The sequence below is a fragment of the Streptomyces sp. CoH27 genome, assembly GCF_020181035.1.
GTDB lineage: Bacteria > Actinomycetota > Actinomycetes > Streptomycetales > Streptomycetaceae > Streptomyces > Streptomyces camelliae.
Window position 1 is genome coordinate 265804 of the sequence record NZ_JAIQYY010000001.1, and the last position, 50761, is coordinate 316564.

General features: G+C 72.2%; 44 protein-coding genes and 3 pseudogenes. 24 read left to right on the forward strand and 23 right to left on the reverse strand.

The genetic code is table 11. From position 1 onward, the window contains the following. Positions 1–768: RNA polymerase sigma factor SigF (locus LE548_RS01280; protein WP_225094691.1), on the reverse strand; the 768-nt coding region annotated here is incomplete at its 3' end. 255 nt (positions 769–1023) lie between these two features. Here LE548_RS01280 and LE548_RS01285 point away from each other — a divergent pair. The 6 genes from LE548_RS01285 (at position 1024) to LE548_RS01310 (ending at position 7770) form a co-directional block, all read left to right on the forward strand. After that, entirely contained in the window at positions 1024–2553 is a 1530-nt protein-coding gene (locus tag LE548_RS01285) for a bifunctional phosphatase PAP2/diacylglycerol kinase family protein (protein WP_225094692.1), read from the forward strand. Positions 2554–2758: 205 nt separating this feature from the next. Then, positions 2759–3559: a TIGR03557 family F420-dependent LLM class oxidoreductase gene (locus tag LE548_RS01290; RefSeq protein WP_225094693.1), complete on the forward strand. Its 801-nt coding sequence runs from the start codon at positions 2759–2761 to the stop codon at positions 3557–3559. A gap of 23 nt (positions 3560–3582) precedes the next feature. Continuing rightward, the gene (locus LE548_RS01295; RefSeq protein ID WP_225094694.1) at positions 3583–4674 is read left to right on the forward strand and encodes an enolase C-terminal domain-like protein; all 1092 of its coding nucleotides are present in this window, start codon (positions 3583–3585) and stop codon (positions 4672–4674) included. Between the two features lie 70 nt (positions 4675–4744). Continuing rightward, on the forward strand, positions 4745–5023 hold the full coding sequence (locus LE548_RS01300; RefSeq protein ID WP_225094695.1) for a hypothetical protein: 279 nt from the start codon (positions 4745–4747) through the stop codon (positions 5021–5023). Between the two features lie 75 nt (positions 5024–5098). Beyond that, the gene (locus LE548_RS01305) at positions 5099–7384 is read left to right on the forward strand and encodes an FdhF/YdeP family oxidoreductase (RefSeq protein ID WP_225094696.1); all 2286 of its coding nucleotides are present in this window, start codon (positions 5099–5101) and stop codon (positions 7382–7384) included. A gap of 59 nt (positions 7385–7443) precedes the next feature. After that, the gene (locus LE548_RS01310; RefSeq protein WP_225094697.1) at positions 7444–7770 is read left to right on the forward strand and encodes a plasmid stabilization protein; all 327 of its coding nucleotides are present in this window, start codon (positions 7444–7446) and stop codon (positions 7768–7770) included. 18 nt (positions 7771–7788) lie between these two features. Here LE548_RS01310 and LE548_RS01315 read toward each other — a convergent pair whose 3' ends face one another. Then, positions 7789–9012, reverse strand: a complete 1224-nt coding sequence (locus LE548_RS01315) for a saccharopine dehydrogenase family protein (protein ID WP_225094698.1) — start codon at positions 9010–9012, stop codon at positions 7789–7791. Positions 9013–9158: 146 nt separating this feature from the next. Here LE548_RS01315 and LE548_RS01320 point away from each other — a divergent pair, with 146 nt between their 5' ends. From LE548_RS01320 to LE548_RS01345, 5 genes and pseudogenes are all read left to right on the forward strand, one after another. After that, a complete protein-coding gene (locus LE548_RS01320; protein ID WP_225094699.1) occupies positions 9159–9866 on the forward strand; it encodes a TetR/AcrR family transcriptional regulator in 708 nt (235 codons plus the stop codon). 263 nt (positions 9867–10129) lie between these two features. Then, positions 10130–10270 carry a hypothetical protein gene (locus LE548_RS01330; RefSeq protein ID WP_225094979.1) on the forward strand — a complete coding sequence of 47 codons (141 nt, stop codon included), beginning with the start codon at positions 10130–10132 and terminating at the stop codon, positions 10268–10270. A gap of 109 nt (positions 10271–10379) precedes the next feature. After that, positions 10380–11183, forward strand: a complete 804-nt coding sequence (gene ppk2, locus LE548_RS01335) for a polyphosphate kinase 2 (protein ID WP_225094700.1) — start codon at positions 10380–10382, stop codon at positions 11181–11183. Positions 11184–11723: 540 nt separating this feature from the next. Further along, positions 11724–12161: a VOC family protein gene (locus LE548_RS01340; RefSeq protein WP_225094701.1), complete on the forward strand. Its 438-nt coding sequence runs from the start codon at positions 11724–11726 to the stop codon at positions 12159–12161. A gap of 34 nt (positions 12162–12195) precedes the next feature. After that, positions 12196–12282, forward strand: a pseudogene (locus LE548_RS01345) (ferredoxin); the annotation flags it as partial. A 341-nt stretch (positions 12283–12623) separates the two neighbouring features. Here LE548_RS01345 and LE548_RS01350 read toward each other — a convergent pair. The 5 genes from LE548_RS01350 to LE548_RS01370 all read right to left on the reverse strand — a co-directional run bounded on the left by LE548_RS01350 (position 12624) and on the right by LE548_RS01370 (position 18872). Next, positions 12624–13889: an FAD-dependent oxidoreductase gene (locus tag LE548_RS01350; protein ID WP_225094702.1), complete on the reverse strand. Its 1266-nt coding sequence runs from the start codon at positions 13887–13889 to the stop codon at positions 12624–12626. Between the two features lie 82 nt (positions 13890–13971). Continuing rightward, the gene (locus LE548_RS01355) at positions 13972–15147 is read right to left on the reverse strand and encodes an XdhC family protein (protein ID WP_225094703.1); all 1176 of its coding nucleotides are present in this window, start codon (positions 15145–15147) and stop codon (positions 13972–13974) included. Beyond that, positions 15140–17314 carry a xanthine dehydrogenase family protein molybdopterin-binding subunit gene (locus LE548_RS01360; protein ID WP_225094704.1) on the reverse strand — a complete coding sequence of 725 codons (2175 nt, stop codon included), beginning with the start codon at positions 17312–17314 and terminating at the stop codon, positions 15140–15142. The genes LE548_RS01355 and LE548_RS01360 overlap by 8 nt, the downstream gene beginning before the upstream one ends. Next, positions 17311–18303 (reverse strand): xanthine dehydrogenase family protein subunit M, encoded by a 993-nt coding sequence (locus tag LE548_RS01365; protein ID WP_225094705.1) that lies wholly within the window; start codon positions 18301–18303, stop codon positions 17311–17313. The genes LE548_RS01360 and LE548_RS01365 overlap by 4 nt, the downstream gene beginning before the upstream one ends. Next, the gene (locus LE548_RS01370) at positions 18300–18872 is read right to left on the reverse strand and encodes a (2Fe-2S)-binding protein (protein ID WP_225094706.1); all 573 of its coding nucleotides are present in this window, start codon (positions 18870–18872) and stop codon (positions 18300–18302) included. Before LE548_RS01370 ends, LE548_RS01365 begins: the two co-directional genes overlap by 4 nt. Positions 18873–19087: 215 nt before the next feature. On the opposite strand from LE548_RS01370, the gene LE548_RS01375 reads away from it, so the two are divergent. After that, the gene (locus tag LE548_RS01375) at positions 19088–19699 is read left to right on the forward strand and encodes a TetR/AcrR family transcriptional regulator (RefSeq protein ID WP_225094707.1); all 612 of its coding nucleotides are present in this window, start codon (positions 19088–19090) and stop codon (positions 19697–19699) included. A gap of 81 nt (positions 19700–19780) precedes the next feature. Here the strand turns inward: LE548_RS01375 and LE548_RS01380 are convergent, their stop codons facing one another. After that, entirely contained in the window at positions 19781–20365 is a 585-nt protein-coding gene (locus LE548_RS01380) for a TetR/AcrR family transcriptional regulator (RefSeq protein ID WP_225094708.1), read from the reverse strand. A gap of 138 nt (positions 20366–20503) precedes the next feature. Between LE548_RS01380 and LE548_RS01385 the strand changes: the two genes are divergently transcribed. After that, on the forward strand, positions 20504–21370 hold the full coding sequence (locus tag LE548_RS01385) for a class I SAM-dependent methyltransferase (protein WP_225094709.1): 867 nt from the start codon (positions 20504–20506) through the stop codon (positions 21368–21370). A 122-nt stretch (positions 21371–21492) separates the two neighbouring features. On the opposite strand, the gene denD is transcribed toward LE548_RS01385, so the two are convergent. Both denD and LE548_RS01395 read right to left on the reverse strand, forming a co-directional pair. Then, on the reverse strand, positions 21493–22500 hold the full coding sequence (gene denD, locus LE548_RS01390) for a D-erythronate dehydrogenase (RefSeq protein ID WP_225094710.1): 1008 nt from the start codon (positions 22498–22500) through the stop codon (positions 21493–21495). A 20-nt stretch (positions 22501–22520) separates the two neighbouring features. After that, positions 22521–22783, reverse strand: a pseudogene (locus LE548_RS01395) (SRPBCC family protein); the annotation flags it as partial. A 274-nt stretch (positions 22784–23057) separates the two neighbouring features. Between LE548_RS01395 and LE548_RS01400 the strand changes: the two are divergent. Beyond that, positions 23058–23753 (forward strand): alpha/beta hydrolase, encoded by a 696-nt coding sequence (locus LE548_RS01400; RefSeq protein ID WP_225094711.1) that lies wholly within the window; start codon positions 23058–23060, stop codon positions 23751–23753. Positions 23754–23777: 24 nt separating this feature from the next. Here the strand turns inward: LE548_RS01400 and LE548_RS01405 are convergent, their stop codons facing one another. Together LE548_RS01405 and LE548_RS01410 are read right to left on the reverse strand one after the other, a co-directional pair. After that, positions 23778–24995: an alginate lyase family protein gene (locus LE548_RS01405; RefSeq protein ID WP_225094712.1), complete on the reverse strand. Its 1218-nt coding sequence runs from the start codon at positions 24993–24995 to the stop codon at positions 23778–23780. Between the two features lie 128 nt (positions 24996–25123). Next, positions 25124–25603, reverse strand: a complete 480-nt coding sequence (locus LE548_RS01410; RefSeq protein WP_225094713.1) for a MarR family winged helix-turn-helix transcriptional regulator — start codon at positions 25601–25603, stop codon at positions 25124–25126. Positions 25604–25706: 103 nt separating this feature from the next. Here LE548_RS01410 and LE548_RS01415 point away from each other — a divergent pair, with 103 nt between their 5' ends. Both LE548_RS01415 and LE548_RS01420 read left to right on the forward strand, forming a co-directional pair. Beyond that, on the forward strand, positions 25707–26090 hold the full coding sequence (locus LE548_RS01415; RefSeq protein WP_225094714.1) for a hypothetical protein: 384 nt from the start codon (positions 25707–25709) through the stop codon (positions 26088–26090). Positions 26091–26505: 415 nt separating this feature from the next. Next, the gene (locus tag LE548_RS01420; protein ID WP_225094715.1) at positions 26506–27960 is read left to right on the forward strand and encodes a benzaldehyde dehydrogenase; all 1455 of its coding nucleotides are present in this window, start codon (positions 26506–26508) and stop codon (positions 27958–27960) included. A 35-nt stretch (positions 27961–27995) separates the two neighbouring features. On the opposite strand, the gene LE548_RS01425 is transcribed toward LE548_RS01420, so the two are convergent. The 3 genes from LE548_RS01425 to LE548_RS01435 all read right to left on the reverse strand — a co-directional run bounded on the left by LE548_RS01425 (position 27996) and on the right by LE548_RS01435 (position 29869). Beyond that, a complete protein-coding gene (locus tag LE548_RS01425; protein WP_225094716.1) occupies positions 27996–28373 on the reverse strand; it encodes a VOC family protein in 378 nt (125 codons plus the stop codon). Positions 28374–28791: 418 nt separating this feature from the next. After that, entirely contained in the window at positions 28792–28971 is a 180-nt protein-coding gene (locus LE548_RS01430) for an urease subunit gamma (protein ID WP_225094717.1), read from the reverse strand. Between the two features lie 4 nt (positions 28972–28975). Then, a complete protein-coding gene (locus LE548_RS01435; protein WP_225094718.1) occupies positions 28976–29869 on the reverse strand; it encodes an urea transporter in 894 nt (297 codons plus the stop codon). Between the two features lie 345 nt (positions 29870–30214). On the opposite strand from LE548_RS01435, the gene LE548_RS01440 reads away from it, so the two are divergent. Then, positions 30215–33061 carry a LuxR family transcriptional regulator gene (locus tag LE548_RS01440; protein WP_225094719.1) on the forward strand — a complete coding sequence of 949 codons (2847 nt, stop codon included), beginning with the start codon at positions 30215–30217 and terminating at the stop codon, positions 33059–33061. 18 nt (positions 33062–33079) lie between these two features. Here the strand turns inward: LE548_RS01440 and rfbB are convergent. From rfbB to LE548_RS01460, 4 genes and pseudogenes are all read right to left on the reverse strand, one after another. Next, positions 33080–34031: pseudogene (rfbB, locus tag LE548_RS01445) on the reverse strand (dTDP-glucose 4,6-dehydratase). Then, the gene (locus LE548_RS01450; protein WP_225094720.1) at positions 34028–35092 is read right to left on the reverse strand and encodes a glucose-1-phosphate thymidylyltransferase; all 1065 of its coding nucleotides are present in this window, start codon (positions 35090–35092) and stop codon (positions 34028–34030) included. The pseudogene rfbB and the gene LE548_RS01450 overlap by 4 nt, the downstream one beginning before the upstream one ends. A 10-nt stretch (positions 35093–35102) precedes the next feature. Continuing rightward, positions 35103–36320: a cytochrome P450 gene (locus LE548_RS01455; protein ID WP_225094957.1), complete on the reverse strand. Its 1218-nt coding sequence runs from the start codon at positions 36318–36320 to the stop codon at positions 35103–35105. Positions 36321–36325: 5 nt separating this feature from the next. Next, positions 36326–37627 (reverse strand): glycosyltransferase, encoded by a 1302-nt coding sequence (locus LE548_RS01460; protein WP_225094721.1) that lies wholly within the window; start codon positions 37625–37627, stop codon positions 36326–36328. A 374-nt stretch (positions 37628–38001) separates the two neighbouring features. On the opposite strand from LE548_RS01460, the gene LE548_RS01465 reads away from it, so the two are divergent. Both LE548_RS01465 and LE548_RS01470 read left to right on the forward strand, forming a co-directional pair. Beyond that, positions 38002–39522, forward strand: coding sequence for an NAD(P)/FAD-dependent oxidoreductase (locus LE548_RS01465; RefSeq protein WP_225094722.1), 1521 nt, complete (start codon positions 38002–38004; stop codon positions 39520–39522). Next, entirely contained in the window at positions 39404–41044 is a 1641-nt protein-coding gene (locus LE548_RS01470) for an FAD-dependent monooxygenase (RefSeq protein WP_225094723.1), read from the forward strand. The genes LE548_RS01465 and LE548_RS01470 overlap by 119 nt, the downstream gene beginning before the upstream one ends. A gap of 63 nt (positions 41045–41107) precedes the next feature. On the opposite strand, the gene LE548_RS01475 is transcribed toward LE548_RS01470, so the two are convergent. Beyond that, positions 41108–41530 carry a CBS domain-containing protein gene (locus LE548_RS01475; protein WP_225094724.1) on the reverse strand — a complete coding sequence of 141 codons (423 nt, stop codon included), beginning with the start codon at positions 41528–41530 and terminating at the stop codon, positions 41108–41110. A gap of 180 nt (positions 41531–41710) precedes the next feature. Here LE548_RS01475 and LE548_RS01480 point away from each other — a divergent pair, with 180 nt between their 5' ends. After that, complete coding sequence (locus tag LE548_RS01480) at positions 41711–42382, forward strand: dienelactone hydrolase family protein (protein WP_225094958.1); 672 nt, start codon at positions 41711–41713, stop codon at positions 42380–42382. A gap of 15 nt (positions 42383–42397) precedes the next feature. Here the strand turns inward: LE548_RS01480 and LE548_RS01485 are convergent, their stop codons facing one another. The 3 genes from LE548_RS01485 to LE548_RS01495 form a co-directional block, all read right to left on the reverse strand. Continuing rightward, positions 42398–43513 carry a CapA family protein gene (locus tag LE548_RS01485; protein ID WP_225094725.1) on the reverse strand — a complete coding sequence of 372 codons (1116 nt, stop codon included), beginning with the start codon at positions 43511–43513 and terminating at the stop codon, positions 42398–42400. 18 nt (positions 43514–43531) lie between these two features. Continuing rightward, positions 43532–43759, reverse strand: a complete 228-nt coding sequence (locus LE548_RS01490) for a hypothetical protein (protein WP_225094726.1) — start codon at positions 43757–43759, stop codon at positions 43532–43534. 392 nt (positions 43760–44151) lie between these two features. Further along, complete coding sequence (locus LE548_RS01495; RefSeq protein ID WP_225094727.1) at positions 44152–44454, reverse strand: muconolactone Delta-isomerase family protein; 303 nt, start codon at positions 44452–44454, stop codon at positions 44152–44154. Here LE548_RS01495 and LE548_RS45905 point away from each other — a divergent pair. The 4 genes from LE548_RS45905 (at position 44335) to LE548_RS01515 (ending at position 50735) form a co-directional block, all read left to right on the forward strand. After that, complete coding sequence (locus tag LE548_RS45905; protein ID WP_308029665.1) at positions 44335–45273, forward strand: LysR family transcriptional regulator; 939 nt, start codon at positions 44335–44337, stop codon at positions 45271–45273. The two genes, LE548_RS01495 and LE548_RS45905, sit on opposite strands and share 120 nt — an antisense overlap. A gap of 49 nt (positions 45274–45322) precedes the next feature. After that, positions 45323–45835 (forward strand): DUF2231 domain-containing protein, encoded by a 513-nt coding sequence (locus LE548_RS01505; protein WP_225094728.1) that lies wholly within the window; start codon positions 45323–45325, stop codon positions 45833–45835. Positions 45836–47174: 1339 nt separating this feature from the next. Continuing rightward, positions 47175–48824: a cytosine permease gene (locus LE548_RS01510; RefSeq protein ID WP_225094729.1), complete on the forward strand. Its 1650-nt coding sequence runs from the start codon at positions 47175–47177 to the stop codon at positions 48822–48824. A 189-nt stretch (positions 48825–49013) separates the two neighbouring features. After that, positions 49014–50735, forward strand: coding sequence for a carbohydrate binding domain-containing protein (locus LE548_RS01515; RefSeq protein ID WP_225094730.1), 1722 nt, complete (start codon positions 49014–49016; stop codon positions 50733–50735). The last annotated feature ends 26 nt before the right edge of the window (positions 50736–50761 follow it).

The following is a 50761-nucleotide window of genomic DNA, read 5'->3' on the forward strand; positions in this document are numbered from 1 at the left end:
GCGCAGTTGGTGGCAGCAGCGGTTGATCAGCCGGGAGACGTGCATCTGCGAGATGCCGAGCTGCTCGGCGATGTGGCTCTGGGTCATGTCCTTGAAGAACCTCATGTACAGGATGGCGCGTTCACGCTCGGGCAGGGCCTCCAGACGGGGCTTGACGGCCTCGCGGTCCACGACGGTGTCGAGGGCCGGGTCACAGGCGCCCAGTGCGTCGGCGAGCGAGTAGCCGTCGTCGCTGCCGGGGACCTCCGCGTCGAGGGACAGCGCGCTGAAGCTCTCCAGTGCCTCCAGCCCGACCTGGACGTCCTCCTCGCTCAGATCGGCCTCCTCGGCGATCTCGCGCACGCTGGGCAAGTGGTCCGAGGTGCTCCGGGACAGGTCCTGGCAGGCGGTGCGCACGCGGTTGCGCAGGTCCTGGACCCGGCGCGGCACATGCACGGTCCACATGTGGTCGCGGAAGTGCCGCTTGATCTCTCCGGTCACCGTCGGAACGGCGTAACTCTCGAAGGCGTGGCCGCGCCCGGGGTCGTAGCGGTCGACCGCCTTGACCAGTCCGAGGGCCGCGACCTGGCGCAAGTCCTCGAAGCTCTCGCCCCGGCTGCGGAACCGCCCCGCGATCCGGTCGGCCATGGGCAGCCACGCCTCCACCAGCTCCTCACGGAGTACGTCGCGCTGGTGTCCCGGGGGCAGCGCGGCGAGCCGGCGGAAGGCCTGCTCGGTATCGGGGGCGTCGTCATGCGGATGGTGCTGCGCGCTTGTACGGGTTCGCATGGTGCGTCGCACCTCTCTTGCGAGGGATGAACGATCACCGTGGACTTGCGACCGTGTTTCGGACGGCCGCATCCGGGCGACGACGTCGTCGCTCCCACGGATGTGCCTCCTGTCCGAAACACTCTGTTTGTCCCCTGCCCCTGAGCCTGGGCCGTAAACCCCTCGCGCCGGGGCAACGTACAGGTGCCCGGCCGTGACCCATCGTGGCTTCTGCCCGCGCGCATGGCGCGGAGGCGGGCGGGCACTCGGTTCCGCATGACAGGGGATGCCGGCCTCACTGCACCGCGTCCCGGCGGACGCGGGCCCGTCGCGCTGCTGCTCGCGCAGGACCGGCGGCTGTTCGACACGGCCGCGGCCCTGCACTGGCCCGCCGCCGAACGCGTTCTGCCCCGGCTCAGCCGCGCCGCCGACCATGGCGTTCTGTGGTTCGCCACGGCCGCGGCCATCGCCGCGAGCGGCACTCCGCGTGCCCGGCCTGCCGCCGCGCGGGGCCTCGCCTCCCTGACGGTGGCCTCGCTGACCATCAACACGATCGGCAAACGCTCGGTACGCCGCCCGCGCCCCGCGCTGGACGTCGTCCCGCTCGTCCGTCAGCTGAAGCGCCGGCCGATCACCACCTCCTTCCCCTCGGGCCACTCGGCGTCCGCCGCCGCCTTCGCGGCCGGGGTCGCGCTGGAGTCGCCCCGCTGGGGTGCCGCCGTCGCCCCGGTCGCCTTCTCCGTCGCCCTGTCCCGCGTCTACACCGGCGTCCACTTCCCCGGTGACGTCCTCGCGGGCGCAGTGCTGGGCGCGGGCGCCGCCCTCGCCGTACAGGCGGTCGTACCGGCGAGGGCCGCGGCCGGCCCGGCGGCCCGGAGCCGCGCCGAGGCGCCCGCGCTGCCCGACGGGGCGGGTCTGGTGGTCGTGGCCAACACCGCCGCCGGCCGTGCGGAGTCCGTCCGCGCTCTCCAGGCCGTCCTGCCGGAGGCGGAGGTCGTGCTCTGCGAACCGTCCCGGCTGCGGGCCGAGTTGGACAGGGCGGCGGCGCTCGCCCGGGTGCTCGGCGTATGCGGCGGCGACGGCACCGTGAACGCGGCGGCCGAGGTGGCCGTCCGCCGGGGCCTGCCGCTCGCCGTCCTGCCCGGGGGCACACTCAACCACTTCGCCCGGGACCTGGGCGTGGAAGACGTACGAGATCTCGGCCGGGCTCTGGCGCGCGGCCACGCGGTGCGCGTGGACGTGGGACGGTTCACCTCCGGCGGCACGCAGGGTCTCTTCCTCAACAACTGCAGCCTGGGCGTGTATCCGGAGCTGGTGCGCGAGCGCGACCGCTGGTCGCACCGGATCGGCGGCTGGCCGGCCGGGGTACTCGCGGCCCTGCACGTCCTGCGGGCCGGCCGGCACCCGCTGACGGCCGAACTCGACGGCTCTGTCCGCCCGTTGTGGCTGCTGTACGCCGGGAACGGCATCTACCGCCGCAGGGGTCTGGACCCGGGCCACCGGGATGATCTGGCGGACGGACGGCTCGATGTACGGGTGGTGCACGGCGGACGGCACCCGGCGCTGCGGCTGCTCGCCGCCGCTGTCGCGGGCCCGCTCAGCCGCTCCCGGACCCACGCGGCGGTCCAGCGGGACCGGCTGACCGTGACGGGACTGCCGCCGGGCACGCTCCTCGCCCACGACGGCGAAGTCACCGGTGTGGACGGCACGGTGACGCTGGAGAAACTGCCCGAGGCCCTGACGGTGTACCGGCCGCCGCGCGCTCGCCGCCGGTCACGGGTGAACCTCCGCCGTGATCATGCCTGATCGTCGCATTCGGGGAAACCCGTCGCTCAGGAGGTTCATGTGAGGGGGATGGTTCCCCTCATGTGGCTCCTGGGATTCCTGGTGCGGAGCATGTGTGCTCCGGGAAGGAAGTGCCCCCGGAGCGCGCTTTTGCTGTTTCCGCCCCCGCACGCCGGTTACCCGAAAGGGGACATGGCTTCGCTCTCGGTGGTGGAGGTGAGTGCGTATGCCGGAGTACGGATATTTCCTCCCGTGCGAGGAATTCAGTCCGGACGACCTGATCGAGCAGGCCGGAGCCGCCTCCCTGCGGATCCGTCCCTCGGTGGTGGCCGCAGCGACCTGCGCGATGACGGGCCCCTTCCGGCTGGGTGTCGGCTCGGGTGAGGCGCTCAACGAGCATGTTCTCGGCGGGCCGTGGCCGCCCGCGCGTGTGCGGCTGGAGATGCTGGAGGAGGCGATCCAGGTGATGCGCCGGCTGTTCTCCGGCGAGGAGGTCAGCCACGACAGCCCCCGCTCCACGGTGGAGAACGCCCGCCTCTGCACGGTCCCCGACGAACCGGTGCCCGTCGACGTCTCCGGCTTCGGCCCCCAGTGGACCCGGCTCGCCGCACGCGTCGGCGACGGCTCCATCACGACGATGCCCGACGAGGCGCTGGTGTCCCCGTTCCTGAAGGTCGGTGGCGCCGGCAAGATGATCAGCGGCGGCACCAAGGTCTGTTACGGCCCTGACCGGGACGAAGCGGTGCGCACGGCTCGCCGGCTGTGGTTCGACGAGGTGCTGCCCGGCGAGATGAGCCGGATACTGCCCTCGCCTCGCCACTTCGAACAGCTGGAGCCGCTCGTCACGGAGAGGATGGTCCGCGAGAACGTGGTGTGCGGGGACGACGTCGACGCCCGTCCAGCCGCACTGAACGCCTTCGCGGAGGCCGGATTCGACCGGGTCCACGTCACTCGGATCGGCCCCGGCCAACGTGGATTCTTCGACTTCTACCGCACAAAGGTGCTGCCGCAGCTCGCTCGCGACTGACGTCAGTTCCGGTCAGGTACGCGATGAAACTCCGCCGACCCGCCGTGTCCGTGTACACGGTGCCGACCGACGCCCCCGAGGCGGACGGCACGCTGTCGTGGGACTCGACGACCATGGTGATCGCCGAGGTCACGGCCGGCGACGCCACCGGCACGGGCTGGACGTACGGCCCGGCCGCCGTCGGACTCATGCTCGGCGAGCACCTCGCTCCCCTGGTCGAGGGCCATGACGCGCTGGACATCCCGGCGCTGCACGACGCGATGTGCAGGTCGGTGCGGAACGCGGGCCGCCCCGGGATCACCGCGTGCGCGATCTCGGCGCTGGACATCGCCCTGTGGGACCTCAAGGCGCGCCTCCTGGGCCTGCCCCTCGTCAGCCTCCTGGGCGCGGCCCGCACACGGGTCGCGGTGTACGGCAGCGGCGGGTTCACGACCTATCACGACCGGCGGCTCGCCGAGCAGGTCGACGACTGGGTGCACCGCCAGCACATTCCCCGCGTCAAGATCAAGATCGGCGGAGGCTGGGGCCACGAGACCCAGTGGGACCTCTCCCGGGTACGTACCGCCCGCCGGGCCATCGGTCCCGAGGCCGAGCTGTACGTCGACGCCAACGGCGCCTACTCCCGCAAACAGGCGCTGCGGATCGGGGACGGGCTCGCCGAGTACGACGTCCGCTGGTTCGAGGAGCCCGTCTCCTCGGACGACCTGGCCGGTCTGCGGCTGCTCCGCGACACCCTGCCGTGCGACGTGACCGCCGGTGAATACGGTTACGACCTGCCCTACTTCGCGCGCATGATCGCGGCACATGCCGTGGACTGTCTCCAGATCGACGCGACGCGCTGCGGCGGCATCACCGAGTTCCTGCGGGCCGCCGCCCTGGCCCAGGCCCACGGGCTGGAGGTCTCCGCCCACTGCGCGCCGCACGCCCATGCCGCCGTGTCGGCCTCGATTCCCAACCTCCGGCACATCGAGTGGTTCCACGACCATGTGCGGATCGAGTCGATGTTCTTCGACGGTGCGCTGGACCCGACAGGAGGGACGGTCCAGCCGGAGCAGGGCCCCGGACACGGGCTGACCCTGCGGACGGGCGAGGCGGAGAAGTTCCGGGTCGCCTGACAGCGGCAGGTATCAGGTACCCGGTAGCCGGTACTCGTCGGAAAGAGAACTTCTTGAGGAGATGAATCGGATGCTGTTCCTCGGACTGCTCCTCATCGCCGGGACGGCCGCCTTCACGGCCCTGGCGATCAGCGACAACCTGTCGGGCGGCGCGGGCCAGACCGTGTCGGTGCTCGGCCACGACATCGCCACCCTCGGCCCGCTCGCCCTCTTCTGCTCGGGCCTCGCGCTGGCGCTCATCTTCTGTCTCGGCATGGCCATGACGGCCGGCGGAGTGGCACACCACCGTCGTCCGCACCGGAAGCACCGCAGGACCGCCGCCGGGCCGACCGTCGGAACCCGGGCCTGATGCCCCTGGCCGGCCGGTCCTCGGCTCCAGTGGCCCACGCGGGCGGACGTGGCAGCATGGGCGGCGGAGGCAGCCATGGCTGAGCAACCGACCGAGCCGAGCGGCACACGCGCCTCGGGCCCCCGGAGGTCCAGCGTCGGCGTGCACGGCATCGCCGAATCCGCGCGCTACTCCCTCGCGGAGATGGGGCCGAGACGGAGTCTGCTGACGCTGCTGTCGGTGAACCACGTCGACGGATTCGACTGCCCGAGCTGCGCGTGGGGCGAGCCCGATCCGGAGCATCGCAAGGCCGCGGAGTTCTGCGAGAACGGCGCGAAGGCCATCGCCTGGGAGGCCACCCGCAAACGGGTCGACGCAACCTTCTTCGCCGAGCACTCCGTGGCCGAGCTGCGGGAACGGGACGGGCACTGGCTGGAGTCCCAGGGCCGGCTCGCCCAGCCGATGCACCTCGCCCCCGGTGCCGCCCACTACACGCCCATCACCTGGGACGACGCGCTCGAACTCACCGCCGCCCGACTGCGTGACCTGAACGATCCGAATCGCGCCGTCTTCTACACCAGCGGCCGCACCAGCAATGAGGCGGCCTTCCTCTACCAGCTGCTCGCACGCCGCTTCGGCACCAACAACCTGCCGGACTGCTCGAACATGTGCCACGAGTCGAGCGGCGCGGCCCTGACCGAGACTCTCGGCGCCGGAAAGGGCCTGATCTCGTACGACGACATCACCGAGCACGCCGACCTGATCATCATCGTGGGTCAGAACCCCGGCACCAGCCACCCCCGTATGCTCACGGCGCTGGAACAGGCGAAGCGGCGCGGCGCCCGGATCATCGCCGCCAACCCGCTCCCCGAAGCCGGTTTCGGCCGCTTCCACAACCCACAGACCGCACGCGGACTGATCGGCCCGGGCACGCGGCTCGCGGACCGCCACCTCCCGGTGCGTGTCAACGGCGACCTGGCCCTGTTCGCGGGCCTGAACCGGGCCCTGATCGACCGGGAGGACGCCCGGCCGGGCTCCGTCCTCGACCACGACTTCATCGACCGGTACTGCGACGGCTTCGAGGCCGCCGTGGCCGCCTGGCGCGCCCTGGCCTGGTCGCGGATCGAGAAGCTGAGCGGTGTGTCCCGGCACCGTATCGAGGCGGTCGCCGACGAGGTGATCGCCGCCGACCGGGTGGTCGTCTGCTGGGCGATGGGCCTCACCCAGCACCGCAACGCGGTCGCCACCCTCCGCGAGATCGTCGACTTCCTGCTGCTGCGCGGAAACATCGGACGCCCCGGCACCGGGCCCGCCCCGATCCGCGGACACAGCAACGTCCAGGGCGACCGCACCATGGGCATCTGGGAGCGGATGCCGGACGCGTTCCTCGACAGGCTCCGCGACGAGTTCGGCTTCGACCCGCCCCGCGCCCACGGCCTGGACACCGTCGACTCGATCCGGGCCATGCGTGACGGCGAGGTCGACGTCTTCATCGGCCTCGGCGGCAACTTCGCCTCGGCCACCCCCGACACACAGGTCACCGAGGCCGCACTGGCCAACTGTGCCCTCACCGTCCACATCGCGACCAAACTGAACCGGTCCCATCTCTGCCACGGCACCGAGGCCCTGCTGCTGCCCTGCCTCGGCCGCACGGAGCGCGACCGGCAGGCCTCGGGCGAGCAGTTCGTCACCGTCGAGGACACCATGGCGATGGTGCACGCCTCGCACGGTCGGCTCCCTCCCGGGTCACCGCACCTGCGCAGCGAGGTCGCGATCGTCGCCGGCCTCGGCCGCGCGCTCTTCGGCGACGGCCTCGGCTGGCGCGCCATGCGCGACGACTACGCCGTGATCCGCCGCCACATCGAGCACATCGTCCCCGGATTCCACGCCTTCGAGGAGCGCGTCCGGCAGCCCGGCGGCTTCATGCTCCCCCGCGCCCCACGCGACTCCCGCACCTTCCCCACGGACAGCGGCAAGGCGCACTTCACGGTCAACCCGCCGACCGCGGCCGAGGTACCCGAGGGACACCTGCTGCTGACGACGGTGCGCTCGCACGACCAGTTCAACACCACCGTCTACGGCTTCGACGACCGTTACCGTGGCATCAGCGGAGGGCGGCGGGTCGTCTTCCTCAACCAGGAAGACCTGCGCGAACTCCACCTCCACGACGGCGATCTGGTCGACCTCGTCAGCGTCAACCCCGACGGCGAACGCCGGGCGCCCGGCTTCCGCGCCGTCCGCTATCCCACGCCCCGCGGATGCGCCGCCGCCTACTACCCGGAGGCGAACACGCTGGTCGCGCTGGACGCGACGGCCGAGATCAGCAACACCCCCGCCACGAAGTCCATCGTCATCCGCGTCGAGCCCGCAGGCAGAAGCTGATGCCGGCGTGACGGGACCGCTGCCAGGGGTACCCGTGCATCCGGCAGAAAGGAGCTGTCATGCCTGCCGGATCGAGCGCGAAGCGTGAGCGTCAGTACGAGCACATCAAGAAGAGCGCGCAGGAGCGCGGTGAGTCCACGAAGCGGGCCAAGGAGATCGCGTCGCGGACCGTGAACAAGCAACGGGCCAGGTCGGGCGAGAGCGAGAGCGCCGGCAAGACCTCCATCCGCGACCCGAAGTCGGCGTACCAGCGCGGTGGCCAGCGCTCGCACAGCGGCGCGGAGGGCCCTACGAAGGACCAGTTGTACGAGGAGGCCAGGAAGCGTGACATCCACGGGCGCTCCTCGATGACCAAGCAGGAGCTGAAGAACGCGCTCGGCCGCTGAACCGGACCCCGTGAGCGGTCAGCCCTCCTCGCGCAGGCCCCAGGGCGAGCCGTACTCGGTGAGCAGGTCGAGGAAGGGGCGGGGCGGCAGGGCTTCCGGGCCGAGGACGCCCTTGCCGGACCAGGTGCCCGCGGCCAGCAGTTCCAGGGCGACGACCGGGTTGAGGGCCGTCTGCCAGACGACGGCCTGCGAGCCGTACTCGCGCATCGACCACTCATTGTCGACCACGTGGTACAGGTATACCTCGCGCGGCGCCCCGTCCTTCGTGCCCGTGACCCAGGTGCCGGCGCAGGTCTTGCCCGTCATGCGGTCGCCCAGGCCGGCCGGGTCGGGCAGGCAGGCGGCCACCACGTCGCGCGGGGACACCCGCACCGGTCCGTCGTCCCCGCGCACAGTCACCTTGGCCGTCGAGTCGAGGCTCAGTTCGTGCAGGGTCTTCAGCTTGGCGATGAAGTCCCCGCCGAGGCCGTACTTGAAGGTGACCCGGCGTGCGTCCACCCAGCGGGGGATCAGCAGCACCTCTTCGTGTTCGACGTTGACGCACTCCACCGGCCCGATGCCCTCGGGAAAGTCGAAGACCTCGGGCTCGCTGAACGGGGCCGTGGTGAACCAGCCGCGGTCCTTCTCGTAGACCACCGGCGGGTTGAGGCATTCCTCGATGGTGGTCCAGATGCTGAAGGACGGTGCGAAGTCGTAGCCCGCCACGGTCACATTCGCGCCGTCCCGGACGCCGATCTCCTCGATGTCGTCGAAGAGTTCGTCGGCCGCGTACCGGGCGAAGACATCCGACAGCCCCGGCTCGACGCCCATCCCGACCAGCGCCAGTCGTCCGGCCTCGGCCCAGCGCCGGGCCAGCGCGAACTGCTCGTCCCCGAGCTTCACACCGCATTCCTCGTACGGGCGCGAGGCGTGCGGCGCGGACAGGGACATCGCCATGTCCAGGTAGTGCGTGCCGGCTTCCAGGGCCGCCCGGAAGAGCGGCATCACGAACCTGGGGTCCGTGGCGTTGAGCAGGACGTCGCATCGCTCTTCGGTGAGCAGCCGGCGGACCGCGTCCTGGTCGGAAGCGTCCAGCCGCCGTGCGCTGAACCGTCCGCCCCGCTCCCCCAGCGCCGCGACGGCGGCCTCGGCCCGGGCGGGGTCGTAGTCCGCGACGACCATGTGGGTGAGGAAGTCACGGCGGGCCGCGATCCGGGTGACAGCCGTTCCGACGCCGCCCGCGCCCACGAGTAGTACGCGCATCACACACCTCTCTTCGGCTCGTCCAGGAGGCAGGCGCCCGCTGGACACGGCTCGATGCAACGGGATGCGGGGATATAAGGTCAACCGTGTTGGCATAAGGCTCGGCCGGTCGGCACACCTGAACCGGCGGAGGAGGGACGAGCGACGTGGCGAAGCACGTGGTGCCGGAGGCGGCGCGCCGTCGGCGGCGGCCCACGCGGACGGGAACCGTGCTGTCCGAGGAGATCATCGTGGACACCGCCCTACGCGTGCTGCGAGAGCACGGCAGCACCGGGCTGACGGCCCGCCGCCTGGGCATGGCCCTGGGAGCCGACCCCAGCACCCTGTACCGCTACTTCGCCGGGATGGACGACCTGACCCGGGCCATCGGGGACGAGCTGATGGGCCGGGCGCTCGGCAGCTGGGCGGCGACCGGTGACTGGCGCACGGATCTCCGTGCCCTGGGCCGGGCCGTGTACGCCGCCTACCTCGCCCACCCGCAGGCCGCCCTGCTCACCGCCAGCCGGGTCACCGGCCGGCCCCGTGAGATCGCGGTGGACGAGACCATCCTCGGCATCCTGCGCGGCACCGGGCTGCCCGATCCGGTGGCCGTGCGCGTGTACCACGCGTTCATCGACCAGAGTCTGGCGTTCGCCGCGCTCGACGCCGGCTCCCTGGCGCTGACAGCCGAGGCACGTACGCAGGACGAGGAGATGTGGCACACCGCCTACGCCCGGCTGCCCGCCGCGTCGCACCCCAACATCGCCGCCACGGCCCACCTGCTGGCCCGCCGCATGCCGCACAGCGCCTATCCGGCAGCACTGGAGATGCTGCTGGAACACACCGCCGCACAGCTGCCGCCGTCCGGGACGTAAGTCTCAGTCCGCGCCCGGTCATGACGTCCGCCTTGTGCACAGGGCGTCCCGTTCCGGCTGCGACCGGTCAGGTGCGGCACCGGCAACTGAGGTGAGAGCGCGGCGAGTTCAGGATGCGGGGTGGACGGGGCCGGTCGCGTGGGCCGGGGGCGGGGCGATCGTCCGGGCGTCCGCTCGCTCGCCGCCCCACAGCGCGGCAGTCGCCTCCAGGAGACGGGTCCGTTCGAGACCACCTGCCACGGGATCACAGCCCAGGGCTCCCGGTGCCGCCGCGGCCGGTCGCCGGGCCGCCGAGGGGCCGCCCTCCCATCGCCGCCGAGGGCCCGCAGGCGTACCGCGTCCTCGGCGGCGCCGACCAGACCGAACTGTCCACCACGGTCCGCGAGGCTCTGCGCCGGTGCTGAACCGGCCGGGCGACGATCTCCGCCCCCGTCCCACACCCCCTGAGAGCGTGCCGCCCACCCGGCGGCACGCTTTCTCGCCGTCCCGTGCGGCCGAGGGGACAATGGGCACATGACGGACAAGAACGCGGAGCCACTGTCACGCAAGACCTACGAAGCCGAACTCCAGCGTCTGCAGACCGAGTTGGCGAAGATGCAGGAGTGGGTCCGCGCCGAGGGCGCCCGGCTGGTGGTCGTCTTCGAGGGCCGGGACGCAGCGGGCAAGGGCGGTGCCATCCGGCGGGTCACCGAGCGCCTGAACCCGCGTATCGCCCGGATCGCAGCGCTGCCCAAGCCGACGGAGCGCGAGCGCACCCAGTGGTACTTCCAGCGGTACGTCGAGCATCTGCCGGCCGCCGGGGAGATCGTGCTCTTCGACCGGTCCTGGTACAACCGGGCCGGGGTCGAGCGTGTCATGGGTTTCTGCACCAAGGAGGAGCACCAGCTGTTCCTGCGCCAGTGCCCGATCTTCGAGCGGATGCTGATCGAGGACGGGATCCTGCTGCGCAAGTACTGGTTCTCGGTGAGCGACACCGTCCAGCAGGAGCGGTTCCAGCGCCGTCTGGAGGATCCGCTGCGGCGCTGGAAGCTGTCGCCGATGGACCTGGAGTCGATCACCCGCTGGGAGGCGTACTCCCGGGCGAAGGACGAGATGATGGTGCACACCGACATCGCCGAGGCGCCCTGGTACATCGTCGAGAGCGACGACAAGCAACGTGCGCGGCTCAACATGATGGCCCATCTGCTGGCGTCCGTCCCCTACCACGAGGTGCCCCCACCGGTGCTGGAGCTCCCGGAGCGCCCGCCGTCCACCGGCTACGAGCGACCGCCGCGCGATCTGCAGACCTACGTCCCGGACCACACGGCGCAGCTGTGAACTCCGTCGGCTCCGAGGACCGTCGGGTGAGGGGTCGGTGAGAACGCTGGTGACCGCCCATGCGAGGTGGGGCATAAGAGCAAGCAGCACTTGCCGGGTTGCGCAATAATTCAATCCGGCGGGGCAACCTCGGCATCGGGGGAAGGAAGGGCGTTCATGCCGCGTGGGGACATGCAGCGAGTGCGCGATGCGAATCTGCGACTGGGCGCTGCCGTGGCCGAGATCGAGGGACTCTATTCGGCGTTATTGAGGGCGGGTTCCGCCGAACGGCACCAACGGCTGCAGGCGGACCTGGCACGCGCCGCCCGCCGCCTCGCCGCCCTGGCAGCCGTCCCGCCGCAGACACGGCCTCTGCCCCCTGCCCCACGCCGCTCCCGCTGGGGACGCAGACGCGCGCTGGCCGAGCGCGGCGCCGCGTGGATCACGGCACGCTTCGGAGAGGACGTGCGCTGAACACCGGATCCGGGCAGCAAGCCCAGGAGCAAGGCGTACGTCCAACGACCGATCCGCGCCCTCGTGGACGCGTGTCAGTATCGACCCATGTCTCACTCCTGGCCCAGCCATCTCGACGTAGGAGCGGTCCGTTTCGCCCGGCCGACCGCGAGGTACGACGACGTCCTCGTCTTCTACCGTGACGTCCTCGGTCTGCCGGTGCTCGCCCAGTGGCGCGATCACCAGGGCTACGACGGTGTCGTCCTCGGTCTGCCGGGCACCCCGGTGCACATGGAGCTCCTGCAGCACGGCGACCCGCCCCGCATCCCGGAGCCGCACCCGGAGAACCAGCTGGTGCTCTACCTCCGCGACCCCGAAGCCGTCTCCGTCGCCGTCCGGCGGCTGACCGAGGCCGGGCACAGCCCAGTCCCCTCCGCGAACCCCTACTGGCCGGACCACGGCGCCGTCCTCTTCGAGGATCCGGACGGCTGGCACATCGTGCTGGCCCCCTGGGTCTTCGGCGAAGAGCCACCGCCGGCGGGCTGACCAGGCACTGCGAAACGTCCTCGCCCGTCGCGCGGGCAGCGAGGACGGCCGAGGGGACCCGATGGTGAGGGAGGCCGTCCGCGCCTGTCCCGTCCAGGCCATCACGCTCTCGGACGACTAGGAGGCCCCGGTCCGAGGACGAGCCTGCCGGCGTGTCCGGCAGGTGCGCCGTCGGTGTGGCTGCGCACGACGGCTCGGTTCAGACGTGCGACCGGTGATGGGTCGGCGGCCGGCAACCTGTCGTGGAGCTCCGGAGGAGTCGGGGCCGGGCGGTCTCCCGCCGGCAGGGGGCCGGGCGGGCCGGCGCCGCAAGGCTTCACGCCGGCCTCGCCGGCCATCTCCTCGGCCGTTTCCGTCTGTCTGCCGTTTCCGTCCGCCTGCCGTGGCGACGGACGAGCCCGGCGTCGGCAGGACGGGTCCGTTCCGGCAGCGGCCGTCGGACGCCTCGGCCGCACCGTCCGGCTACCCCGGCGGCGCGGCGGTCGCTGAGGGCGTCCGGCGGACCGCCGTCCGCGGTGGCCGTTCCCGCAGGGCGCCGTAGGCGACGAAGTACGCGGGGATCCGGCGGATCCAGCGCGCCTCGGCCACCAGGTGCGCCATGTGCTCGGCCCGTTCCGCGCCGCCGAGCGGTGGCCGGCCCCGCAGGACGGGCGCGATGACGCGCGCGTGGGCAGCCCGCTGGAGGGCCTGGGTGACGACCGTGGCGGGACGGCGGCGGCGCTGCACACGGCGTACGTCGCGCAGGCCGACGCTCCCGCGGCGCAGCGGCTCGGTGAGATACCGGGCGGTGGCCACGGCGTCCTGCACCGCGAGGTTGATGCCGATACCGAAGACCGGGGACATGGCGTGCGCGGCGTCGCCGATGCACAGCAGGCCGGGCCGGTGCCAGCGGCGCAGCCGGTCCAGGCGTACGTCGAGGAGCTTGACCTCGTCCCATGAGCGCAGGGCGTGCACGCGGTCGGCCATCCAGGGGGCGGCGGCGGTGAACTCGGCCAGGAATCGGTCGAGGCCGGCGGCGCGGCGCCGGGTGTCCGTGCCCTTGGGGATGAGTCCGGCGCACTGCCAGTAGTCGCCGCGGTCGATCATCGCGGTCAGGAAGCGGTCACCGGCGGCGCCGACCAGTCCCTGCGGGTCGTCTTCCCGGCGCGGCAGCCGGAACCACCAGGCGTCCATCGGGCAGGAGAAGCGGCGCAGCCGCAGTTCCGGCCGGGAGCGGGCCAGTGAGCCTCGGCCGTCGCAGGCGACGGTGAGCAGGGCGCGCAGCTCACCGGTGCGGCCGTCGGAGGTGCGGTAGCGCACTCCCGTCACGCGTCCGGACTCGACCAGGAAGCAGGTCGCTTCCGTGTTCATCCGCAGGTGGAAGGACGGCTCGCGGCCGGCCTCGTCCGCGAGCAGGTCCAGCAGGTCCCACTGGGGCACCATCGCCACGTAGTTGTAGGGGCCCGGCAGCACGGACAGGTCCGCGACCGTGACCGTCGACCGGCCGGGCCCGACCGGCAGCTGCACGGTGCGGACCCGGCGTTGCGGCAGCCGGGCGAAGCGCTCGGCCAGGCCGAGTTCGTCCAGCAGCGCCAGGGTGGAGGGGTGGACGGTGTCGCCGCGGAAGTCGCGCAGGAAGTCACCGTGCTTTTCCAGCACCGTCACGTCGATACCGGACCGGGCCAGCAGCAGGGCGAGCACCATGCCCGCAGGGCCGCCGCCCACGACGCAGCACGTGGTCCGTTCCATGACAGTCCCGCCCTTCGCGAGAGCAGTGAATCATCGGCGCTTCACCGTTCTTAATTCATCGCCCGATGAATATTCTACTCCTTCAGGCCACCGCCCGCCTCTCCCCTGCCCGGCCGTCGCGGTGGATCGGTGTCTTCGCCCCGGTCAGCGGCGTCCCCGTCCCGCCCCGCCGGAGGGCGACGATCTCCGCCGCGATCGACAGGGCGGTCTCCTCCGGCGTCCGGGCACCGAGGTCGAGGCCGATCGGCGAGCGCAGTCTGGCCAGTTCCGCTTCGGTCACGCCCTCCGAGCGCAGCCGCCGGGCGCGGTCCTCGTGGGTGCGGCGCGAGCCCATCGCACCGATGAAGGCCGCCGGCATCCGCAGGGCCGCCGTCAGCAGGGGGACGTCGAACTTCGCGTCGTGGGTGAGCACGCACAGCACCGTGCGGGCGTCGGTCCCGGCGCGCCGCAGATAGCGGTGCGGCCAGTCGACGACCACCTCGTCCGCCTCGGGGAAGCGGCCCCGGGTGGCGAAGACCGGGCGGGCGTCGCAGACGGTCACGTGATAGCCGAGGAACTTGCCGGCCCGCACCAGCGCCACCGCGAAGTCGACGGCCCCGAACACGATCATGCGCGGGGGCGGCACGTTCGACTCGACCAGCAGGGTGAGACCGCCGGGGCAGTGCGCACCTCCCCCGGACTCCGCCCGGGAGGACCCCCGTCCCGCCGCGCTCGCCGACAGGTCGACCGCGCCGGTGCGGCCCGCCTCCAGCAGGGCGCGAGCCTCGGCCGCCGCCACCCGGTCCAGGTCCGGGTGGCCGCCCAGACCGCCCTCGCTGGTGCCGTCGGGCCGGACCAGCAGGGCGCGTCCGAGGAGTTCGGCCGGGCCGCGGGCGACCCGGGCGAGGGCGACCGGTTCGCGCCGGGCGGCGGCCGACAGGGCCGCCGCCGGCACCGTCCGCGCCCGGCCGGTCATCGGCACGATCAGCACGTCGATCGTCCCGCCGCAGGTCAGACCCACGGCGAAGGCGTCCTCGTCGCTGTACCCGAACCGTTCGAGCACGCTCTGTCCGCTCCGCAGCGCCTCGCGGCACAGGTCGTACACCGCGCCCTCCACACAGCCACCGGAGACCGAGCCGATGACCGTGCCCGCGCTGTCGACGGCGAGGGCGGCGCCGGGTCCGCGCGGCGCGCTGCCGCCGACGGCCACCACGGTCGCGACGGCGAACTCCCGGCCCTCCTCGATCCAGCCGGTCAGCTCCTCGGCCAGGTCAAGCATCCGGCGCCCCCGCGGCGGACCGGCGGATCCCGTCCGCCGGCTTCTGCCTGGCGGCCGACAGCACCCGGTCCGGCCGGATGGGCAGGGTGCGATGGCGTACGCCGGTCGCGTGCCAGACCGCGTTGGCGACGGCGGCCGCGGCGCCGACGATGCCGACCTCGCCGATGCCCTTGATGCCGACCGGGTCGTCGGGATCGGTGTCCTCGATCCAGTCCGCCTCGATGCGGGGCACGTCGGCGTGGGTGGCCACGTGGTAGCCGGCGAGGTCGGCGCCGACGTGGCCGCCCGAGGCGCGGTCCCGGACGGCCTCCTCGTGCAGGGCCATGGAGATGCCCCAGATCATGCCGCCCAGCAACTGCCCCCGTGCGGTGAGCGGGTTGACGATCGGGCCCGCCGCGAAGATGCCGAGCATGCGCCGCACCCGTACCTCGCCGGTGCTGACGTCCACCGCCACCTCGGCGAACTGCGCCCCGAAGGAGTGCCGTTCGGCGGCGGCGAGGGCCGCGACGGCCTCGGTGGTGTCCGAGCGGACCGTGATGCCCTCGGGCGGAATGACGGTGCCCGGAGCGAGCCGCTCCAGCAGTTCGGCGGCCGCGGCCCGGACGGCCCATGACCAGGAGCGGGTGCCCATGGAACCACCCGCGATCATCGCGGGGCCGAAGTCGCTGTCGCCGATGCGCACCCGGACGCGCTCGGGAGCCGTCCGCAGCGCGTCGGCAGCGACCAGCGTGAGTGCGGTACGGGCCCCGGTGCCGATGTCGGCCGCGGAGATCCGGACGGTGAAGGTGCCGTCCGGGTGTGCGGTCGCGGTCGCGGTGGACGGCTGGGCACCGGCCGGGAAGGAGGCCGCCGCCGTGCCCGTACCGAGCAGCCAGCGGCCGTCCCGGCGCAGCCCGGGGCGCGGATCCCGGTCCGCCCAGCCGAACCTGCGGGCGCCCTCCCGGAAGCAGGCGGCCAGATTGCGGCCGGCGAACGGCAGCCCGGAGACCGGGCCCTTGTCGGGTTCGTTGCGCAGGCGCAGCTCGATCGGGTCGAGCCCGCACTTCTCGGCGAGCTCGTCCAGCGCCGCCTCCAGCGCGAACGAACCCGGCGCCTCGCCCGGGGCGCGCATGTAGGTCGGGGTCGGCACGTCGAGCCGTACGACGCGGTTGGCGGTGTGGTGGGCGCCCGCGTCGTACATCACCCGGGCCACCCCCGCACTCGGCTCGACGAACTCGTGCACGGTGGAGGTGAGGCTGACCGAGCGGTGCTCCAGCGCGCGCAGATGTCCGTCGGCGTCGGCACCGAGCCGGACGCGCTGGGCCGTGGGGCTGCGGTAGCCGGCCAGCGAGAACATCTGACGCCGGGTCAGTACCACCCGCACCGGCCGCCCGAGGACGGTCGCGGCCATCACTGCGGCCACCTGGTGGGCGCGCAGGCCCTTGCTGCCGAAGCCGCCGCCGACGTGCTCGGAGCGTACGCGCACCGAGGCGGGGTCGAGCGAGAAGAGGTTCGCGAGCTCGCCGACGACCCAGGTGGCACCCTGATTGGAGTCGATCACCTCCAGCCTGCCGCCGTCCCAGTGGGCGGTCGCCGCATGCGGCTCCATGGGGTTGTGATGCTCTTCGGGGGTGGTGTACTCGGCGTCCACGACGACGGCCGAGGCGGCCAGTTCGGCGTCGAGGTCGCCCTTCTCCGTCACCGCGGGCATGTGCCCGGCCGCCGGGTAGGCGTCGGGGCGCTCGGCGCCGAACTCGATGTCGTGGGGCTCCTGTTCGTAGTGCACCACGAGCGCCTCGGCGGCCTCCCGGGCCTGCTCGGACGTCTCGGCCACGACCAGCGCCACCGGCCAGCCCAGGTGCGGCACCCGGTCGTGCTGGAAGACGGCGCAGGTCAGGTCGGGCCGCATGCCCAGCAGAGAGGTGTAGTCGGTGTGGAGGCGGGGGGCGTTGCGGTGGTCCAGGACGGCGAGGACACCGGGCATGGCGAGGACCGGGTCGGTGTCGAGGCCGCGGATGCGGCCGCGGGCGACCGTGGACAGCACCAGCCAGCCGTACGCGAGGTTCGCGAAGGGCACCTCTCCGGCGTAGCGGGCGGCTCCGGTGACCTTGTCGCGCCCCTCGATGCGGGTGTGTGCCGTGCCGACGGCGGGTGTATGCAGGGAGGTCGGTGTGGTGAGGGTGCTCATCGGGCGGCCTCCTCGGCGAGTTCGGTCAGGACGGCCACCACGAGATTGCGGATCAGGTCCACCTTGTAGCCGTTGTGCCGCAGCGGCCGTGCCGCCGCCAGCTCGGCGTCCGCCGCGGCCTCGTAGGTCGCGGCGCCGGCCGGCGCACCGGCCAGGACCCGCTCGGCCGCCACGGCCCGCCACGGCCGGGAGGCCACGGCACCGAGGGCCAGGCGCGCGTCCCGTACGACGCCGTCGCGGACGTCGAGCGCGGCGGCGAGGGAGCCGAGGGCGAACGCGTACGAGGCACGCTCACGCACCTTGCGATAGCGGGAGTTGGCGGCGACCGGGGCGGGCGGCAGCGTGACGTGCGTGATCAGCGCGCCCGGCGGCAGCGCGGTCTCCAGGTGCGGGGTGTCACCGACGGGCAGATAGAAGTCGGTGAGCGGCAACTCCCCCGGTCCGTCCGGGGTTTCGAAGCGGACGACGGCATCGAAGGCGGTGAGGGCCACGGCCATGTCCGAGGGGTGTACGGCGACGCAGTGACCGGATGCGCCCAGGATCGCGTGGTTGTGGTGTTCGCCCTCGACGGCGGGGCAACCACTGCCGGGAACGCGCTTGTTGCAGGGCTTGGTGACATCGGTGAAGTAGCCGCACCGGGTGCGCTGCAGCAGGTTCCCGCCGACCGTGGCCATGTTGCGCAGCTGACCGGACGCACCCGCCAGCACCGCTTGCGCGAGCGCCGGGTAGCGGCTCCGGACCTCGGGGTGGGCGGCCAGGTCGCCGTTGGTGACGGTGGCGCCGATGCGCAGGCCGCCCTCGGGCGTCGACTCGATGTCGTCGAGCGGGAGTTCACGGATGTCGACCAGCCGGGCGGGCCGCTCCACACCGCTCTTCATGAGGTCGACGAGGTTGGTGCCGCCGCCGAGGAAGCGGGTGTCCGGATCGGCGCCGAGCAGCGCGACGGCTCCGGCGACGTCGGATGCCCGCTGATAGCCGAACTCCCTCATGCCACGGCCTCCTTGACCTCGTCGGCACGGCCGCGGTCCGCTGGGACCCGGGCCGCGCGGCTCACCGCCTCCACGATCGACACATAGGCGCCGCAGCGGCACAGATTGCCGCTCATCCGCTCCCGGATCTCTTCGGCGGTCAGGGCCGGCGGCCCCGCTTCGGGGCGGACGTCCTCGGTGGCGGCGCTCGGCCAGCCCGCCGCGTGTTCCTCGATCACTCCGATCGCCGAGCAGATCTGTCCCGGGGTGCAGTAGCCGCACTGGAAGCCGTCCAGGTCGAGGAACGCCTGCTGGACGGGGTGCAGCGTCTCTCCGTCGGCCACGCCCTCGATGGTGGTGATCTCGCGGTGCTCGGCCGCCACGGCCAGTTGCAGGCAGGCGACCGCCCGGCGCCCGTCCAGCAGGACGGTGCAGGCCCCGCACTGCCCCTGGTCGCAGCCCTTCTTGGTGCCGGTGAGGTCGAGGCGCTCACGGAGTGCGTCGAGCAGGGTGGTGCGGTGGTCGACGGGCAGTGTGTGGGTGGTGCCGTTGATCTTCAACGTGATGACACTGGACGTCGATGGGTCCATGAGTCGCTTCTTTCGTATGTACGGGACAGACGGAAGGGGTGAAGCAGACGTGCGGGATGCTGGGACCGGACAGGGGGCTGCTGGTGACTGCCGCAGGACCGCGTCCGCAGCTATGGTGGACACAACCGGACAGCTGTCCGCTACCTGGAAACGTAACGGACAGCTGTCCGCTTAGCAAGTGTGGGGATTCGGCCACGGACCCCTGAGGAGGACGAGTGCCGCAACAGAAGGACTCACCCCGGCGCTCGGACGCGCAGCGCAACCGCGAGCGCATCCTGGAAGTGGCGCTCGTCGAACTGTCCCGGTCCGCGGACGCCCCGCTGAGCGCGATAGCCAAGAAGGCGGGGGTCGGGCAGGGCACGTTCTACCGGAACTTCCCCAACCGCGAATCACTCGTCCTGGAGATCTACCGCCACGAGACGCAGCAGGTGGCCGACACCGCGGTCCGCCTGCTGCAGACCCGGGCACCGGACCGGGCCCTGCGCGCCTGGATGGACCGGCTCGCCGAGTTCGCCATGACCAAGGCCGGACTGGCCGACGCCATCCGGCAGGCCACGGGCGCCCCCGGCGGCCCGGCGAAGCCGCCCCACACACCGGTGAGCGCGGCGGCGGAACTCCTGCTCCGCGCCAACGAGGAAGCGGGCACGATCCGGCCTGGGGTCACCGCGGACGACTTCTTCCTCGCCATCGCCGGCCTCTGGCAACTGGGCCCGCACGACGACTGGCAGCCGCGCGCCGCCCGTCTTCTCGACCTGGTCATGGACGGCCTGCGCGCGGGGGCGGCCGGCGGACGAGCCTCACACTCCCCTTCGGCACCCTCGGCCTGAAGGAGGGCTCGCCAAGGGCGGCCGCGCACATGGCGTGGCGGGCAGGCGAGTCGCGGTCGTGGCCGAGCCCAGGGCGGTCGGCTAGCCGTCCAGCAAAGCGCTCACCAGGCGTGTCATGGCGGGGCCTGGGTCGGGTGTGCCCGGCCGGCTGGTCATCAGCAGGTGGTGGGCGGTGCCGACGACCGCGAGGGCCACGGTGGCCGGGTCGACGGTCTCCGCCACCCGGCCCAGCCTCTGCTCGGCCCGGAGATAGCCCGTGACGGCCCGCTGGATCGCGTCGAAGCCGGGCGCTCCGCCTTCCAGGGCCTCGCGGATGCGCAGCATACTGCCGGGGCGGGCCATGGCGAGCCCCGATATCGCCGGGCCGCCGTAGTCGAACAGCGCGCGGGCGACGGCGTCGAGATTTCCCGCCACCGTGTTCCGCCCTGCCAGGTCCATGAGCGACTCCGCCTGCGCGGCGGTCCGCGCGAAGCGGTCGAGGCAGAGCTCAGCCACGAACTCGTCCATCCCCGCGAAGTGCGTGTGCAACAGCCCCTTGGCGCAGCCCGCCTCGGTGGTGACGGCCCGGCTGGTGAGGGCGCCGGGCCCGTGCCTGTCCACGACGCGCTCGGCGGCGGCGAACAACTGCTCGCGCACGTCCGGCGTCGCCACTCCGCGCGGTGACATGGGCCTCTCCTCCGTTCCGGTGCCGCCGTCCGCATGACGCGCAACTGCGGTGATGGTAATGGACATTGCGGGTTTGGGCGCATGCCCATACAGTTTGGGCGCACGCCCATTCTCCGTCGTCCACCACAGGAGGCATCCGTGTCCGACGTCGCCAACACCGAGCAGGCACGCGCATGGAACGGCCCCGAGGGCACCCACTGGGCCCGTCACCAGGACCGCTGGAACGCCGTGAACGGAGGCTTCGACGCACCGCTGCTCGACGCCGCGGCCATCACCGCGACCCACCGGATCCTGGACATCGGCTGCGGTTCCGGCCGGACCACACGCCTCGCCGCGCTCCGGGCACCCCGAGGACACGCGCTGGGCCTCGATCTGTCCGCCCCCATGCTGGACGAGGCACGGGCCCGCGCGAAGCGGGAGGGCATCGCCAACGTCTCCTTCACGCAAGGCGACGCTCAGGTCCACCCCTTCGAGGCAGGCGGCTTCGACGCGGCTGTCAGCCGTTTCGGAGTGATGTTCTTCGCCGACCCCGTGGCCGCCTTCGCCAACGTGGGCCGGGCACTGACGCCCGGCGGCCGCCTCGCCTTCATCTGCGCGGCCGCACCGGAGCTCAACGACTGGGTGGTGGCGGTGAACGCGCTGCGCGGCATCCTCCCGGTCGGCGACCTGGGCCGGCCGGGAGTGCCCGGCATGTTCTCGCTGGCCGGCCCGGACCGCATCCGCGAGGTCCTCACCATGGCCGGCTACACCGCCGTCGCCGTCGAGCAGGCACACGCGGACGGGGAATGGGGGCAGGGGGCCGAGGACGCGGCGGAGTTCCTGCTCGGCACCGGCCCCGGCCGCCACCTGATGGACCAGGCCGACAGCACGGCACAGGACCGCGCCCGCCACACCCTGATCGACCATCTGCGCGCCCACGAGAGGACCGACGGCACGGTCCTGCTCCGCAGCACCGCCTGGCTCGTCACGGCGGACCGCCCGGCCACCCCGTCGGACCGGTCCTGACCACGGTCCGCGGACGGCAGCCGACTGCACGGCGCACCCCGTGGGCCTGCTGCGCCGTATCGCCTTCCGAGCCGACGACCCGAAGGACGCGCTGACGCTCGCCCGTCACGTCGACGTCCACCTCAGGGGGACCCGCGACGCCTCTGGTCGGTGAGGTAGTCCCGCAGGATGGACAGGAAGCTCGGGTCGGGGGCGAGGCCGAGTCGGGCGGCGCGCGTGTTGTCGAAGGCGGCGGGCCAGGAGGCCACGATGGCCTCGACGGCGGGGTCCGGCGTGACGGTCACCAGATCGGCGACGGCGTCACCCGCCGTCTGTCGCAGGGTGGCGAGCATGTCGGCGACCGAGACGGTGAGCGCGGGGAGGTTGACCGGCATCGGGCCGTCGAGCCGTCCCGGCCCGGGGCCGCGCTCGGCCTGCGCGACACGCAGGATCCCCTCGACCGTGCGTCGTGGTGAGGCCAGGGCCACGCGCAGGTCGGGGCGCACCGGGCAGACCGCGGGGAGACCCGCGAGGGGTTCGCGAATGATGCCGGACAGGAAGCCGGAGGCGGCCGCGTTCGGCGGACCGGGCCGCACCGAGACGGTCATCAGGCGGACGACACGCCCGTCGAGGAAGCCGTGGCGGGTGTAGTCCGCGATCAGATGTTCACAGATGAGTTTCTGTGTTCCGTAACTCGACCGCGGCACAGGCGGGGTCGACTCGCCGACCACCGGGGTCAGGGGAAGCCCCGGACCGGAGCCGTAGACGGCGAGGCTGCTGGAGAACACCAGCCTCGCCACCGGCCCGCCGGTGGCGGACTGCGCCCGCGCGGCGTCGAGCAGGGCAAGGGTGGTGTCCACGTTGACGCGCATGCCGAGGTCGACATCGGCCTCGCATTCGGCCGACACCGCGGCGGCGAGATGGAACACCACGTCGACCGGCTCCGCGAACACGGCGTCCAGGCGGTCGATCAGGTCACCGTGCACGACGTCCACCAGCGGGTCGGCCGCCACGGGGGCATCGGGCCGTACGACGCGGTCGGCGAGCACCAGCCGCTCGATCGGCGCGCCGTCGAACGTCCGGGTCCGCAGCAGGGCGGCGGCCAGCAGACGTCCCAGGAAGCCGAACGCACCGGTGATGACAACCCTCACGTGACTGCTCCCGTCGGCTCCTACGCGGACTCCAGTACCTCCTTGAGCCTGGCCGGATCGCCGGCCACGCAATCGGCGTCACGCTGAAAATCGGCGTCGCTCGCGTCCCGCTGCCGGCGGAGCGTGAACACCACTTCGCTTCCCTCGCCGTCGGCGATCACACGTACCGGGTTGTAGACGGTCTCCCCGGACGGCAGCGTGACGTGGTGGTCGAGCACACCCAGCTCGTTGCGCGGCACGAAGGCGACCACGACACGCCCAGGGACGAGGACTGCGCGACCCACCGGCCATCGGCCCGCGGCCGGGCCGGATCCGGCGGTTGCGGCCGTCGACGGTCACGCTGACCGGTCCGGCCTCGCGTCGGGCATCAGCAGCACCACCCGGCAGATCACCGCCTTCCTAGCGGCCGGCGCCCTATTCGTTCACCGGGACCGGCCCGGCTCGCGTCCCCGCTCCGCTCCCGCCGCTCACCGACCGGGCGGGATCGTACGGGGCGTGCGTTCTGCTGTCGGCCGAGACGGTCGCGTCTCCCCGGGCACGGGCGACATCATCGGCCCATGCAGTCGGTCTTCGTTCTCGTCCACAGTCCGTCCGTCGGCCCCTCGACCTGGCATCCCGTCGCCGCACACCTGCTGGCGGCGGGACATCGGGTACGGGTGCCGTCGTTGCTGCACATCGGCTCCGGGGATCCGCCCTTCTGGCCCCGGGTGGTCGACGCGGTCCGCGACGATCTACGGCAGGTCCCGGCCGGCAGCTCCGTCACGCTGGTGGCGCACAGCAACGCGGGCTTGTTCGTCCCCGTCCTTCGCGCGGGCCTCGACCATCCGGTGGCCGGCTCGGTCTTCGTGGACGCCGCTCTGCCTGCCAGGACCGGAGCGACCCCCGTCGCCCCACCCGAACTGCTCGAATTCCTCGGCCCGTTGGCCGTGCACGGCAGGCTGCCGCGGTGGACCGACTGGTGGGACGAAGCCGACGTCGCGCCCATGTTCCGCGACCCGGCAGTGCGGCGGACCATCGTGGAGGAGCAGCCCACCCTGCCCCTGTCCTTCTACGAGCAGCGCATCCCGGTCCCCGACGGCTGGGACGACCACCCCTGCTCCTACCTGCTGTTCGGACCGCCGTACGAGGATCTCGCCGCCGAGGCGCGCGCACGCGGCTGGCGTGTGGCGCACCTGCCCGGCGCGCACCTTCATCAGACCGTCGATCCGGCCGGCACTGCCCGCCGTCTCGTCGACCTCGCCGCCACGACGTGACCCGCGGCCGGAGCCGCGTGGCGGTCAGTTCGGATTGTCGCCGTCGGTGAGGGTCTCCCAGGCCACGAAGAGGTTGTCGGTGCCGGCCGGGCGGTTTCGCTCGGTCAGGGTCCGGGTGTTGGTCATGGCGATGCCCAGACGGTTGTGCAGGGCGTTGTAGCCGACCTCGGTGACGGGACCGAGTCCGAGCTTGAGGGTGCCGCCGCACAGCCAGCCCGGTACGGCGGCGCCCAGCTCGTACCTGGACTGGAATCCGAGCGCCTGCCGCAGCCGTTCACCGACGTCGGTGCCGTAGAGGTCCTGACCCTGGATCCGGCTGGTCTCGGCCACATGAGAGATGGCGGAGATGCCGTACCCGGTGTGCGTGAAGTCGCGGCAGGTCTCCTGGGTCAGGCCGGTCACGAAGGTGGACTGGCCCTGCCAGTACGCGACGATCTTGTCCCGGGTGTTCAGGTTCTGGCTCGGCACGGTCTTCGGCACATCGCCGTCGGAGGAGAGATACACATAGGCGGCGGTACGAGTGCGGAAGCGCGCCATGGCCGAGTCGTAGGAGGCCTTGTCCTCCAGGAAGACGGAGATGCCGACGGCGGCCTCCATCATCGTCAGCTCCCAGTTCCCGTTGGAGTTGGAGCCGTTGACGACCTCGGGCAGGTAGACATCGCGCAGCAAGCCGGCGAACCGGCCGGCTTCGGCCCAGGCTCCGGTGTAGGTGTACTTGATGATCTCGGCGGCCTTGGCCCAGGAGGCGCCCGCCCAGGCGGTCTGCAAGGGCGCGTTGCTGTCGGTGTGGTCCGTGAGCACGGCGGACCAGGCGTCCATCAGCTCGATCGCCTTGTTCGCGTACCGTGCGTCCCGGGTGATGTACCAGGCGAGCGCGTCGGTGTACGCCGCGATGGCGTCCTCACGCTCGTCCGTGCAGCCGTGGTCGGGGTTGGAATACGGGCCGCACTCCACGACGGCGCGGGGCTTGGGCGTACGGCTGAGGCTCGCGTACGCACTCGCCATCATCTGGTCGTACGCGCTCTTCCAGGGCTCGGCGCCCGCGAGCACCTTGCCGCGGGCGAAGTCGAGTTGGGCAGCGGAGACGGTGACGCCGGGGTGGACGAAGGCGACGGGAGCGGCCGCCGCCCGCTGGGTGCCGGGCCAGGCGAGAAGGCCGGTGGTCAGCAGGGCGGCGGCCGCGGTGAGGGCGAGAGCGGATCGCGGGGACTTGCGACGACGTCGAGCGGGTATCTCCTGCATGAGACACGTCCTCGTATGTGAACGACATGCGGAAGCTTGAACGTAGCGCTGACCGAAGACCATAGGTACGGACCAAACAAGCCGTCAAGTAGCCGCGAAATGCCGGGCGTTCACAGAATCAGGGCCCCTTACCGCTGCCGCTCCTCCTCCACCGCCGCCTCGTAGGCCCGCAGGGTGTCGACGAAGAGGCGCCGTTGCGCCGGGGTCAGCGGGGTGAGCACACGGCGCCAGGCCGCGGCACCGGGGGCGAGCCAGGCGGCGATCGCGTCGTGCCGGTCGGGGGCGATGGCCACGATCCGGCGGCGCCGGTCGGACGGGTCCTCGCGCCGGTCCAGGATGCCCTTCTCGCCGAGATCCCCGACCATGAGGCTGACCGTGGTGGGCGCCACCTCCAGGCGCGCGGCCAAGTCGCTGACCGTCATGGGTCCGTCGAACAACAGACAGGCCAGCAAGGAGAGATGACGGGGTGCCAGCGCCTGCGACCGCAGGGCCTCGGGAACGGGAATGCGCTTCACCCGGCCGGCCATCCGCGGCATGAGCAACAGCAGCTCGCGGACCGCGGCGTCCACCTCTCCCGCCCCGGCCTCGCGCCGCACAGATCCGGCCATCACGTACCCCTCACCCTTTATCTTTGATGACAAAGATGTTTTGCTAGCAAAGACATCAGCACCCGAGCCGCCCACCCCGGCGGGCGCGAACGGAGAGTCCAGCATGCCTCACTTCACCGTGCACATCAGCGAGGACGCCCTTGACGGGAAGACCGAAGAAGGCCTGATCCGAGGGCTCGCGGACGCGGTCGGATCCGTCTACGGCGAGGGGTTCGGCCGCCTGGTCGCCGTCGACCTGATCGGCATTCCCGCGCGCCGGCGCGGTGTCGGCGGGGTAGCGACGGGCCAGGTCGCCCCGAACATCACCCTGAGTCTGCGCGAGGCGGCCTACCGGCACCCGGACGTACCGGACGCGCCCGCACGCCTCATCTCCGCGATCACCGACGCGGCCACCGGCGTACTCGGCGAGCAGGTGCGTGAGCAGGTGTCGGTCGGCCTGCTGGCCGTCCCCGAAGGGCGTTCCGGCGTGGGCGGCCGAATCGGCTGAGGACGACGACGGTCTCATCAGTGCCCTGCTCCCGGCCGGAACCTGGACGGGCGAGCTGCGCGGCGGTCAGTGGCACATACCGGTGCCCGCCCTCCCGGCGGACCTGCCCCCGCCAGGTGGCGACACCGCGCCCTGCCCTGGTACGCCCGTCCGCTCCCCCGGTCCGGCCGACGATGCGCACTCCGCGTCGCGAAGACCGGCCTGGCGCCCGCCCCGGTGGCGGACGCCGGGGCACGTCGCCAAGTGCCGCCGAGCAAGGGGTGGTTCGGGCCATCGATGTCGGGGGCCGGAGACTCGCGCCGAACCGCCGGTCCCCGGCGTCGCCGTCTCGGCCGCGCACGAGTTCCGCCCCTGACCGGCTCGCGGCCGTAGCCTTGCTTCCACGGGATCCCCCCCTCGCATCCTGGAGGCCGTCATGCTGCTCGATCCGTCCCTCTGGTCCGGCAAGGCTCACATCGGCGGCTGGACGGTCCCGGCCGGCGGCAGCACCCGCGTGGTCGAACCCGCCACCGGTGAGACCCTGGACGCGATCGGCGTGGCCACGCCCGACGACGTCACCGTCGCCGCCGAGCGCGCCGCCCGCGCACAACAGGCCTGGGCCCGCGCGCCGTACACCGAGCGCGCGGCCGTACTGCGCCGGGCGGGGGACCTGTTCACCCGGCACGCCGAGGAGATCCAGCGGTGGATCGTCCGCGAGGCCGGAAGCGTCCCGGGCAAGGCGGCGTTCGAGACGGTCACCGCCGCGCAGGAGTGCTACGAGGCCGCCGCCCTCGCCTCCCGGCCCCTCGGCGAGGTGCTGCCGTCGGCCGAGCCCCGGCTGAGCCTCGCGCGCCGGGTGCCCGCCGGAGTGGTCGGCGTCATCGCCCCCTTCAATGTGCCGCTCGTCCTGGGCATCCGTTCCGTGGCACCCGCCCTGGCCCTCGGCAACGCGGTGCTCCTCAAGCCCGACCTGCGCACCGCGGTGTCCGGCGGCGTGGCGATCATGCGGGTCTTCGAGGAGGCGGGGCTGCCCGCCGATGTCCTGCACCTCCTGCCGGGCGGCGCCGACACCGGGGCGGCCCTGGTGACGGCCCCGCATGTCCGGGTGATCTCCTTCACGGGCTCCACCGCCGCCGGCCGCAAGGTCGGCGCGGCCGCCGCCGAGCACCTCAAGCGGGCCCACCTCGAACTGGGCGGCAACTCCGCGCTGATCGTCCTGCCCGACGCCGACCTCGACCGTGCCGCCTCGACCGCCGCCTGGGGCTCCTTCTTCCACCAGGGTCAGGTCTGCATGACCACCGGACGGCATCTGGTGCACGCCTCGATCGCCGACGAGTACGTCGAACGCCTCGCGCACAAGGCCGAGCGGCTGCCCGTCGGCAACCCCGCCAAGGATGATGTCGCCCTCGGCCCGGTCATCGACGCCGGGCAGCGGGACAAGATCCACGCCCTGGTCACCGCCAGTGTCGACGGCGGGGCCCGGCTGGCGGCGGGGGGTACGTACGAGGAGCTGTTCTACCGGCCCACCGTCCTCACCGGCGTCACCGACGCCTCCCCCGCCTACGCCGAGGAGGTCTTCGGTCCCGTGGCGCCGGTCCGTGTCTTCTCCGACCTGGACGAAGCGGTCGCGCTGGCCACCGCCACCCCGTACGGGCTGTCCCTGGGCATCCTCACCGCCGACGTCATGCGCGGCCTCGACCTCGCCGAGCGGATCCCCACGGGGCTGGTCCACATCAACGACCAGACCGTCAACGACGAGGCCGTGGCGCCCTTCGGTGGCGTCGCCGCCTCCGGTACCGGCGCGCGCTTCGGCGGTGCCGCGAACATCGAAGCGTTCACCGAGACCCGCTGGATCACGGCCCGCTCGGCCCAGGCACCGTACCCGTTCTGAGGGCGGGCCGAGGGGCACGTCCGCCGGGGGCGCCGTCAGTCACCGCGCCGTTCCGCCGCGCTGCGCTCCACGCACAGTTCGTTGCCCTCGGGGTCGTACAGCGTGACCCAGCCCGTTCCGTCGGGCCGGCGGTGGTCGGCCTGGAGCGTGGCGCCGAGGGCGAGCAGGCGCTCCACCTCCTCGTCCCGGGTGCGGTCCTGGGGCTGGAGGTCGAGGTGGACGCGGTTCTTCGCCGTCTTGCGGTCCGCGACCCGGATGAAGAGCAGGGCACCGGCCGCGGACGTGACCATGGCCTCCGGGTCTCCCGGGACGTCGTCGTCCGCGAGCGAACCGTCCAGGGCCCGGGCCCAGAAGGTCGCCAGTGCGTAGGGATCGGTGCAGTCGATGGTCACGTGGCGGATGAGAGAACTCATGCCGGCAACTCGATCACGGATCTTGCTCCGGCGTCCACAGCCCGCGGGCACGGGCGTTGAAGGAATGAGGTCGGGCACAGGTCCGGCGTCTGGATCCCGATGAGGCGCGGGCGCACCGCGGTCCAGGCCGTGCGCGGGGCGGGGGGCGATCCCGGCGGAAAGTCGCCCGTGTTCCGGGCCCGGGCGCCGCAGTCGTCGGCGGAACGCTCCCGCCGAAAGCCGGTCCTGTGTCCAGCGGGCCGCGCGCAGACCGTCCGCGACCGCAGCGGCGGGCGTCAGGGGCGTGACGGCCTGGAGCGTCGTCGGCAGGTCGTACCCGGCGAAGACCGAGGGACCCGCCACCGGGCCGGGCGTGCCGGAGTCCCGCCGGACCGTGTCCAGCACGACCGGCTCGCCGTCGCGGCGTGTGATCTCCAGGTCATCGAACAGCCCGCGGCAGGCGTGCCGTTCGCTGCGGGGCCGTTTCCGGCACGGCCTCGGTGAGCAGGGCGGCCGCTTCGCCGTAGGTGAGCCCGTTGCCGCGGGCGTGGCGGCGCCGGGCCTGGCCGGCCACCACGTGGACGTGCGGTCTGTGGATTTCACGCGGTACGAGGTTCATGGCGTCACGTCGCTTTCCCGGACGAGATGCCGGGCCGGTCCAGCGCTGGAGCGGCCGCCAGGAAGAGCCAGGTCGTCACGACGAAGGGCCAGGTGAAGGCGGATCCGCCGTGGCTCCGGGCGAAGGCGGCCCAGGCGGCGGTGAAGGGGACCGAGGCCACGGCGGCGGCCACGGCGTAGCCGGCGGTCCAGGGGGTCAGCGGCAGGAAGGTCGCGCCCAGGGCGATCGCGACCAGCACCGCGTTGTAGCCGTAGAGCCCCACGCTGATCCGGTCGGCGGGCAGGCCGAGGACGCAGGCGGTGAGGATCGCGAGGCCGCTGCCGCACACGGCGGCGACGGCGGCTTTCCGGGAGGCGACCAGCAGGCCCGCGAGCAGGATCAGGCCCGCGTACCAGCGGCCGAGGAAGAAGACCTGGCCGATGTTGTCGCAGAAGGCCTGGCCGAGTTCGGCCGCCGTCAGGGTGGTGAACCCGTCGCGGAGAGCAGGGGTCGCGGGGGCGGGCGCGCCGGTCGGCAGCGCGATCACCAGCACGCCTGCGACCAGGCAGAAGGGGGCGGTCAGGGCGGGCAGTCCGAAGCGGCCGAGAAGGCGGCCGACGGCGGCTCCCACCACGGAGCAGATCGCCGCGGCGCCGACGGCCAGCAGTACGGTCTGCCACGAGGCCCCGAGCCGGACGACCACGGCGATACCGGTGAGGCAACCGCAGTATCCCTCAAGGCCTTTGCCGAGGCCCTCCCGGTCGGCGCCCAGCACGGCAGCGGCCGCGGTGGACGCCGCCGCACCGAGCAGTCCGTACACGCCGATGCGCCACTCCCCGGCGAACAGTGCGGCGGTGAACAGCAGTCCGGCCCATGGACTCGCGCTGAGCGCCACCTGAGCGATGCCGCGCAGCTGCATGTGCCCGACATCTGCCGCAGTCCAGCTTCTTTGCTGCACCGCCACCCCCTTCAACAATTTGTTGAAGATTATGCCCGACCTTCACACGAGCGGGACAACCGGTGTACGACGGCCATCTGTGACGGTGCGACCGGTACCTCTCCCGCCCGGTGAGACGGAGGAAGCGGAGCTGCGCCCCTGGCCGCGGGAGCAGAAGGCGCTGAGGGGTGCATGTGCGCCATGTGTTCACCACCTGCGTAGCAGTGAGCCCTCCGCGCCTCCCCCATGGCGTTCGCGCCCGTGTACGTCGTGCAGGGAGACGGGTACGTACAGTCTGCGTCCGCTCACTTTCTGATACGGAGCGTCATGGGACCCACTGCACGACCGTTGCCCCCGGTGCGGGGGCGGGAAGAACAGCTGGCGCAGATCAGCGCGAGTCTGCACACGGTGGCGAACACCCGGCGCAGCAAGGTGCTCCTGGTGGAGGCGAGGCCCGGCGCGGGCAAGACCCGGCTCCTCGTCGAAGCCGTCACCCTGGCCGGCGCGAACGGCTTCTCGGTCGTGGGCGGCGTCCCCTGCGGCTCCGGTGCCACCACCCGGGCGGCTCCGGTGCCCGCCGCCGCTCACCCACCCGCATCCGGAGCCGTCGAGGACGGATTCCACACGCCGCGTGCCTCCTTCGCGATCGAGGCGGCGCGGGCGCTGCTGCGCACCAAGGCGGAACAGGTCCGCACCGTCGTCACGCTCGACGATCTGCACCTGGCGGACGTCCCCGATCTCGCCGTGCTGTGCGACCTCGTCGCGGGCCTGAGCGGCCGCCCGATCCTCTGGCTGCTCGCCTTCACCCCGGACCGCGGCGCCACACCGTACGCGTCCGTGCTGACCTGTCTCGGCAAGCTGCGCGGCAGGCTCCCCGTGGAACACCTGCGGGAGCTGGGGCCGCTGTCGGGCGACGCGCTCGGCCAACTGGTCGCCGACTGCGCCGGAAACGTCCCCGAGCCCGCGCTCCTCGCCCTGGCCGAGAGCGTCAACGACACCCCTCGTGCCGTGATCGAGCTGGTGCGCGGGCTCGTGGAGGACGGTGACTTATGTGTGGTCGACGGCACCTCACGCCTGCGGCCCGGCTCGGCCGACGACACCCCCGGCGGTACGGGTGTGTGTCTGCCGGCGCCCGTGCCCAGGCGCTTTTCCACGATGGTCCAGAAAGATCTGCGGACGCTGTCCGACATCACCATAAGAGCACTCAGGCTGGCGGCGGTGCTCGGTTCGCCGTTCGCGCCGGAGGATCTGTCGGCCCTGCTCGGCGAGGCACCGGTGGGGCTGCTGGCCGCGGTGGACGAAGCGGTCGACCGCGGGCTGCTGGTCTGCGGTGAGCGTGACCTCGCGTTCCGCAGTGAGCCGGTCTGGCGTGTCCTGCTCGACTCCGTGCCGCCACCGGTGTGCGCGCTGCTGCGCCGGCAGACGGCGGAGATGCTGCTGTCGCGCCCCGACGGCATCGAGCGCGCCGCCCTCCAACTGGTGCATGTCGCCCGGCCCGGCAACACGGAGGCGCTGCGCATCATCGCCGAGGGAGCCCAGCGGCTGCTGGCAGCCGATCCGTCGACCGCGGCATCGCTGGCGACTCGTGCCATGGAGCTCCTGCCGCCGGGACAGGCCGAGCGGGTGCGCCTCGCCAAGACGGCCGTCGACGCGTTCACCAGGGCGGGCCGGCTGGACCGGGCCATCACCCTGGCCAAGGACACCATCGACGAGACCGCGCGGCTCGCCGTCCCCCTGCCCGCGGAACTCGCCGCGGACATCAGCTCGTTGCGGGTGTCCATGTCGGCCGCGCTGCTCCTGCTCGGGAACGCGCCGATGGCGTGCCAGGCCGCGCGCGACGCGCTCACGGCGCAGGAGGAAGGCTCCCCGCACCGCGAGGCCGTGCTCACCCATCTCGCCGCCTCCTGTCTGAACGGCGACAGCACCGCGGTCCAGCGGGCGCGCGGCATCCTCAGCGCGCCCGACCGTCACGCACAGCCGGTGCAGGTCGGCGCGCTGACCTTTCACGCGTTCACGCAGTGGCGGGACGGTCATGCCGGCGACGCGGTCGGGATGCTGCGCCGAGCCGTCGCGCTCGACCACGGGGGCGCGGGCGTACCGTTCCTCGACCCGCGCTGGTTCCTGGCCTTCACGCTCACCAGGATCGACGAGTACGAGGAGGCCACGGCGGTCGTCCAGGCCTTCGCCCGCACGGTCGTACCGGGGTCGAGGACGCTGGTCGCCGCGGTCCCGGCGGTGCTCCGGGCGCCCCTGCATCTCGCCCAGGGCCGGCTGGCCGAGGCCGAGGAGGCGGCGCAGGCCGGGGTGGGCACGGACGGCCCGTATGTGCCGATGCTCGCCCCGCAGGCATGGCTGGTGCTGGCCCTCGTCGCGCTGCGCCGGGGGGAACTCGCCCAGGCGCAGGGGCACATCGACACGCTGGAGAAGGACTTCCCGCAGCATCCCCACAGCCCCTGGTGGGCGGCACGGCTGCTGCTGAACGCACAGCTGGCGGAGGCCCGGGCGGACTCCCGGGTGGCGGCGGAGGTGCTGGCGGAGATCGGGGCGCATCCCGGTGGCTTCCGCGAAGTCGTGCTGGAGGACTCGGCCGCCGCGGCCTGGTGTGTGCGCTGTGCGCTCGCCGCGGACCTGCCGGAGCTCGCACAGCGCGTCATCGACACGGCGGAGCAGCTGCGCACCCGCAATCCGGGCGTTCCCGCGATCGTCGCAGCCGCCACCCATGCCCGCGCGCTCGCCGAGGCGGACGCGAACGCCCTGGCCCGGGCGGGCCGGCTGCACCGCAACCCGTGGGCCCGGGCCGCGGCGGCCGAGGACCGGGCCGGCGTGCTGCTCGACCGCGGTGACCACGAGAGCGCGATCGGCGAGCTGAACCGGGCGATGGGCGCCTACGGCGGCCTCGGCGGCGAGCGGGACATCGCCCGGGTACGGTCCCGGTTGCGCCGGCTCGGGGTGCGGCGCCGGCACTGGACGCAGGCGAAGCGCCCGGTCTCCGGCTGGGAGAGCCTCACCGACACGGAACGCAAGGTGGCGGAACTGGTGGCCGGCGGCCTGACCAACCGGCAGGCCGCGCGCCATCTGTTCGTCTCCCCCCACACGGTCGGATTCCATCTGCGGCAGATCTACCGCAAGCTGGGGATCCGCTCCCGTACGGCGCTGGTGCAGTACAAGGCATAGCACGCCGCCCCATCGCCGTCATGGAAGACGTTCCTTCAGCGGCTCCCACCAGGAACGGTGCGCGGCGTACCACGCGACGGTCTCGGCCAGGCCCCGCTCGAACGGGACCCGGGGTGCGTATCCGAGGGCCCGCAGCTTGCCGTCGGCCAGGGGAGTAGCGGCGGTCATGGCCCTTGCGGTCCGCCACCCGCTCGACGCGCTCCCAGCCCGCCCGGAGCGCGTCGAGCAGCCGGGCGGTCAGGTGCAGATTGGTCAGCTCGGCGGTGCCGGCGACGTGGTAGACCTCGCCGGGCTCGCCGCGCTCGGCGACCAGCCGGACGGCCCGGCAGTGGTCGTCGACGTGGATCCAGTCGCGGACGTTGCCACCGTCGCCGTACAGCGGCACCCTCCGGCCGTCGAGCAGATGGGTGACGAAGAGTGGGACGACCTTCTCCGGGTACTGGTACGGCCCGTAATTGTTGCCGCAGCGCGTGATGCTGACCGGCAGCCCGTGGGTGCGCGCGTAGGCGAGCGCGATCAGGTCGCCGCCGGCCTTCGATGCCGCGTAGGGGGAGTTGGGGCTGAGCGGGGCCGTCTCGTCCCAGGAGCCGCTGTCGATACTGCCGTAGACCTCGTCGGTGGAGACGTGCACGATCCTCGGGGTGCCCGCGTCGAGGCAGGCCTGCATGAGGGTCTGGACGCCCAGGACGTTGCTGTGGACGAAGGCGCCAGCGGCGGCGATGGACCGGTCGACGTGCGACTCGGCGGCGAAGTTGACGACGAGGTCGTGGCCGGGCACCACCTTCGCGAGGAGTTCGGCGTCGCAGATGTCGCCGTGCACGAAGGTGATGCGGTCCCGGACGGGCGTCAGGTTCGCCGGGTTGCCGGCGTAGGTCAGCTTGTCGAGGACGGTGGTCGTGGCCTCGCCGGCGTACGACCGCACGAAGTGCGAGCCGATGAAGCCTGCGCCGCCGGTCACGAGGATCCTCATGAGGCGACCCGCACCGTGCTGTGGTCGCCGAGGACGAGCCGGTGGGACCGCAGGATCCGGGGGGCCGAGGTGACCTCGACCTCGCGTCCGATCAGCGAGCGCTCGACGCGCCGCACCCCGACGATGGACGCCCCGCGCAGCACGATGGAGTACTCCACCTCGCTGTCCACGACCGCGCAGTCCCGGTCGATGGAGGTGAACGGGCCGACGTAGGAGTCGCGTATCCGCGCTCCGGCCGCAACGACCGCCGGGCCGACGATCCGCGAGCCGGTGACGGTCGCGCCCCGCTCGATCACCACCCGGCCGATAAGCTCGCTGGCGTGGACCTCCCCGGCGCAGTCGGCCGTGACGCCGTCGAGGACGAGGCGGTTGACCTCCAGCATGTCGTCGACGTTGCCGGTGTCCTTCCAGTATCCGCAGACGACGGCCGAGTCCACCCGACAGCCCGAGTCGATGAGCTCCTGGATGGCGTCGGTGATCTCGAACTCGCCCCGCCACGACGGCTTCAGCCCGGCCACCGCCTCGTGCACGCGGGGCGTGAAGAGGTAGACGCCGACCAGGGCGAGATCGCTCCTGGGCCGCTCCGGCTTCTCCTCCAGGCGGATCGCCCGGCCGTGGCGGTCCAGCTCGACCACGCCGAGGGCGCGCGGGTCCGACACCCGGGTCAGCATGATCTGGGCGTCGGGGCGGCGTGTGCGGAACCGGTCCACGAGCGCGCTGATGCCGCCGACGATGAAGTTGTCACCGAGGTACATCACGAAGTCGTCGTCGCGGAGGTAGTCCCGGGCGGTGCGCACCGCGTGGGCCAGGCCCAGGGGTGCCTCCTGCGGCAGGTAGGTGACGTCGAGGCCGAAGCGGGAACCGTCGCCGACCGCGGCCTCGATCTCGGCGGCCGTGTCGCCGACGACGATGCCCACGTCGCGGATGCCCGTCTCGGCGATCGACTCCGGGCCGTAGAACAGGACCGGTTTGTTCGCGACCGGCACGAGCTGCTTGGCCGAGGTGTGGGTGATGGGCCGCATGCGGCGGCCGGACCCGCCGGCGAGCACGAGGGCCTTCATGAACGTCCTTTCAGTCCAGTGTGGCGGGCAGGACGCTCAGCCGCCGGATCATCCACTCCGACTCCCACTCGACGACGGTGGTGGTGCTCAGCCGGGCCCGTGGGAACCGGCGCAGGAAGCCGCCCACCGCGATCTTCGCCTCCAGGCGGACCGGCGGGGCGCCGATGCAGTAGTGCATGCCGAGGCCGAAGCTGAGGTGCCCCTTGCCCTGCCGCCGGGCCTCGAAGCAGTCGGCTCCCTCGCCGGCGTCGCGGTTCGCCGCCGCGATGCTGACCTGCACCGGAGCGCCCTTGGGGATCAGATAGCCGCCCAGGTCGATGTCCGTCAGGGGGAAGCGCCAGGTGGGGTGCGGGAACGGCGGGTGCACCCGCAGGGTCTCCTCGACCCAGGCCTTGATCTCCTCGTCGGTCCGCGGCCGTTCCTCGGGCGGGCGGCGCAGCGCCTCGTACAGCGACGCGGAGATCAGGCTCCCGGTCGTCTCGCAGCCGGTGATGATCATGCCGAGGGTCCAGACGATGACCTCGCCCTCGGTGACCGCCGCGTCCGGTCCGTCGGAGGAGGCCAGCAGTCCGGTGATCACCCCGTCGTCCAGCGGGTCCGGGTCGCGCACCCAGCCCTCGACCGCCCCGTACAGCGCCCCGACCGCCTCTTTGCGCGCCGGGTAGTCGGAGGAGTAGAGCATGACATCGGTGATGCCGCGCAGCTGCCGCTGAGCCTCGGGGGGCAGGCCGAGCATCTCGGAGATGAAGGCCAGCGGGATCCGGTGCGTGTAGTCCGTGACCACGTTGACCTCGGCACGGGAGCCGGAGCCGGCCTGCTCCAGTTCGTCGAGGAAGCCGTCGACCTTGACGGCGACCCGCTCGCCCCACCGCTCGGTGTTGCGCGGGCTCAGCACCGGCGCGTGCATCCGCCGGATCCGCGCGTGGTTCTCGCCGTCGCTCATGATCATGGCGCGGGCGTAGTCCGGGTCCGGCTGGGATCCGACCATCAGGCCGGGCCGGCGCATGAAGTCGGGGACCAAGGTGACGTCCTTGCCCATCTGCGGGTGCGTCAGCGCGGCCTTCACCAGCTCGGGGTCGCACACCACCCAGGCGGGCTGCCCGAGGTAGGGGATCCGGACGACCGGCGCGACCTTCGCGGCCGCCAGCAGCTCCGGCATGCAGTCGAAGGGCCCGGGGTCCACGGGCATGTTCGTCTCGGGGGCCTCTTTCAGGCCCGCCTTCGTCATGGCGTTCAACGTGTGACTCCTCCGGTGGGAACCTGGCCCTGGGATGCGGCCAGGGACTCGATGAGGTCGGCGGCCCGGCGCGGGGCGTCGCAGCTGCGGTACTCCGCGGCGAGTTCGCGGGCCCGCCGCCGGTAGCGCCCGTCGGTCAGTACGGTGGCCACCGCCTGGCGCAGGCCGGCCTCGGACACCGCCCGGCGGCCGAGGACGACACCGGCGCCGGCCCATTTGACCCGCGCGGCCACGTCGGGTTTCTCCTCCGAGCCCGGTACGACGACCAGGGGGACGCCTTCGGCCAGGGCCGCGTTGATGCCGTTGTAGCCGCCGTTGCTGACCATCACGTCGACATGGGGCAGCAGATGGTGGTACGGGACGAACCGCTCCAGGCGGACGTTGTCCGGCAGCGGGCCGAGCCGCCCCGCGTCCACGGCGCTGCCGGTGGTGATCACGACCAGCACGTCCTGGCCGGCCAGGGCGCGCACGGCGGGGACGAGGAGCCGGTCGACGTCGTTGGCCGTGGTGCCCTGGGTGACCAGGACCACCGGCCGGGTGCCGTGCAGGTCCTCCCACCAGCCGGGCGGTTCGAAGTGCTCCGGGGGCAGCCCGAGCAGGCCGCCCACGAAGTGGGTGCCCGGGAGCAGATCGCTGCGGGGGAACTCGAAGGACCGTACGGTGCCCAGCAGATACAGGGCCGGCGGGCGCGCGATGTTCTCCATGGCGCCCGTCCGCAGCCGGGGCAGGGCCACCTGGTCGCGGGTCCGGTCGGCCTCCCGGCGCAGGTCCCGCATCACCACCCGGTCGCCGACGAACCGGAGCAGCGCGTTGCGTGCCCGGCCGAGCGGCGACGAGCTGGGCGGCAGCCCCCGGCCGAGCGGGGCAGTGTCCCTGCTGCCGAGGATGTAGACGGAGTTGCTCAGCCAGGCCAGCGGGATCCCGGTGCGCTCGGCGGCGAAGCAGGCGCCGTAGCACATGTCGTCGGCGAGCAGGCAGTCGGCCGGAAACCGGTCGAGCACCGCCAGCAGGTCCTCCAGCTGGGCCGGTGCGGTCCGGTAGAAGATGTCCCGGACACCGGTCTTGAAGCCGGCCATGCCGGTCAGCCCGGCGTGGCCGGGGTAGGCCTCCTCCCGGCTCTTGCCGCCGAAGTCCAGCTCGGCTCTCATGGGTTCGAAGCGGGCCCCGGCCTGCTCGACCCGGTCCTGGAAGGCCCGCCCGGTGTACCAGCGCACCTCGTGGCCGCGCCGGGCCAGTTCGCGTGCCACCTCAAGGATGCCGACGACGTGTCCGGGGGCCGGGGTGGTAGCGATCAACACGCGCGTCAACGTCGCCTCCGTGGGGGGTGTCTCACCGTGACCGCCGGCCGGCCCGGGCCCCATGACCCCGGCCGACCCGCGACGCCCGCCAGTCTTCCCCCGTCTTCCGCCCGTTACGGCGGTGCGGGGCAAACCCCGCGCGATCGCGCAGGGTGACGCAGCCATGCCACCCGCACAGGGAGAGACTGATTACCCGTCAAACACCTGTGCGCGACTCCGCTTGGGGGATACGGGCGGCTTGTCACTGCCCGAACAATGGCCGTTGGGATTTTCCGGCATGCCCTTTCCGACAGCAGGGAAAGGCGCCGGGTTCATCCAGGAATCGTTCCGGCCGTGGACATCGCGCACTGGAGAGGACACCTGTGACGAGACCCTTGCAGGAGGTAGACGGACTGGACGGCGCCATCGGTGGACCGAAGAACATCACCGTCATCGGCGCCGGCATCGCCGGTCTGGTGGCGGCCTATGAACTGGAGCGCCTCGGACATCACGTCCAGATCATCGAGGGCAGCCAGGACATCGGCGGCCGGATCCACACGCATCGTTTTCCCGGTGCCGGCCGGTCCGGGCCGTTCGCCGAGCTGGGCGCGATGCGGATCCCCGCCGGGCACCGCCTGACCATGCACTACATCGCCGAACTCGGCCTGCAGAAACAGGTGCGGGAGTTCCAGACGCTCTTCTCCGACGACGCCGCCTATCTGCCGGGTTCCTCCGGCTATCTTCGGGTGCGGGACGCCCGGAAGACGCTGGTCGACGAGTTCGCCGCCGGACTGCCGAGCCGTGATTTCCGCGAGAACACCCTGCTGTTCGGAGCCTGGCTGGACGCCAGCCTGCGGGCCGTCGCCCCGCGCGAGTTCTACAGCGCGCTGGGTAGCGAGGTCGGCGTGGAACTGCTGAACCGCATCGATCACATCGATCTGACGCCCTACCGGTGCGGCAGCACGAAGAACCGGATCGACCTGCACGCCTTCTTCGCCGACCATCCCGAGGTCCGGGCGTTCTGCCCGCCGCACCTGGAACGCTTTCTCGACGACGTGCTGGACGAGACCAGCTCCACGATCGTGCGGCTGCGGGACGGCATGGACGTACTCCCCCGCCGGTTCGCCGCCCGGATCCGGGGACAGATCTCGACCGGCCTTGAGGTCACAGGCATCGATGTCCGGGACGACGCGGTGATTCTGAGGATCCGTCAGGGAACCGGCACACTCACCAAGATCTGCGACTACGTGGTGTGCACCATCCCGTTCACCGTGCTCAGGGAGCTGCAACTGACCGGCTTCGACCGGGAGAAGCTCGACATCATCCATCAGACGAAGTACTGGCCGGGCACGAAGATAGCCTTCCACTGCCGGGAGGCCTTCTGGGAGAAGGACGGCATCAGCGGGGGTGCCTCCTTCACCGGCGGGCATGTCCGGCAGACGTACTACCCGCCCGCCGAGGGCGATCCGGCGCTCGGCGCGGTGCTGCTCGCGAGCTACACCATCGGGCCGGACGCCGAGGCGCTCGACCGGATGAGCGAGGCGGAGCGCGACACGGTCGTGGCACGCGAACTCGGCGTGATGCACCCCGAGTTGCGCCGGCCGGGCATGATCCTGGGCGTCGCCCTTCTCCGCCGACGCCTTCCACCCGGCCGACCTGGCCGGTGTCGAGAGCTTCGGCTGCCTCCTGGTCACCGCCGAACGCCCGTGACCCCATGCCGGGTGACCGGCCCCCGGGCCACCCGGCATCCCCTCCCCCGCGACAGGCCCCGTACGACCCGAACAAGGCGAGGAAGACATGACGCATTCCGACGAGTGGACCGACGTGCTGATCGTGGGCGGCGGCCCCGTCGGAATGGCGCTCGCGCTGGACCTGTCGTACCGCGACATCGACTGCATGGTCATCGACGCCGGTGACGGACGGGTCCGCCATCCCAAGGTGAGCACGATCGGTCCACGCTCGATGGAGCTGTTCCGCCGCTGGGGCGTCGCGGACGCCGTACGCGGCGCCGGCTGGCCGGCCGACCACCCCCTGGACATCGCCTGGATCACCCAGGTCGGTGGCCACGAGGTGTACCGCTACCGCCGGGGAACCACCGGTGACCGCCCGGCCTTCACGCACACCCCCGAGCCCGACCAGATGTGCCCGGCGCACTGGCTGAACCCGGTGCTGATCCAGGCAGTGGGCGTCCAGCCGGACGGTCCGCTGCGGCTGCGCACCACCGTCGACCGGGTGCGGCAGAGCGACGACCACGTGCAGGCCGACCTCACCGACCACGCCACGGGCACGGCCCGCACCGTACGGGCCCGCTATCTGGTCGCCTGCGACGGCGCCGCCTCCCCCGTCCGCCGGGCCTGCGGCATCGCGGCGCCGGCCCGCCACCGCACCCAGGTGTTCCGCAACATCCTCTTCCGCGCCCCCGAACTCAAGAAGCGGCTCGGCGAGCGCGCCGCCCTCGTCTACTTCCTGTTGCTGTCGTCCACGCTGCGCTTCCCGATGCGCTCGCTCAACGGCAGTGATCTGTACAACCTGGTGGTGGCCGCGGACGACGACGGCCGGGCCGACCCGCTGGCACTGATCGGCGAAGCGCTCGCCTTCGACACCCCGGTGGAACTGCTGAGCGACGGCGAGTGGCAGCTGACCCATCGCGTCGCCGACCGGTACCGGGCCGGACGGGTCTTCCTCGCCGGCGACGCCGCACACACCCTGTCGCCCTCCGGCGGCTTCGGGCTCAACACCGGCATCGGCGACGCCGCCGACCTCGGCTGGAAACTCGCCGCCACACTCGACGGCTGGGCCGGACCCCGGCTGCTCGACACCTACGACACCGAGCGCCGGCCGATCGCCGTGGAGAGCCTCCAGGAGGCCAACCTCAATCTGCAGCGCACCATGCGCCGGCAGGTGCCGCCCGAGATCCACCTGGACGGCCCCGAGGGCGAGCTGGCCCGCACGCGGATGGCGCAGGTGCTTCGCAGCAGCGGCGCACAGCGGGAGTTCGACGCCCCGGAGATCCACTTCGGGCTGCGCTACCGCTCCCCCGCCATCATCGAGGACCCCCAGGTGCCGGTACGCCACGGAAAACCGGACGCCGACTGGCGTCCCGGCAGCGAGCCCGGCTACCGCGCCGCGCACGCGTGGTGGGACGCCGGCACTTCCACCCTCGACCTGTTCGGCCACGGCTTCGCCCTGCTGTGCTTCGGCGAGCACGGTCAACTCACGGGTGTGGAACAGGCGTTCGCCGAGCGGGGCGTACCGCTGGCAGTGCTCCGAGGGGCGGACAGGGAGGTCGCCGAGCTCTACGAACGGTCCTTCGTGCTGGTCCGCCCGGACGGCCATGTGGCCTGGCGCGGCGACGAACTGCCCAGGGATCCGGGGGTGTTGACCGACACGGTACGGGGCGACCGGGCTGAGCCCTCGCTCAGCGGCGCGGGCCGCTGACCCACGACGAGGACGACGAAGAGCCGGGCGTCGGCTTCCTCGCGGGCCGAGGCCCGCTTCCGCTCACCTCGCGTACACGCGGTGCACGAACTCCGCGAGCTTCTCGTCACTGAGGTGCCGGGCTATGTCGGCCTCGCTGATCATTCCGATCGTCCGCTTGTTCTCGACCACGGGCAGGCGCTTGATCTGGTGCCCCTCCATCTCCCGCAGGACCTCGGAGACGTCGGCGGCGGCGTCGATCCAGCGCGGTGTGCCCTCGCAGAGGTCACCGCACGTCACCCGCGCAGGGTCGTGGCCCTCGGCGACACACTTCACCACGATGTCGCGGTCGGTGATGATGCCGCACATACGGTCGCCCTGGTCGGGGTCGCTGACCGGGAGTGCGCCCACGTGATGGTCCCGCATCATCTGGGCCGCGCGGTCCAGCGTCTCGTGGCGGGGTATCCACTGGGTGCCCGGGCTCATGATGTCTTTCGCAGTGGTCATCGCTGTTCCCTCCGTCCTCAGCCAGCGTGCACCCGGCGGACGGCCTCTGTCCTGTTCAGCTTTCAATTGGTATCAGGGCGCGTCGCGGGGTAGGTGGGGCGCACGGGGGTAAGTGAGATATGCACGAGGTTCGACCCGACGACCGAGGATCCACACGGTCCTCCGGGGAAGTCGATGACCATGATGTCCGAGACGGTTGTGGTGCCCGCCGACGGCGCCCAGCTCCCAGGTGATCTGGTGGTGCCGGACTCCGCACCGGCCGTGGTGCTGTTCGCGCACGGCAGTGGCAGTTCCCGGCACAGTCCGCGCAATCAGGCGGTGGCCGCGGCTCTGCGGGAGGCCGGGCTGGCCACCTTGCTGATCGATCTGCTCACCGCTGAGGAGGAGCGCCGGGATGTCGTGACCGGTGAGCACCGCTTCGACATCGCGCTGCTGGGGCGTCGCCTCGTGGCCGCCATGGAGTGGCTCGGCGCCCGGCCCAACACCGGTGACCTGCCCGTCGTCCTCTTCGGCGCGAGTACCGGCGCGGCCGCCGCTCTGCGGGCCGCCGCGCAGCACCCGGACCGCGTCCTGACCGTCGTCTCCCGGGGCGGCCGGCCCGATCTGGCCGGCGACGAGCTGCCCGCCGTACGCGCGCCGGTCCTGCTCGTCGTGGGCGGCGACGACCACGAGGTGCTGCGGCTCAATGAGGAGGCGGCACGGCAGCTGCGGGCCCCGCACTCTCTGCGGGTGATCCCGGGAGCCACCCACCTCTTCGAGGAGCCGGGCGCCCTGGAGCAGGTCGCCGACGCGGTCCGGGAGTGGTGCGCGGAGCGTCTGCGCACGGCGGCGACGGAACAGAAGCCGTCGTAGGCGTCGTCGCGGACGTCAGCTTCGCTCCGGCCCGGCCACGACGCTGAGCGTGCCGTCGGCCGCCGCGTCGACGCGCACGCCGCGGCTGATCCGGTCGAGGGTCGTGCGCAGCCAGGCACGGTCCTCCTCCCCCGCATGTTCCAGCCGCATCCGCCGCGCCCGCAAGGGAAACATCCGCAGGCCGGCCAGGCTCCCGGTGTCCGCGTCCACCGAGGCGACGTACGCGAGCCGGAGGTCGTCGCGGTACTCCTCGTAGCCGGTGATGCCCTCGTAGTCGTCGATGAAGTCGCCGCAGCCGTAGAGGATCAGCCGGTCCCGGTATACCTCGACCGGGCGGGGATGGTGCGAGGAGTGGCCGTGGACGAGGTCGACGCCGCCGTCGATCACGGCGTGCGCGAAGTGCCGCTGCTCGCGGGGGACGAGATAGCCCCAGTTGGTGCCCCAGTGGATGGACAGGACGACGATGTCGCCCGGTCGCCTGGCCGCGCGCACCCGCCGGACAGCGCTCGCGGCCGCCGCCGACAGGTCACGGACGTGGGCGACACCGGGCCGGTCCGCGGTCGCGGCCCAGTCGGACGGGATGCCGCTGGACAGTGCGCCGAGGGCGAGGACCAGCACCCGGCGGCCGGGCCCGACGGGCACCGCCACCGGTGCGCCGGCCTCGCCGGCGTCGTGTCCGGCGCCGGCGGCCCGGAGCCCCGCACCGGCCAGCACGTCCAGCGTTTCCCGCAGCCCTGGTCGGCCGAAGTCCAGCACATGGTTGTTCGCCAGGACGCACACATCGGGCCGGGCCACCGTCAGGGCGGCGAGGTTGTCCGGGTGCATCCGGTAGTGGATCGCCTTGCCCGGCGCGAACGCGTCACTGCGCGTGACAGCCGTCTCCAGATTCACGATCCGTGCGTCCGGGGCGCACCGCTCCAGCAGCCGCAGCGCCTCGCCCCACGGCCACGCGGGATCGACCGGTGCGGGGATCGGACCACTGACCGCCTCGGCCAGCTCCACGTACGACCGCGCGTCCTTGACGTAGTCCTCGCGCAGCTCCGGCTCCGAGGGATGCGCCAGAATCTGATCGACACCGCGCCCGAGCATCACATCACCGCACAGGAACAGCGTCACCACACCGCCGCCCACATGCCCACCCTAAGACTTTCAGCGGGCCGGTCGGCGGCCACCGAGGCCGGCTGCCCTGCAGCAGGGGGTTGAGGGCCGGCGGGCCGGGTGCTCCCGCAGGTGGATCGGGAGGGAACTGACGGCGACGACGAAGACCAGGGCGCCGGCCACCCCGGCGAACAGCCGCAGCGCGAGCCGCATCGGCGTCCCGTGGTTGGCGGGCATGGCGTGCATGGCGGGCATGGCGGCCAGGCTCACGGCGAGCACCGCCGGGAAGGCACGCAGGAGAGCGGCGAGCGCACCAGCGCGGGGCGCAGGATGCCCGCGAGCGCGCCGATGAGACAGCCGACGTAGTCGGCGGTGGTCGGATTCGCACCGGCGCCCGCATACACCAGGCCTGGGTGTGCGTGAGGGGGAGGGTCGGGGTGTGGAGGAAGCGGCGACTCCCATGCCGACGGCGAGCGCGGCGGCGCCCTGGCCGACGTGGCCCCAGGATGAGCGGAGCGGGCCGCTGCCTCGGTCCGGGGCCGCGCGCAGGGGTCGTACGGTCGTGGAGGAGTTCTCCTTGTCCGGCCCGTGGACCACGTGGCTGTCCGGAGCCCGGTGGGTGCCGCGCCGTCCCGGCCCGGCGCCGTGATGCCGGACCGACGGCGTACAGGTCAGCGGGTGCCGGCGCTCCGGCCGGGGTCGTTGGGGTGCGGCTCCAGCGCGGTGACGGCGAAGCTCATCCACGGGTTCAGCGGGAGCGTACCGAGCACCCTCTCGTGCAGCTCGTCCTCGTCGGTGGCCAGCCAGACGCCGATGCTGCGCAGCTCGCCCACCGGACGCCACAGCCGTGCCAGATGGCCGGCGGCGGCCAGCTCCCGGGCGCGGACGGCCTCGGCGGCGCGTCGGCGGTCGATCTCGTCCTGACTGGTGCCCTCGGGGATCGTGGTGGTGATCTCGACCAGGAACTCTCGCATGGCCCGACTCCGTTCGCTGGGGCGTCCGGGGGAAACCGGTGCACCGCGGATGCTGCGACGCCCTGGGTTCCGGACCGCCGGACCGCGGGCCGCCGTTCCCTCATCGTCCGTCGGCCGGCGGCCAGGCGCCACGACCGGCTGTCTCCCTGCCGAGAGGCACAGCCTCCGACAGGCCATGGCGTGAGGGCCGTGGAGCTGCGGCGACTCCGGTACTTCGTCGCGGTCGCCGAGGAGCTGAACCTCAGCCGGGCCGCCGAGCGGCTCCTGATCGCCGGCCATTCCCTCTCCCAGCAGATCACGTCCCTGGAACGCGACCTCGGGGTGCGCCTCTTCGACCGCGACCGCCGGTCGGTCTCCCTCACCCCGGCGGGCTCCGCCCTGCTCCTCCCGGCCCGCGATCTGCCGGCCCACGCCGCCGGCCTGCGGCGCCACGCCGGCGCCCGGTCCGGGTTCGGCACCGGTACGGCTGGGCTACCGAGGACCTGGAGCGGCGCGGACTGCGGGCCGGACTCATCGGCGCCGAGCGGCTCCACGCCGTCGCGACCGGTGCCGGCACGGATACGGTCCACGCCCGCGCGGTGCACATCTCCGGCGGCGGCATCACCGGCGCGGCCTTCTTCGACCACGTCCACCGCTGCGACCCCCGGTCGTCAACTGCCCCAAGAGCCAGGCCACTTCGCTCCCGCCCGGTCTCGTACGACGCCCGGTCGTGGCGTCGTAGCTCTGCTGGACCTGGTCCGTGGTGCGGCGCACCGACGAGGCCCGTGCCGCGGTGCTTCACGGGGCGATCCGTGGCCGAGAAGGCTCAGAGGTAACTGAGAGCCTGCTGTGGCAGGCTGGCGCGCCTCACCCCCTCAGGAGCGCCTGAATGACTCTGATCAACGGTCTGCCCGCCCATGTCCTGTTCGTCCATGTCGTGGTCGTGCTGATACCCCTCACTGCGCTGGCCCTGGTCACGGCCGCGCTGTGGCCGCGGGCCGCCCGGCGGCTGGGTGTGCTGCTGCCGCTGGTGGCCTTCCTCGCCCTGGTCAGTGTGCCGCTGACCACCCACGCCGGCGAGTGGCTCGAACGGCACGTGGGTGACGACGCCCTGGTACGCCGGCACACCGAGCTGGGCGACGGGCTGCTGCCGTGGGCCCTGGGCCTGTTCGTGCTGGCGGCGGTCGTGTGGTGGGCGGGCCGGCGCGCCCAGACGGAACCCGGCCAGGGCCGTACCGTGCGCTGGTCGGCCCTGCCCGTGCGCATCGTCATGGGCGTGCTCTCGCTGGCCGTCGCCGTGGGAGCGGTCGTGGACGTCTACCGGATCGGCGACTCCGGCGCGAAGGCCGCCTGGCACGACGCCTACTCGAAGACGGCGACCGGCTCAGGGAACGGCTCCTGACGACGACGGCGACGCTTCCCGACTGACTGAGCCTCGCTCGGCGGCGGTCGGGGCAGCGTTCACCGGATGCAGGCGTACGAGCCTCGGGGGTGCCTGACCTCCCGGGGCGGACGCCGGCACCCGGAGGCTCACGGACAACGGCTCGTACCACGCGGCGAACGGCCGGCAGACACCCGCCCGGTGCCGCGGACCGCGTGTGCTCGCGGCAGGCCCGGCGCAGGGCCGGGCGCATCCGCAGGATGGAGCGCGGCGTGGGTCGCATCCATCCCGGTCGGCAGGCTCGGGTCATGTGCGAGCATGCGCTGCTCCCACACCCGTGACGCCCGGCCCGGTCAGGTTCCCAGCACCGTTCGCGGTACGGCGCCTCGATCGTCGGCTGGTTCAGGGCCGCGACTGCGCGAACGCTGCAGCGTTCCCACGGCACCGGACGGAGCGGCGTCGGTCAGCTCGCCCACGCCGCGCTCCACCCACCGCCCGAACAGGCCGTGGTCGGTCGCCTCCTGGGCCGGCGCGAGCCGATGGCCCTGCGGGACTCCAGGCACCCCCGGCGGTCGGATCGGAGTCCCGGACCGCTTCGGCGAGCGTCGGCAGGGGCACCGACGGCGCCGGCGGCGAGCGCCGACGGCAGGCTGCGGGAATCGGGCACCACGCGACGCGGCCCGGCCGTCGATCTCGGCCCCGCTCGGGCCGCGGGCCCAACAGAAGATCAGTGGCTGACCGTCGGTGATGGCCCACGGACTCGCGCTTGCCGCAACGGCGTCGACGCCTCGACGCACACCACGGGCCTGGCGGCGACCGCTTACGCCGACGCGCGACAGGCACGCAGGGCTGCTTTCGGCGGCACTGTCGGCGGACCGACCCGCCCCGTCGAGCCCTTCAGCTCAGCGACACGTGTCTTCGCAATGCCGGCGAGTAGCAGGGACGCACTGGCGCTCAGCCGGCCGGCCTGCCACCGGGGTTGCTTCGGCACGGCCGCCGCGACGCTGGACACCGGCGGCGCAGCACGCCCCGACCATCCCGAGGGTACGCACCGCAGGTGGTGGGCGAGTACCTGAGCTCCCGGCTCGAAGCGACGCGTCCGTACCGGAATCCGCTGACGGCGGCCCACGGACGGGCCGGAGGCGGAACAGTGGGTGAGCTCCCGGAAACGCCGCGTTCATGACAGGAAGGGCCGGCGGCAACAACCCCTTTCTAGCGTGACCGGCCGTGGGATCAGAGTCGTATACACGGCCGCACGCGACACATGACGGTCCGTCGGCTCCCCCAGCCTGCCGATGACGCCAAGCGGGGGCTCATCCCTCGACGCAGTACCCGCACCAGGATCATCGGGAGGCGAGACATGAGCACCACCGAGTCACGGTCGCCTGCGGCAGGCACGGCGGAGGCAGCCGGCGGTCAGGCCGTCAAGGAGACACTGGAGGACTACACCCTCCGCTTCGCGCCCCGCAGTTACCGCCGCTGGACCCCCATGGTCGTGGCGACGACCGCGCTCGGCGGCATCGCCTACATGGCCGACTTCTCCATCGGCGCCGGCATCGGCCTGGCCCACGGCACCGGCAACGCGCTCGTGGCCATCGCGGTCGCCGCCGTGGTCATCTTCGTCACCGGCTTCCCGCTCGCCTACTACGGCGCGCGCTACAACATCGACCTCGACCTGATCACCCGCGGCTCCGGCTTCGGCTACTACGGCTCGGTCCTCACCAGCGTCATCTTCGCCAGCTTCACCTTCATCTTCTTCGCCCTCGAAGGCTCGATCATGGCCCAGGGCCTGAAGCTCGGCCTCGGACTGCCGCTGTGGTTCGGCTACTTGGTGTCCACACTGATGGTCATCCCGCTGGTGATCTACGGCATGAAGGCGCTCAGCAAGCTCCAGGTGTGGACGACCCCGATCTGGCTGCTGCTGATGGTCGGCCCGCTGGTCTACCTGATCGCCACCGACCCGAGCACCGTCCACCGCTTCCTCTCCTACGCGGGCACCGACGGCGACGGCGGCGTCAACACCGCGTCCGTCCTGCTCGGCGCGGGCGTGTGCCTGTCCCTGATCGCGCAGATCGGCGAGCAGATCGACTATCTGCGCTTCATGCCGCCCAAGTCCGAGGCCAACAAGCGCACCTGGTGGACCGCCGTGGTCATGGCCGGTCCCGGCTGGGTGGTGCTGGGCGCGCTGAAGCAGGCCATCGGTGTCTTCCTCGCGGTGTACATCCTCGCGAAGGTCGGCCCGGCCGCGGCGACCGAGCCGATCCACCAGTTCCGCGGTGCTTTCGACGCGATGATGCCGTCCTGGATGGTCGTCCCGCTGGCCGTGGCGCTGGTGGTCATCAGCCAGATCAAGATCAACGTGACGAACGCGTACTCCGGTTCGCTGGCATGGACGAACTCCTTCACCCGCGTCACCAGGCACTACCCCGGCCGCATGGTCTTCGTCCTGGTCAACCTGGGCTTCGCGCTCGCCCTGATGGAAGCTGACATGTTCAGCTTCCTGAACAGCATCCTGGGCTTCTACTCGAACTGCGCGATCGCCTGGGTGGTCACCGTCGCCACCGACATCGGCGTCAACAAGTACCTGCTGAAGCTGTCCCCGCTCACCCCGGAGTTCCGCCGCGGCATGCTGTATGCCGTCAACCCGGTGGGGGTCGTGGCCTTCGTCGCCTCCTCCGGCCTGTCGATCGCGATGTACTTCCACCTCCTGGGTGACGCCCTCCAGCCGTACTCCCCCGTCGCCGCGGCCGTGCTCGCCTTCGCCCTCACCCCTGTGATGGCCGTCGTCACCAAGGGCCGGTACTACCTGCGGCACGCCGACGACGGGATCGCCGAGCCGCTGCTCGACGCGGACGGCAACCCGAGCGCGGTCACCCTCGACTGCCATGTCTGCCACCAGCCGTACGAGCGCCCGGATCTGGCGGCCTGTGCGACGCACGACGCGGTGGTGTGCTCGCTGTGCCTGAGCACGGACAAGCTCGGCGACCACGTGCTGCCGGCCGGCGCATAGGCCGGGCCCCATGGAACGCCGGTGAGAGAGGGCACCCACCGGCGAGAGGCCCCGAGGACGCGGTGACTATTTGGTCTAGTCCTCTTGACGGGTGCACCCGCGGGCGGTTTGGTATGTACCAACGTCAGCCCGGTACGGCATCTCCCCACCCTTCAACGCCCGAGGGGCATCCCCGAAAGGGGTACTGTCATGCACCTGGCAAGATTTGCACGATGCGCGGCCTCCGCCTGCGCGCTCGCTCTCACGGCCACCGGCGCGGCCGTCGCCCTGGCACCCGCCGGCCACGCGGCCGCGGCGGCGAGCAGCGTCTACTCCGTAGCCCCCTATGTCGACATGTCGAACGGTCAGGAAGGGCTGCTCGACACCGCCATCACCGGACACCAGCTCAAGGCCTACACCGCGGCCTTCGTCATCGGCGAGGGCTGCAACCAGATCTGGGGCGACACGCTCCCCATCGGCAACGACTCCTACACCGACCCCGAGATCGCCAGGGCGAAGTCGGAGGGCGCGTCCGTCATCATCTCCTCCGGCGGGGCGAGCGGTGAGCCGCTGGCCTGGACGTGCTCCACCCAGAGCAGCATCGACGCCGGGTACCAGGCGATCATCGACGACTACGGCGTCACCCAGCTGGACTTCGACGTCGAGGGCGCCGCCGTCGCCGACACCGCGGCGGCGGCCCGGCAGATGCAGGCGATGAAGGACCTCAAGGCGTCCAACCCCAGCCTGCAGTTCTCGATGACCCTGCCGGTGCTGACGAGCGGCCTCACCAACGACGGCGTCAACATCCTCAAGGCCGCCAAGAACGCGGGCATCAGGATCGACGTGGTGAACATCATGGCCATGGACTACTACGCGGGCACCGGCACCGAGATGGGCCAGGGCGCCGTCGACGCCGCGAATGCCACCCTGGCGCAGATGCAGTCCGTCGACTCCGGCTACACCTACGCCAACCTCGGCATCACCCCGATGATCGGCAAGAACGACGACGGCTCCACGTTCACCCTGGCGGACGCCCGGACGGTGGAGAACTTCGCCGCGCAGAACGGCGTGGGACGGCTGGCGTTCTGGGCGGTCACCCGGGACCAGCCGTGCAGCGGCAGCGCCAACTCCCTCCCCACGTGCAGCGAGATCAGCCAGAACAGCCTCGCGTTCACGGACGCGTTCGTACCGTACGAGGGCAGTGCGGGGGGCGGGGGCGGCGGCACGAGCAGCGACTTCTCGCTGTCGCTCGCGCCCGGCTCCGCCTCGGTCGCACAGGGCGGTTCCGCGACCGCGACCGTCAACACGGCCGTCACCTCCGGCAGTTCGGAGTCCGTCAGCCTCTCCGCCGCCGGCGCGCCGTCCGGGGTCAGCGTCTCCTTCAGCCCCGGCTCCGTCACCTCCGGGGGCACATCGACACTGACGGCGGCGGTCGGCTCGTCCGTCCCTGCGGGCAGCTACCCCATCACCGTCACCGGCAGGGCCTCCAGTGGCAGCCACAGCGCGACGTACACGCTCACCGTCACCTCCGGCGGAGGCGGAGGCGGTGGGGGCTCGCTGACCGACGCGGGCTTCGAGAGCGGCAGCCTCAGCCCCTGGACCTGCACGGGCGGCAGCGCGGTGGTCTCCAGTCCGGTCCACTCCGGCAGCCACAGCCTCCAGGTCGTCCCGAGCGCGAGCAGTACCGGCGAGTGCGACCAGACCGTCACCCTGTCCCCCGACCACACGTACACGCTCACCGGCTGGGTCCAGGGCCCCTACGCCTATCTCGGCGTCAGCGGCGGAGCCGCCGCCAGCACCTGGTCGAGCAGCTCCAGCTGGAACCAGCAGTCGGTCACCTTCACGACCGGCAGCAGCGGGACCGTCACCGTCTACGTCCACGGCTGGTACGGCCAAGCCGACGTCTACGCCGACGACTTCACCCTCGGCTAGCCCACCCCGGACCGCTCCTCCCCGCG

Bases quoted from the DNA above. Each gene is read 5' to 3' on its own strand.
- LE548_RS01300 (WP_225094695.1), top strand. From the start codon at position 4,745: ATGCTGTTCCTCGGACTGCTCCTCATCGCCGGGACGGCCGCCTTCACG.
- LE548_RS01475 (WP_225094724.1), bottom strand. From the start codon at position 41,530: ATGACCACTGCGAAAGACATCATGAGCCCGGGCACCCAGTGGATACCC.
- LE548_RS01400 (WP_225094711.1), top strand. From the start codon at position 23,058: ATGCAGTCGGTCTTCGTTCTCGTCCACAGTCCGTCCGTCGGCCCCTCG.
- LE548_RS01415 (WP_225094714.1), top strand. From the start codon at position 25,707: ATGCCTCACTTCACCGTGCACATCAGCGAGGACGCCCTTGACGGGAAG.
- LE548_RS01470 (WP_225094723.1), top strand. From the start codon at position 39,404: ATGACGCATTCCGACGAGTGGACCGACGTGCTGATCGTGGGCGGCGGC.
- LE548_RS01515 (WP_225094730.1), top strand. From the start codon at position 49,014: ATGCACCTGGCAAGATTTGCACGATGCGCGGCCTCCGCCTGCGCGCTC.
- LE548_RS01340 (WP_225094701.1), top strand. From the start codon at position 11,724: ATGTCTCACTCCTGGCCCAGCCATCTCGACGTAGGAGCGGTCCGTTTC.
- LE548_RS01365 (WP_225094705.1), bottom strand. From the start codon at position 18,303: ATGAGGGAGTTCGGCTATCAGCGGGCATCCGACGTCGCCGGAGCCGTC.
- LE548_RS01355 (WP_225094703.1), bottom strand. From the start codon at position 15,147: ATGCTTGACCTGGCCGAGGAGCTGACCGGCTGGATCGAGGAGGGCCGG.
- LE548_RS01350 (WP_225094702.1), bottom strand. From the start codon at position 13,889: ATGGAACGGACCACGTGCTGCGTCGTGGGCGGCGGCCCTGCGGGCATG.
- LE548_RS01420 (WP_225094715.1), top strand. From the start codon at position 26,506: ATGCTGCTCGATCCGTCCCTCTGGTCCGGCAAGGCTCACATCGGCGGC.
- LE548_RS01315 (WP_225094698.1), bottom strand. From the start codon at position 9,012: ATGCGCGTACTACTCGTGGGCGCGGGCGGCGTCGGAACGGCTGTCACC.
- LE548_RS01310 (WP_225094697.1), top strand. From the start codon at position 7,444: ATGCCTGCCGGATCGAGCGCGAAGCGTGAGCGTCAGTACGAGCACATC.
- LE548_RS01450 (WP_225094720.1), bottom strand. From the start codon at position 35,092: ATGAAGGCCCTCGTGCTCGCCGGCGGGTCCGGCCGCCGCATGCGGCCC.
- LE548_RS01290 (WP_225094693.1), top strand. From the start codon at position 2,759: ATGCCGGAGTACGGATATTTCCTCCCGTGCGAGGAATTCAGTCCGGAC.
- LE548_RS01495 (WP_225094727.1), bottom strand. From the start codon at position 44,454: ATGCGAGAGTTCCTGGTCGAGATCACCACCACGATCCCCGAGGGCACC.
- LE548_RS01455 (WP_225094957.1), bottom strand. From the start codon at position 36,320: ATGACGAAGGCGGGCCTGAAAGAGGCCCCCGAGACGAACATGCCCGTG.
- LE548_RS01285 (WP_225094692.1), top strand. From the start codon at position 1,024: ATGACAGGGGATGCCGGCCTCACTGCACCGCGTCCCGGCGGACGCGGG.
- LE548_RS01505 (WP_225094728.1), top strand. From the start codon at position 45,323: ATGACTCTGATCAACGGTCTGCCCGCCCATGTCCTGTTCGTCCATGTC.
- ppk2 (WP_225094700.1), top strand. From the start codon at position 10,380: ATGACGGACAAGAACGCGGAGCCACTGTCACGCAAGACCTACGAAGCC.
- LE548_RS01435 (WP_225094718.1), bottom strand. From the start codon at position 29,869: ATGCAGCTGCGCGGCATCGCTCAGGTGGCGCTCAGCGCGAGTCCATGG.
- LE548_RS01430 (WP_225094717.1), bottom strand. From the start codon at position 28,971: ATGAACCTCGTACCGCGTGAAATCCACAGACCGCACGTCCACGTGGTG.
- LE548_RS01305 (WP_225094696.1), top strand. From the start codon at position 5,099: ATGGCTGAGCAACCGACCGAGCCGAGCGGCACACGCGCCTCGGGCCCC.
- LE548_RS01480 (WP_225094958.1), top strand. From the start codon at position 41,711: ATGATGTCCGAGACGGTTGTGGTGCCCGCCGACGGCGCCCAGCTCCCA.
- LE548_RS01410 (WP_225094713.1), bottom strand. From the start codon at position 25,603: ATGGCCGGATCTGTGCGGCGCGAGGCCGGGGCGGGAGAGGTGGACGCC.
- LE548_RS01380 (WP_225094708.1), bottom strand. From the start codon at position 20,365: ATGTCACCGCGCGGAGTGGCGACGCCGGACGTGCGCGAGCAGTTGTTC.
- LE548_RS01360 (WP_225094704.1), bottom strand. From the start codon at position 17,314: ATGAGCACCCTCACCACACCGACCTCCCTGCATACACCCGCCGTCGGC.
- LE548_RS45905 (WP_308029665.1), top strand. From the start codon at position 44,335: ATGGCCGGCGGCGGCCAGCTCCCGGGCGCGGACGGCCTCGGCGGCGCG.
- LE548_RS01440 (WP_225094719.1), top strand. From the start codon at position 30,215: ATGGGACCCACTGCACGACCGTTGCCCCCGGTGCGGGGGCGGGAAGAA.
- LE548_RS01370 (WP_225094706.1), bottom strand. From the start codon at position 18,872: ATGGACCCATCGACGTCCAGTGTCATCACGTTGAAGATCAACGGCACC.
- LE548_RS01425 (WP_225094716.1), bottom strand. From the start codon at position 28,373: ATGAGTTCTCTCATCCGCCACGTGACCATCGACTGCACCGATCCCTAC.
- LE548_RS01510 (WP_225094729.1), top strand. From the start codon at position 47,175: ATGAGCACCACCGAGTCACGGTCGCCTGCGGCAGGCACGGCGGAGGCA.
- LE548_RS01295 (WP_225094694.1), top strand. From the start codon at position 3,583: ATGAAACTCCGCCGACCCGCCGTGTCCGTGTACACGGTGCCGACCGAC.
- LE548_RS01405 (WP_225094712.1), bottom strand. From the start codon at position 24,995: ATGCAGGAGATACCCGCTCGACGTCGTCGCAAGTCCCCGCGATCCGCT.